General features: G+C 59.7%; 53 protein-coding genes and 1 pseudogene (1 of these 54 only partly in view). 26 read left to right on the forward strand and 28 right to left on the reverse strand.

Annotation, left to right across the window (positions count from 1 at the left end; translation table 11 throughout):
- Positions 1 to 170: 170 nt before the first annotated feature.
- A pseudogene (locus ACR0K9_RS05445) lies at positions 171 to 281 on the reverse strand (transposase); the annotation flags it as partial.
- A gap of 137 nt (positions 282 to 418) precedes the next feature.
- Between ACR0K9_RS05445 and ACR0K9_RS05450 the strand changes: the two are divergent.
- Together ACR0K9_RS05450 and ACR0K9_RS05455 are read left to right on the forward strand one after the other, a co-directional pair.
- Entirely contained in the window at positions 419 to 1,249 is an 831-nt protein-coding gene (locus ACR0K9_RS05450; protein ID WP_480821382.1) for a DUF2189 domain-containing protein, read from the forward strand.
- A gap of 150 nt (positions 1,250 to 1,399) precedes the next feature.
- A complete protein-coding gene (locus ACR0K9_RS05455) occupies positions 1,400 to 2,335 on the forward strand; it encodes a hypothetical protein (RefSeq protein ID WP_480821384.1) in 936 nt (311 codons plus the stop codon).
- Positions 2,336 to 2,654: 319 nt separating this feature from the next.
- On the opposite strand, the gene ACR0K9_RS05460 is transcribed toward ACR0K9_RS05455, so the two are convergent.
- Positions 2,655 to 3,722, reverse strand: a complete 1,068-nt coding sequence (locus tag ACR0K9_RS05460; RefSeq protein ID WP_480821386.1) for a zinc ABC transporter substrate-binding protein — start codon at positions 3,720 to 3,722, stop codon at positions 2,655 to 2,657.
- 56 nt (positions 3,723 to 3,778) lie between these two features.
- Here ACR0K9_RS05460 and ACR0K9_RS05465 point away from each other — a divergent pair, with 56 nt between their 5' ends.
- From ACR0K9_RS05465 to ACR0K9_RS05475, 3 genes are read left to right on the forward strand one after another with little or no spacing between them, the layout of a single operon-like run.
- Entirely contained in the window at positions 3,779 to 4,291 is a 513-nt protein-coding gene (locus tag ACR0K9_RS05465) for a Fur family transcriptional regulator (RefSeq protein WP_480821388.1), read from the forward strand.
- A 2-nt stretch (positions 4,292 to 4,293) separates the two neighbouring features.
- Complete coding sequence (locus ACR0K9_RS05470; protein WP_480821390.1) at positions 4,294 to 5,034, forward strand: metal ABC transporter ATP-binding protein; 741 nt, start codon at positions 4,294 to 4,296, stop codon at positions 5,032 to 5,034.
- The gene (locus tag ACR0K9_RS05475; RefSeq protein WP_480530565.1) at positions 5,034 to 5,831 is read left to right on the forward strand and encodes an iron chelate uptake ABC transporter family permease subunit; all 798 of its coding nucleotides are present in this window, start codon (positions 5,034 to 5,036) and stop codon (positions 5,829 to 5,831) included. The genes ACR0K9_RS05470 and ACR0K9_RS05475 overlap by 1 nt, the downstream gene beginning before the upstream one ends.
- Positions 5,832 to 5,845: 14 nt before the next feature.
- On the opposite strand, the gene ACR0K9_RS05480 is transcribed toward ACR0K9_RS05475, so the two are convergent.
- From ACR0K9_RS05480 to ACR0K9_RS05495, 4 genes are all read right to left on the reverse strand, one after another.
- The gene (locus ACR0K9_RS05480; protein WP_480821392.1) at positions 5,846 to 6,577 is read right to left on the reverse strand and encodes an amino acid ABC transporter ATP-binding protein; all 732 of its coding nucleotides are present in this window, start codon (positions 6,575 to 6,577) and stop codon (positions 5,846 to 5,848) included.
- Positions 6,577 to 7,410 (reverse strand): amino acid ABC transporter permease, encoded by an 834-nt coding sequence (locus ACR0K9_RS05485; protein ID WP_480821394.1) that lies wholly within the window; start codon positions 7,408 to 7,410, stop codon positions 6,577 to 6,579. Before ACR0K9_RS05485 ends, ACR0K9_RS05480 begins: the two co-directional genes overlap by 1 nt.
- Before the next feature lies 1 nt (position 7,411).
- The gene (locus ACR0K9_RS05490; RefSeq protein ID WP_480530559.1) at positions 7,412 to 8,227 is read right to left on the reverse strand and encodes an ABC transporter substrate-binding protein; all 816 of its coding nucleotides are present in this window, start codon (positions 8,225 to 8,227) and stop codon (positions 7,412 to 7,414) included.
- A 156-nt stretch (positions 8,228 to 8,383) separates the two neighbouring features.
- Positions 8,384 to 9,775 carry an aminotransferase family protein gene (locus tag ACR0K9_RS05495; RefSeq protein ID WP_480530557.1) on the reverse strand — a complete coding sequence of 464 codons (1,392 nt, stop codon included), beginning with the start codon at positions 9,773 to 9,775 and terminating at the stop codon, positions 8,384 to 8,386.
- A 219-nt stretch (positions 9,776 to 9,994) separates the two neighbouring features.
- On the opposite strand from ACR0K9_RS05495, the gene ACR0K9_RS05500 reads away from it, so the two are divergent.
- Complete coding sequence (locus tag ACR0K9_RS05500; protein WP_480821396.1) at positions 9,995 to 11,623, forward strand: acyl-CoA synthetase; 1,629 nt, start codon at positions 9,995 to 9,997, stop codon at positions 11,621 to 11,623.
- Here ACR0K9_RS05500 and ACR0K9_RS05505 read toward each other — a convergent pair.
- The 6 genes from ACR0K9_RS05505 to ACR0K9_RS05530 form a co-directional block, all read right to left on the reverse strand.
- Positions 11,620 to 11,952 (reverse strand): DOPA 4,5-dioxygenase family protein, encoded by a 333-nt coding sequence (locus tag ACR0K9_RS05505; protein ID WP_480821398.1) that lies wholly within the window; start codon positions 11,950 to 11,952, stop codon positions 11,620 to 11,622. The two genes, ACR0K9_RS05500 and ACR0K9_RS05505, sit on opposite strands and share 4 nt — an antisense overlap.
- 88 nt (positions 11,953 to 12,040) lie before the next feature.
- Complete coding sequence (gene maiA / locus ACR0K9_RS05510) at positions 12,041 to 12,679, reverse strand: maleylacetoacetate isomerase (protein ID WP_480821400.1); 639 nt, start codon at positions 12,677 to 12,679, stop codon at positions 12,041 to 12,043.
- Between the two features lie 7 nt (positions 12,680 to 12,686).
- Complete coding sequence (locus ACR0K9_RS05515; protein ID WP_480530549.1) at positions 12,687 to 13,229, reverse strand: VOC family protein; 543 nt, start codon at positions 13,227 to 13,229, stop codon at positions 12,687 to 12,689.
- On the reverse strand, positions 13,226 to 13,432 hold the full coding sequence (locus ACR0K9_RS05520; protein WP_480821402.1) for a DUF2783 domain-containing protein: 207 nt from the start codon (positions 13,430 to 13,432) through the stop codon (positions 13,226 to 13,228). Before ACR0K9_RS05520 ends, ACR0K9_RS05515 begins: the two co-directional genes overlap by 4 nt.
- Complete coding sequence (locus ACR0K9_RS05525; protein WP_480821404.1) at positions 13,429 to 15,048, reverse strand: FAD-dependent oxidoreductase; 1,620 nt, start codon at positions 15,046 to 15,048, stop codon at positions 13,429 to 13,431. Before ACR0K9_RS05525 ends, ACR0K9_RS05520 begins: the two co-directional genes overlap by 4 nt.
- A 133-nt stretch (positions 15,049 to 15,181) precedes the next feature.
- A complete protein-coding gene (locus ACR0K9_RS05530; RefSeq protein WP_039541551.1) occupies positions 15,182 to 16,132 on the reverse strand; it encodes an MBL fold metallo-hydrolase in 951 nt (316 codons plus the stop codon).
- Between the two features lie 52 nt (positions 16,133 to 16,184).
- Here ACR0K9_RS05530 and ACR0K9_RS05535 point away from each other — a divergent pair, with 52 nt between their 5' ends.
- Complete coding sequence (locus ACR0K9_RS05535) at positions 16,185 to 16,748, forward strand: DUF2585 domain-containing protein (protein WP_480821406.1); 564 nt, start codon at positions 16,185 to 16,187, stop codon at positions 16,746 to 16,748.
- Between the two features lie 20 nt (positions 16,749 to 16,768).
- Here ACR0K9_RS05535 and fahA read toward each other — a convergent pair whose 3' ends face one another.
- Together fahA and hmgA are read right to left on the reverse strand one after the other, a co-directional pair.
- Entirely contained in the window at positions 16,769 to 18,028 is a 1,260-nt protein-coding gene (gene fahA / locus ACR0K9_RS05540) for a fumarylacetoacetase (RefSeq protein WP_480821408.1), read from the reverse strand.
- A gap of 66 nt (positions 18,029 to 18,094) precedes the next feature.
- Positions 18,095 to 19,450, reverse strand: a complete 1,356-nt coding sequence (hmgA, locus tag ACR0K9_RS05545; protein ID WP_480821410.1) for a homogentisate 1,2-dioxygenase — start codon at positions 19,448 to 19,450, stop codon at positions 18,095 to 18,097.
- A gap of 58 nt (positions 19,451 to 19,508) precedes the next feature.
- Between hmgA and ACR0K9_RS05550 the strand changes: the two genes are divergently transcribed.
- The gene (locus ACR0K9_RS05550; protein WP_480530537.1) at positions 19,509 to 19,961 is read left to right on the forward strand and encodes a MarR family winged helix-turn-helix transcriptional regulator; all 453 of its coding nucleotides are present in this window, start codon (positions 19,509 to 19,511) and stop codon (positions 19,959 to 19,961) included.
- Positions 19,962 to 20,023: 62 nt separating this feature from the next.
- The gene (locus ACR0K9_RS05555; RefSeq protein WP_480821412.1) at positions 20,024 to 21,250 is read left to right on the forward strand and encodes an adenylate/guanylate cyclase domain-containing protein; all 1,227 of its coding nucleotides are present in this window, start codon (positions 20,024 to 20,026) and stop codon (positions 21,248 to 21,250) included.
- A 38-nt stretch (positions 21,251 to 21,288) separates the two neighbouring features.
- On the opposite strand, the gene ACR0K9_RS05560 is transcribed toward ACR0K9_RS05555, so the two are convergent.
- Positions 21,289 to 22,470, reverse strand: a complete 1,182-nt coding sequence (locus tag ACR0K9_RS05560; protein WP_480821414.1) for a phytanoyl-CoA dioxygenase family protein — start codon at positions 22,468 to 22,470, stop codon at positions 21,289 to 21,291.
- 131 nt (positions 22,471 to 22,601) lie between these two features.
- A complete protein-coding gene (locus ACR0K9_RS05565) occupies positions 22,602 to 23,411 on the reverse strand; it encodes a division plane positioning ATPase MipZ (RefSeq protein WP_480821416.1) in 810 nt (269 codons plus the stop codon).
- Positions 23,412 to 23,861: 450 nt separating this feature from the next.
- Between ACR0K9_RS05565 and ACR0K9_RS05570 the strand changes: the two genes are divergently transcribed.
- Positions 23,862 to 25,481 (forward strand): MFS transporter, encoded by a 1,620-nt coding sequence (locus ACR0K9_RS05570; RefSeq protein ID WP_480821418.1) that lies wholly within the window; start codon positions 23,862 to 23,864, stop codon positions 25,479 to 25,481.
- 64 nt (positions 25,482 to 25,545) lie between these two features.
- Here ACR0K9_RS05570 and ACR0K9_RS05575 read toward each other — a convergent pair whose 3' ends face one another.
- Positions 25,546 to 26,643 carry a Gfo/Idh/MocA family protein gene (locus ACR0K9_RS05575; protein ID WP_480530527.1) on the reverse strand — a complete coding sequence of 366 codons (1,098 nt, stop codon included), beginning with the start codon at positions 26,641 to 26,643 and terminating at the stop codon, positions 25,546 to 25,548.
- 12 nt (positions 26,644 to 26,655) lie between these two features.
- Positions 26,656 to 27,366 (reverse strand): GntR family transcriptional regulator, encoded by a 711-nt coding sequence (locus ACR0K9_RS05580; protein ID WP_480821420.1) that lies wholly within the window; start codon positions 27,364 to 27,366, stop codon positions 26,656 to 26,658.
- A 105-nt stretch (positions 27,367 to 27,471) separates the two neighbouring features.
- Here ACR0K9_RS05580 and ACR0K9_RS05585 point away from each other — a divergent pair, with 105 nt between their 5' ends.
- The 6 genes from ACR0K9_RS05585 to ACR0K9_RS05610 all read left to right on the forward strand — a co-directional run bounded on the left by ACR0K9_RS05585 (position 27,472) and on the right by ACR0K9_RS05610 (position 33,044).
- Positions 27,472 to 28,626, forward strand: a complete 1,155-nt coding sequence (locus ACR0K9_RS05585) for an LLM class flavin-dependent oxidoreductase (protein ID WP_480821422.1) — start codon at positions 27,472 to 27,474, stop codon at positions 28,624 to 28,626.
- Positions 28,626 to 29,516, forward strand: coding sequence for an aldo/keto reductase (locus ACR0K9_RS05590; protein WP_480821424.1), 891 nt, complete (start codon positions 28,626 to 28,628; stop codon positions 29,514 to 29,516). Before ACR0K9_RS05585 ends, ACR0K9_RS05590 begins: the two co-directional genes overlap by 1 nt.
- Complete coding sequence (locus tag ACR0K9_RS05595; protein ID WP_480530519.1) at positions 29,516 to 30,031, forward strand: flavin reductase family protein; 516 nt, start codon at positions 29,516 to 29,518, stop codon at positions 30,029 to 30,031. The genes ACR0K9_RS05590 and ACR0K9_RS05595 overlap by 1 nt, the downstream gene beginning before the upstream one ends.
- Positions 30,032 to 30,084: 53 nt before the next feature.
- Positions 30,085 to 30,672, forward strand: a complete 588-nt coding sequence (locus ACR0K9_RS05600; protein ID WP_480821426.1) for a TRAP transporter small permease — start codon at positions 30,085 to 30,087, stop codon at positions 30,670 to 30,672.
- Positions 30,673 to 31,962, forward strand: coding sequence for a TRAP transporter large permease (locus tag ACR0K9_RS05605; RefSeq protein WP_170378746.1), 1,290 nt, complete (start codon positions 30,673 to 30,675; stop codon positions 31,960 to 31,962).
- Between the two features lie 80 nt (positions 31,963 to 32,042).
- Positions 32,043 to 33,044 carry a TRAP transporter substrate-binding protein gene (locus ACR0K9_RS05610; RefSeq protein WP_480530602.1) on the forward strand — a complete coding sequence of 334 codons (1,002 nt, stop codon included), beginning with the start codon at positions 32,043 to 32,045 and terminating at the stop codon, positions 33,042 to 33,044.
- Between the two features lie 30 nt (positions 33,045 to 33,074).
- On the opposite strand, the gene ACR0K9_RS05615 is transcribed toward ACR0K9_RS05610, so the two are convergent.
- Entirely contained in the window at positions 33,075 to 33,545 is a 471-nt protein-coding gene (locus tag ACR0K9_RS05615; protein ID WP_480821428.1) for a tetratricopeptide repeat protein, read from the reverse strand.
- Positions 33,546 to 33,560: 15 nt separating this feature from the next.
- On the opposite strand from ACR0K9_RS05615, the gene ACR0K9_RS05620 reads away from it, so the two are divergent.
- From ACR0K9_RS05620 to ACR0K9_RS05630, 3 genes are all read left to right on the forward strand, one after another.
- The gene (locus ACR0K9_RS05620) at positions 33,561 to 34,829 is read left to right on the forward strand and encodes a cytochrome-c peroxidase (protein ID WP_480821430.1); all 1,269 of its coding nucleotides are present in this window, start codon (positions 33,561 to 33,563) and stop codon (positions 34,827 to 34,829) included.
- Positions 34,830 to 34,986: 157 nt separating this feature from the next.
- Positions 34,987 to 36,372: a bifunctional enoyl-CoA hydratase/phosphate acetyltransferase gene (locus ACR0K9_RS05625; protein WP_480821432.1), complete on the forward strand. Its 1,386-nt coding sequence runs from the start codon at positions 34,987 to 34,989 to the stop codon at positions 36,370 to 36,372.
- Complete coding sequence (locus ACR0K9_RS05630) at positions 36,372 to 37,547, forward strand: acetate/propionate family kinase (RefSeq protein WP_480821433.1); 1,176 nt, start codon at positions 36,372 to 36,374, stop codon at positions 37,545 to 37,547. Before ACR0K9_RS05625 ends, ACR0K9_RS05630 begins: the two co-directional genes overlap by 1 nt.
- 209 nt (positions 37,548 to 37,756) lie before the next feature.
- On the opposite strand, the gene gph is transcribed toward ACR0K9_RS05630, so the two are convergent.
- Entirely contained in the window at positions 37,757 to 38,431 is a 675-nt protein-coding gene (gph, locus tag ACR0K9_RS05635) for a phosphoglycolate phosphatase (protein ID WP_480821435.1), read from the reverse strand.
- A gap of 214 nt (positions 38,432 to 38,645) precedes the next feature.
- Between gph and hemP the strand changes: the two genes are divergently transcribed.
- A complete protein-coding gene (gene hemP, locus ACR0K9_RS05640; protein WP_480530502.1) occupies positions 38,646 to 38,813 on the forward strand; it encodes a hemin uptake protein HemP in 168 nt (55 codons plus the stop codon).
- Positions 38,810 to 39,286 (forward strand): hypothetical protein, encoded by a 477-nt coding sequence (locus ACR0K9_RS05645; protein WP_480530500.1) that lies wholly within the window; start codon positions 38,810 to 38,812, stop codon positions 39,284 to 39,286. Before hemP ends, ACR0K9_RS05645 begins: the two co-directional genes overlap by 4 nt.
- Before the next feature lie 46 nt (positions 39,287 to 39,332).
- Here the strand turns inward: ACR0K9_RS05645 and ACR0K9_RS05650 are convergent, their stop codons facing one another.
- From ACR0K9_RS05650 to ACR0K9_RS05670, 5 genes are all read right to left on the reverse strand, one after another.
- On the reverse strand, positions 39,333 to 42,398 hold the full coding sequence (locus ACR0K9_RS05650; protein WP_480821437.1) for an aminotransferase class III-fold pyridoxal phosphate-dependent enzyme: 3,066 nt from the start codon (positions 42,396 to 42,398) through the stop codon (positions 39,333 to 39,335).
- A gap of 110 nt (positions 42,399 to 42,508) precedes the next feature.
- Positions 42,509 to 43,387, reverse strand: coding sequence for an NAD(P)-dependent oxidoreductase (locus ACR0K9_RS05655; RefSeq protein ID WP_480822071.1), 879 nt, complete (start codon positions 43,385 to 43,387; stop codon positions 42,509 to 42,511).
- A gap of 84 nt (positions 43,388 to 43,471) precedes the next feature.
- On the reverse strand, positions 43,472 to 43,861 hold the full coding sequence (gene cueR, locus ACR0K9_RS05660; protein ID WP_480821438.1) for a Cu(I)-responsive transcriptional regulator: 390 nt from the start codon (positions 43,859 to 43,861) through the stop codon (positions 43,472 to 43,474).
- Entirely contained in the window at positions 43,858 to 46,332 is a 2,475-nt protein-coding gene (locus ACR0K9_RS05665; RefSeq protein ID WP_480821440.1) for a heavy metal translocating P-type ATPase, read from the reverse strand. Before ACR0K9_RS05665 ends, cueR begins: the two co-directional genes overlap by 4 nt.
- Before the next feature lie 108 nt (positions 46,333 to 46,440).
- A complete protein-coding gene (locus ACR0K9_RS05670; RefSeq protein ID WP_480821442.1) occupies positions 46,441 to 47,073 on the reverse strand; it encodes a pyridoxamine 5'-phosphate oxidase family protein in 633 nt (210 codons plus the stop codon).
- Positions 47,074 to 47,279: 206 nt separating this feature from the next.
- Between ACR0K9_RS05670 and ACR0K9_RS05675 the strand changes: the two genes are divergently transcribed.
- Both ACR0K9_RS05675 and ACR0K9_RS05680 read left to right on the forward strand, forming a co-directional pair.
- On the forward strand, positions 47,280 to 48,437 hold the full coding sequence (locus tag ACR0K9_RS05675; protein WP_480821444.1) for an acyl-CoA dehydrogenase family protein: 1,158 nt from the start codon (positions 47,280 to 47,282) through the stop codon (positions 48,435 to 48,437).
- A 215-nt stretch (positions 48,438 to 48,652) separates the two neighbouring features.
- On the forward strand, positions 48,653 to 49,405 hold the full coding sequence (locus tag ACR0K9_RS05680; protein ID WP_480821446.1) for a nuclear transport factor 2 family protein: 753 nt from the start codon (positions 48,653 to 48,655) through the stop codon (positions 49,403 to 49,405).
- A gap of 2 nt (positions 49,406 to 49,407) precedes the next feature.
- Here the strand turns inward: ACR0K9_RS05680 and ACR0K9_RS05685 are convergent, their stop codons facing one another.
- Positions 49,408 to 50,298, reverse strand: coding sequence for a LysR substrate-binding domain-containing protein (locus ACR0K9_RS05685; RefSeq protein WP_480821448.1), 891 nt, complete (start codon positions 50,296 to 50,298; stop codon positions 49,408 to 49,410).
- A 179-nt stretch (positions 50,299 to 50,477) separates the two neighbouring features.
- Between ACR0K9_RS05685 and ACR0K9_RS05690 the strand changes: the two genes are divergently transcribed.
- Genes ACR0K9_RS05690 through ACR0K9_RS05700 form a run of 3 tightly spaced genes read left to right on the forward strand, consistent with a single transcriptional unit; the run spans position 50,478 to position 55,015 of the window.
- Entirely contained in the window at positions 50,478 to 52,670 is a 2,193-nt protein-coding gene (locus tag ACR0K9_RS05690; protein ID WP_480821450.1) for a dehydrogenase E1 component subunit alpha/beta, read from the forward strand.
- Positions 52,667 to 53,701, forward strand: a complete 1,035-nt coding sequence (locus tag ACR0K9_RS05695; protein WP_480821452.1) for an ACP S-malonyltransferase — start codon at positions 52,667 to 52,669, stop codon at positions 53,699 to 53,701. The genes ACR0K9_RS05690 and ACR0K9_RS05695 overlap by 4 nt, the downstream gene beginning before the upstream one ends.
- 42 nt (positions 53,702 to 53,743) lie before the next feature.
- On the forward strand, positions 53,744 to 55,015 hold the full coding sequence (locus ACR0K9_RS05700) for an NAD(P)/FAD-dependent oxidoreductase (RefSeq protein WP_480821454.1): 1,272 nt from the start codon (positions 53,744 to 53,746) through the stop codon (positions 55,013 to 55,015).
- 48 nt (positions 55,016 to 55,063) lie between these two features.
- Here ACR0K9_RS05700 and ACR0K9_RS05705 read toward each other — a convergent pair whose 3' ends face one another.
- Positions 55,064 to 55,783 carry a histidine phosphatase family protein gene (locus tag ACR0K9_RS05705; protein ID WP_480821456.1) on the reverse strand — a complete coding sequence of 240 codons (720 nt, stop codon included), beginning with the start codon at positions 55,781 to 55,783 and terminating at the stop codon, positions 55,064 to 55,066.
- Positions 55,784 to 55,929: 146 nt separating this feature from the next.
- Positions 55,930 to 56,313, reverse strand: partial view of a LysR family transcriptional regulator gene (locus ACR0K9_RS05710; protein ID WP_480821458.1) — the end only. It continues 519 nt past the right edge of the window; only the last 384 of its 903 coding nucleotides appear in the window; the start codon falls outside the window, past its right edge — the gene reads right to left on this strand; the stop codon is at positions 55,930 to 55,932.

Consider the following 56,313-nt stretch of genomic DNA (forward strand, 5'->3'; position numbering starts at 1 on the left):
CGGATATCAAATACTTACCGCCCCAAGGGGCGCTTCTTGCGTTCTGAGCTTCCGCGCCCAGTGCTACACCAGCGCTACGCCAAAGAGCAAAGTTATTCTTTTGAAGGCATCATAAGCTTCTAGGTGCTAGTTGATCAGGGGCTATTTAGGGGGTCGGATGCAACGCTTACGAACGTCGCGTCGCTGATCCCGTATTTGTGGCACAGCTCCTGCGCCTTCACGCCTGCCTCGTATTCCTTGATCATTCCGATGATCTGTTCGTCCGAAAATCTGCGCTTCATGATCCATCCTTTTCTCGGACAGATTACTAACACCTCAATGGCCTGATTTCAGGGGGCAACGTCAGGCCTATCTGTGCGACCGTTGGAGCAGTTGGCAACCAGTGCAGTGTTGTGCCATGCTTGGGGAGGAGCGTGTTATGACATCCAAGATCGCAGGTCCCACACCGCCGGAAAAACTGTCACCGCAGCAGCGGGCCATGCCCGGTGTCAATAAATTGACCTTTGCTGACATCAGCGCGTCACTGAAGGCCGGGTTCTCCGATTTTCTCGCGCATCCGTTCATGAGCGGTTTTTTCGGTCTGTTCTATGCGCTGTTCGGAATCCTGTTTGTCTGGTGCTTGGTCTGGCTTGGAAAGATCTGGATGATCATACCCGCCGCAGTGGGCTTTCCGCTGGTCGCGCCTTTTGCCGCTGCCGGGCTTTATGAAATGTCTCGACGGATGCAAAAGGGAGAGGGTTTTAGCTGGCCTGACATTCTGTCCGTCATGGCCCATCAACGTAAGCGTGAAATGGGCTGGATGGCCTTTGTCACGCTGTTCATTTTCTGGGTCTGGACCTACCAGATCAGGCTTTGGCTGGCGATCATCCTGCAGAACGCGTCCTTCTCGAATTTTGACGGCTTTGTGAATGCCGTATTCTTTACGCCACAAGGTTGGGCTTTTCTGGCCGTCGGCACCTGCGTGGGCGCATTTCTGTCGGTGGTCTTGTTTTCGGTCACGGTTATAGCCATGCCCATGCTGCTTGATCGGGAAACCAATTTCGTTTCCGCCATGTTAACGTCCATTCGGGTCGTTACGGAAAACCCGCTGGTCATGCTTGCCTGGGCGGCGATTATTTCGATTACCATGCTATTGTCGCTGGTTCCGGCGTTTCTGGGTCTGATCTTTACTCTGCCGATCCTTGGGCACACTACATGGCATCTCTATCAACGAGCGGTGCCCCCGCAGGACGAGCCCTTGAAGGGCTAAATACCGTTCTTGATCCGCAGGCAGGTTCAGTGGGGCTGAAAATTCGTGTTTTTCGTGCCGTCCATGAGGTCAGTGCGAAAACTTACGTGACAGGGGTGGGATAGAGGCTTAGCAACGGTAAACCAGAGACCCAACAATCCGACGGCAAACATGGTTCAGGAAATCTGGCTGCACATCGGCACGGCCAAAAGCGGCACCACCGCGCTTCAACATTACTGCAATGAAAACACTGCCACGCTGGAAGACGCAGGGTTTTTGTATGTTACCGCCAAGGGGCATTCGTCGGTCAACAAACTCGCCATTGCGATCAACAAGAACCGCTCGGAACAGTTGCGGGAGATATCTGAGCATGTGACCAGCGCAATCAAGGCGAGCGACGCTGGTAAGGCTCTGATCTCATCCGAGATGCTGTTTGGCATGACCCCTTCAAGTATTTTGGATGCGCTTCCGGTGCTTGCGGATTATCCCTTGAATTTGCTGGTCTATTTTCGCCGGCAGGACCGTTACATCGAAAGCAAGTACCTGCAGAAAATGAAGAACGGCCGGTTCCGCGGCACGATCTGGGACTACATCGAAAAGTTTGATGGCTCTGGTTCGGATTACTATGCAGAACTGCAGCCGTGGTTCAATCTTGAGTGTGATATTCACCCCCGGATATGCGAGCGCGACAATCTGGTCGGGGGCTCGACCGTCACGGATGCCCTGTCCGTGATGGGATTTGACGATCTGACGCAGGTGGTGCCGGAAACCCGGGTCGAGAATACCTCGCCATCCCTTGGGCGCATTCAGTTGCTGCAGGCGCTGGCTGACGCCGGTCACCCCAAAATCCGCCAGATTCAAAGGGCTTTGCCGCCGGATCAGGCAGGAAAGGCGCGTGTGCTGACGCGGGCTGAGCGCTTGGATTACCTGAGCAAGTATCAGCAAAGCAACGAAGCCTTACGTCAGTCTTTCTTTCCGGCTTTGCCGCAATTGTTCACAACGGATGATCTGAAAGATGGCCCGGATCAGCTGTCCTCCGGCTATTCGCCGGAACAAATCGCCGAGATCAGGCAAATGTTTGAGCTGCTTGTGCGCGCGCGCAGTTAAGCGCGATAAAGTTCGGTCCGTCTGCCATCAGAATTGTTCAGAGAGCTTCTGGAAATGGCCACCGGTATCCTGGCTGTGGCCTATGGATCAATTCCACCCAATCGGGCACGTTGCCCGGATCGGCCGCACGCCCTCGGCGGCGGCCATTCCCATGGTTAGTTCACTAAACCTCATTCGGCTTGTCTAAGTGAGCAGGTTCCGAGCTTTCGGTTTCAACACGGTTTTGAATGCCTATTTATGTCTGGCCTTGTTTATTAAGGTGTTCAGGTTGTTTGGCCTTACAATTCGCCGGTCTAAACTGGATCGCCCACTTACAAGCTCACAGGCACTCGGCGAGTGTTTTGGCCATATTGCGGATGACTTGCGGGTAGAGCGTAGCGCCAGGCTCAAGGTCGGCTCCGAGCGGGTCGATCACTCCGGTCTTGGCGTCGGTTCCATCAAGCACGGTTTCTACGATGCCGGGGTTGAACTGCGGTTCGGTCAGGATGCAGTCGATGCCTTCTTCACGGATGCGGCCCTGTATCTCGGCGATGCGCGCCGGGCTCGGGTCGGAGGCGTCGCTGAGCGAAATCGCACCCGAGGCCGGGAAGTCAAACGCGTTTTCGAAATACCGGTAGGCATCATGGAAGACGACAAAGTTGCCACCGCGGACAGGTGCAAGCGTTTCGGCGACCTCAGCGGACAGCGCGGCCACTTCCCCCTTGGCGGTGGCGGCGTTTGCAAAGTAAGTACCTGCGTTGTCGGGGTCGGCGGAAGACAGCTGCGCCGCGATCAGGTCTAGCCAGATTTGGGCGTTTGCCGGAGATAACCAGGCGTGGGGGTCATTGTCTCCATGGTCATCATGGTCATCATGGTCGTCGTGCTTGGCGTGATCATGATCGTCGTCGTTATGCTCATCTGCATGATCGCGGCCATCGTCATGGTCGTGATCGTCATGCGCCCCATCTTCTGCGTTATCCTCATGGTCATCATGATCCTCGTGATCGTTATGCTCCTCATCCCCATGATCCTCGTGGTCATGCGCCTCGAACAGAGCATTTTCACGGAATTCGAGAAGATGCGTGTCATCCGCTTCAAGCAACGTTGTAACCGCTGCCCCATCAGCCAGCGTTTCGATGGCACCTTCCATCCAGGGGGTCAGGTCTTCTCCGATCCAGAAGACCAGATCAGCCTCTTGCAGGGCGGAGGCCTCCGATGGCCGCAGGTTGTATTCATGCGGTGAGGCGCCCGGCTGGACGATGAGGCTCGGGGTGCCGACGCCTTCCATGACACGGGATACAAGCGAATGAACCGGTGCGATGTCGGTTGCAACGTTTGGGACCTCTGCCATGGCCGTTCCACCCAATAGTGCAGCGGTGATCGATAGTGGAAGGAGCTTTCTGGACATCTGACTCTCTGTGTGATTGTATAACATTGCGAGTGGCATACATGATATGGAATAACATGACAAGTGAGGTGCGCCCCGTGCCGGCGGATGACATGGCCCCGGTTGGGTTTCAGAAACATAACCACGATAATTGTGTCGAAACCGCGCTGAGAACGGCCGAGGCGCAGTGTAAGGAAGAGGGGCTGCGTCTGACCCCGGTCCGGCGCAAGGTGCTTGAGATGTTGCTGCAGGAACATCGTGCACTTGGGGCCTACGCCATTCTTGATGGTCTGCGGGAAGAGGGTTTTGGCTCGCAACCGCCGGTCGCCTATCGTGCGCTGGATTTCCTTGTGCAAAACGGGTTTGTTCATAAAATCGAACGGCTGAATGCCTTTGTCGCCTGTTCTCATCCAGGGGCAGTGCATTCCCCGGCCTTCATGATTTGTAGAAAATGCGACGCTGTGGCCGAGGCGCAATCCGCTCCGGTGAAAGGTGTTTTGGGCGCTGCCGCGCGCGCGGCGGGTTTCGAGATTGAACGAACGGTAGTAGAAGCCGAGGGAATCTGCCCCGACTGCACCAAAAAGGCATAGGCATGAGCCTGATCTCGGTTGAAAATCTCAGCGTGCGCTATGGTGCCAACACCGTGTTGCGCCATGTGGATATCGTTATCGATCCCGGCGAGATCGTGACAATCGTCGGCCCCAACGGCTCAGGCAAGACCAGCCTGTTGCGGGCCATAATCGGTGCGACCAAACCCGCTGCTGGTCAGGTGTCTCTGAAGCCAGGTCTGAAGATCGGCTATGTTCCGCAGAAGCTGCACATCGATCCGACGTTGCCGATTTCTGTCGAACGGTTCATGCGGCTGACCCATCGCGTGTCGCGCAAGCAGTGTGCTGCGGTGCTTGAAACGGCGGGTGTGCCTGACCTTTTGAAACGCCAGATGTCGCAATTGTCCGGCGGTCAGTTCCAGCGGGTCTTGCTGGCACGGGCGTTGATCAACCGTCCTGATGTCCTGTTGCTGGACGAGGCGACCCAGGGGCTCGACCAGCCGGGCTCGGCGGCGTTTTACCGTCAGATCGAAGATGTGCGTCGCGAAACCGGCTGTGCCATACTGATGATCAGCCACGAGTTGCATGTGGTCATGAGCGCCTCGGACAGGGTGATCTGTCTGAACGGCCATGTCTGTTGCGAAGGCTCGCCCGCTGTTGTGGCCTCGGCCCCGGAATACCGCGCGCTGTTCGGAACGGGAACCGGAGGGGCGCTGGCGCTGTATCGCCACGATCATGACCATGATCACGACCACTGTGACCACACTCAGGAAGCTGCAGAATAATGCTTGATGATTTCATGACCCGTGCGACGCTTGCGGGCGTCGGTGTTGCTTTTGCAGCCGCACCTTTGGGGTGTTTCGTGGTGTGGCGCCGGATGGCCTATTTCGGTGACGCCACAGCGCATGCAGCGATCCTTGGTGTCGCACTGTCGCTGACGTTTCAGATGTCGGTTTTTACCGGCGCGTTGGCCGTTGCGCTGGTGATGGCTTTGACCGTGACTCTGTTGTCGGACCGAGGTTATGCCATGGATACGTTGCTGGGGGTTCTGGCGCATTCGGCGCTTGCCTTCGGACTGGTCGCGGTGTCGTTTCTGTCGGGTGTTCGCATTGACCTGATGGCCTATCTTTTTGGCGATATTCTTGCGGTTTCACGCACGGACTTGTTGGTGATCTGGGCAGGTGCGGCGCTTGTGGTTGCGCTGATCGCATGGCGATGGTCCCAGCTTTTGACCGCGACGCTGAACGAAGAACTGGCCTATGCCAGTGGGTTCGATCCCAAGCGCGAACAGTTGATTCTGACGCTCGCGCTGGCGGTGACTGTTGCGGTGGCGATCAAGGTTGTGGGCGTTCTGCTGATCGCGGCGATGCTGATCATCCCGGCAGCCGCCGCGCGCAGTCTGGCGCGGTCGCCGGAAACCATGGCCCTGATCGCGGCGGCTATCGGCGCGTTTTCTGCCGTGGCGGGGCTGCGCGCCGCCTATGTGTTTGACACCCCGGCAGGGCCTTCGATTGTCTGTGTGGCAGCTATTTCCTTTGCCTGCTTCAGCCTCCTCGGCTGGCAGAGCCGACGCGGCGCATAGCGCCTGGCGCCGTTCTATTTCAGCGCACGCGCAAGGAAAGCTTTGGTCGCATCTTGCGACGGGGTATCGAACAGCACCTCGGGCGGGCCTTCTTCGATGATGCGACCGCCATCCAGAAAACAGACCTTGTCTGCCGCTTCGCGGGCAAAGCCCATTTCGTGTGTCGCCATCACCATCGTCATACCTTGCCGTTTGAGCATCAGCAAAACGTCCAGCACTTCGCCCACAAGCTGTGGATCCAGCGCCGAGGTGATTTCGTCAAACAACATGACTTCGGGCTTCATGGCCAGCGCGCGGACGATTGCAACCCGCTGCTGTTGCCCGCCAGACAATTGGTCGGGGTAGTTCTGCATTCGGTCTGCCAGCCCAAACCGGGTGAACAGGGCCTCGATCTCGGGCTGCAGCTCGGCGCGGGTCAGGCCGCGCACCCGGCGGGGGGCGAGCAGGACGTTTTCCAGCGCAGTCATATGCGGAAAGAGGTTGAAGCTCTGAAAGACAATCCCGATGCGGGCGCGCACTGATTGCGGGTTCAGACCGGGGACCGAGATATCCTCGCCATCCAGAAAGATCGCACCGTCCTCTATGGGCTCCAGCAGATTGATGCAGCGCAGCAGGGTGGATTTGCCGGACCCGGACGCGCCGATCAGGCAAACCATCTGGCCCTCTTCAACGCTCAGGTCGATGCCGTCGCAAACAGTACGGTCGCCAAAGCGTTTGACCACGCCGCTCAGTTCCAGTTTCGGCATCAGCGTCTCTCTCGCATCTGGCGGGCCATCAGGTGATCGGCATAACGCGTGGCCGGGATTGTGACGATCAGAAAGATGATCGCTGCGCCCACATAGGGCGTGAAATTGGCAAGAAGGGATTTGAACACCCCGGCCTGACGGAAAATCTCGACCGGGCCGATGAAGCTGAGCAGCGACACGTCCTTTTGCAGCGCAATCAGCATGTTCATCTGCGAGGGCACCACGTTGCGGATCGCCTGCGGCAGAACCACATCCCGCATCACTTGCCGTTCCGACAGGCCCAGAGACAACGCAGCGGCGCGCTGGCTGTGGTGGACGCTGTCGATGCCAGAGCGGAAGATTTCAGCCACATAGGCCGAATAGGTCAGGATCAGCGCCAGCGAACCCCAGATATACGGCGAGTTCCACGGGCGCGGCAGGCCCAGACCGGGGATGCCGAAGCCAATCAGGTAAACAGTCAGGATGACCGGCACACCGCGGAAGATATCGGTGAAAGCCGCGCCAAAGATGCGCAGCGGGAACAGGGCGGGCGACTTGGCATCCCGCGCCAAGGCAATCAGCAGGCCGAGAATGGCGATGGCTGGCGCCGACCAGGCAAAGATCATCACGTTGATCCGAAACGCCTCAAGCAGTTTCGGGAAGGTTTTGACCAGCGTCTCGCCGTTGAAAAAGCTTTGCTGAACCTTGGACCAACCGGGGGCCAGCGGCACCAGAAAGTAGATCGCCGCCAGAACGGTAACCGTACTTACGGTCGCGATCACAAGGGAACGGCGACGCTGTTGCGCCTCATAGCGTTCGCGGCGGGTCATCCCGCCCGCCTTTTGATTGCTCATGTTATTTGATCAGGGGCACGCCGGTTGAATCCTGCAGCCATTTGGCCTCGATCTCGGCCAGTTTGCCGCTTTCGGCCATCGCTGCCAGCGCTTCGTCGATGCAGGTTTTCAGGGGGTTGCCTTCTTCCATCAGCATTCCGAACTGATCGGGATTGTCGCTCTCATCCGCCGGAAACTGCCCGATGACCTTCGAGCCCTCGATCATCACGGCGCTGAGGAACAGGGCTGTCGGCAGGTCGAACAAGGCTGCGTCGATCTGGTTCGCCGTCATCGCCGCATTCACATCCGCGTTGTCGCCGTAAAGCAAGGGATCGCTGTCCGGCTGGATGATGCTGGCCAGCTTGGGAACCGCTGTGGTCGAACCCACGGCACCCCATTGCAACCCTTTCAGCGCCTCAAGCGTCGGGGCGGTGTCGGTGGCGTTCGGGCTGACCAGAACCGCCATGGGCGCGGTGTAATAGGGGGCTGAGAAATCCACGACCTGATCGCGCTCGGGCGTGATTGAGTATTGCTGCATGTTGACGTCGAATTCTTTGGCGCCCGGCTGGATCGCCTCGTCAAACGAGGACCGGACCCACACGACATCTTCGGCAGCAAAACCCATTTCTTCGGCCAGGGCGTATGCCACGGCGGCCTCGAACCCTTCACCGGATTCGGGGGCGTCATCGATCACCCACGGGTAATAGGCCGGATTGCCCGTCGCGATGGTAAACTTGCCGTCCGTCAGGGTCTTGCCAGCGGCGCATTGTTCCTGCGCAAAGGCTGCTGTTGAAAGCAACAGAACCGAACTTGCCGCAATCGAGAGTGTCCTGGACATCTGATACAAACCTCCTGTTGGAATATGTTGCGGCTACGGTAGTTCTGCCCACTCTGACTGTCCAGCAGATGGTGACCGGCAGGATCTACGGCCAAAAAAGAAACCCGCCAGCATCTGACGGGTTTCCTTGGTTTCAGTAGTTGTCCAGAGGCCGGATCAGCCGAAGACGCGCCCCAGCGCGCCATCCACCGCATCGGTGATCTGGTCGATGTCATCCGCCGTTGCGATCAGCGCGGGCGAGAAGCACAGCGTGTTGTTGCGGCTGGGGATCGAGCGGTTGGTGACACCGATGATGACGCCCTGTGCCATGCAGTCTGCAACAACCGCCTGCGCCAGTTTCTCGTCCACCGGCTCTTTGGAGCCGCGATCCGCAACCAGTTCGGCGCCCAGGAACAGGCCCTTGCCGCGCACGTCGCCGATAACCTTGTGTTTTTCCATCAGCGCCTGCAGGTTGCCCATCATGCGGTCACCCATGTCTGCACAGTTCTGCAGCAGGTTTTCGTCCTGAATGATGCGCATGTTTTCGACAGCCGCCGCCGGACCGGCGGTGCAGCCGCCAAAGGTCGAGATATCGCGGAAATAGCTCATCGGGTCCGAAGCATCGTCCTTGAACATGTCAAAGACTTCTTCGGTGGTAACCATGCAGGCAATCGCCGCATAGCCCGAGGCAACGCCTTTGGCCATGGTCACGAAGTCGGGCTTGATGCCGTATTGCTGGTAACCGAACCATGTGCCGGTGCGGCCAACACCGCAGACCACTTCGTCGATATGCAGCAGCACGTCGTATTTCTTGCAGATCTCCTGCACGCGCGGCCAATAGCCTTCGGGCGCTTCGATAACGCCGCCACCTGCGGTCACAGGCTCAAGGCACAGGGCGCCCACAGTGTCGGGGCCTTCGCGCAGGATCACTTCTTCGATCTGGTTCGCAGCCCATTCGCCGAAGTTCTCTTCGGGGGCGCCGTCCAGTTCGTGCTTGCGGTATTCCATGCAATGCGGAACACGCACGAAGTCAGGCGCAAATGGGCCATACTGCGCAGTGCGCTCGTCCTGACCGCCTGCCGACATCGTTGCCAGGGTCGAGCCGTGATAGTCGCGGTCGCGATACAGGATCTTGGTCTTCTTGCCGCCGTATTTCTTGTGGGCGATCTGGCGGACCATCTTGAAGGCTTTCTCGTTCGCTTCGCTGCCGGAGTTGGTGTAATACACGCGGCTCATGCCGGGCATCTTGTCGATCAGCATTTCAGCAAAAATCGAACCGGGGATCGAGCCTGCAGTGTTGGCGAAGTAGCACAGCTTCATCAGCTGGTCATAGACGGCCTTGCAGATGGATTCGCGGCCATAGCCTACGTTCACCGTCCAGACCCCACCGGAGACGGCATCCAGATGCTCTTTGCCCTTCTGATCCCAAACGCGCATCCCTTTGCCTTCGACAATGATGCGGGGATCATTGGTTTCAAACGGCTTGTGCTGGATCAGGTGATGCCAGATGTGGGCGCGGTCGGCTTCGACCACACGGGAAAGATCGTTTTCGTTGAACGTGCCGTCCATGACATGTCCTTTCAAGGTAAGGCGCGCGGGAATCAGGATACCCCTGCGGGCGCAAAGTGACGTGATACTGCAGATCAACGCGAATGAGACGCGCGAAGTAGGGCCAGATTAGCCCATCGGATATCTCCAGTGTACCAGTTTCGCGTATTAATACGGGTTTGTATTGGCGTAAGTTCCGTGCTCAATACGCCAATCTGTCGAGTTTGGGAGGATCGCCGGATGACAGCCGAAACAATCTACCAACAGCATCTGGACAAAACCCCTGCGAATTTCACGCCCCTGTCCCCGCTCAGCTATCTTGAGCGGACGGCGAAGGTCTATGCGGATTATCCGTCCGTTGTGTATGGCGCGCGCCGGTTCGCCTGGGCCGAAACCTATGCACGGTGCCGCCGTCTGGCCAGCGCGCTGGCCGCGCGTGGGGTAGGGGCGGGTGATACGGTCTCGATCATTGCGGCCAACATCCCCGAACACTACGAGGCGCATTTCGGTGTGCCCATGGCAGGCGCGGTGCTGAACGCGATCAACACGCGGCTGGATGCGCCGATCATCGCCTTCATTCTGAACCATGCCGAAGCCAAGGTTCTGCTGGTTGATCCCGAATTCTCGGGCGTCGTGAAACAGGCGCTGGAGCAGGTGGATCACGACATTCTGGTGGTCGATATCGAAGATGCCAGTTTTGAGGGCGGCGAACGGTTGGGTGATCTGACCTACGAGGGTCTGCTGGCCGAGGGTGATCCGGACTCCGACTGGTCTCTGCCTGCCGATGAATGGGATGCGATCACGCTGAACTATACTTCGGGCACCACGGGCAACCCCAAAGGCGTGGTCTATCACCATCGCGGTGCGGCTCTGAACGCGACCTCGAACATTCTGACATGGGGTATGCCGCAGCATTCGGTCTATCTGTGGACCCTGCCGATGTTTCACTGCAATGGCTGGTGTTTCCCATGGACGATGGCAGCCAATGCGGGCACGTCGGTTTGTCTGCGCGCAGTCCGTGACGAGCCGATCTATCGCGCCTTCCGAGCAGAGGGCGTGACCCATTTCTGCGGCGCGCCCATCGTGTTGAACATGCTGGCCAACGCACCGGATCATCTCAAAGACTTCGACCAGCAGATCAAGGTAATGACCGCAGGTGCACCACCGCCTGCCAAAGTGATCGAAGCGATGGAGGGGATGGGCGTCGAGGTCACCCATGTCTACGGCCTGACCGAGACCTATGGCCCGTCTGTCGTCTGCGCATGGAAGGATGAATGGAACGACAAGGGGGCCGAAGACCGGGCCGCGCTGAAAGTGCGGCAAGGAGTGAAATACGTGGCTCTGTCCGGGTTGATGGTCGCCGATCCCGAGACGCTGGAGCCCGTGCCCTCGGATGGCGAAACCATGGGCGAGATCTTCATGCAGGGCAACATCGTCATGAAGGGCTATCTGAAGAACGCCGAGGCCACCGACAAAGCGTTCAAAGGCGGCTGGTTTGCCTCGGGCGATCTGGGGGTGATGCACCCGGACGGCTATATTGCACTGAAGGACCGGTCCAAGGACATCATCATTTCGGGGGGCGAGAATATCTCATCGGTCGAGGTCGAGGATGTCCTGTACAAACACCCGGCGGTGATGGAGGCCGCCGTGGTTGCGCGCCCGGATGACAAATGGGGCGAAACCCCTTGTGCCTTTGTCGAGCTGAAACCGCAGGCGCAGACAACCGAGGCCGAGGTGATTGCCTTTTGCCGCGATAACATGGCTCATTTCAAAGCGCCCAAGACGGTCGTCTTCGGAGCGCTTCCCAAAACCTCGACGGGGAAGATTCAGAAGTTCATCCTGCGCGATCGGGCGCGTGATCTGGGTTAATCGAATATCGACAGGTCAAGCTCCAGCATCTCACCCATCCAGACCGCGCGATCCCGGTGATCGGTCAGATGGTCTCCGGTTTCCGGGTGGGTGAAAATGGTCAGCCCTTGACGGTTCAGGATCAGCCAGGGAAAGACCTGATCGAAGGCTTCGGCGGGAAAGCCAAGCTGGCAACTCCAGCGCGGGTGGGGGCCGACATTGCGGGCGTGCATGCGGCCCATCTGCACGGCAGGAAACAGCCGCGCGGCCTCTTCGCAGACCTGTTGGGCGGTGTCTTGCGTGTCTGCGTCGAAATAGACATGGGCGTGATAGCCGGTGATCTCGGGCATGGGTGTCTCCGTATGTCGATACCTCGCAACCTAATCGCTGCCCGAGGGTTTTGGCACCCGCGCCGCCACACACACCCTGTGCGTCAGGTCAGATCGGTGCATGCCTGTCGGGATGGGCGGCGGCAAAGGCCGGATGCTCGGCGCAAACGGACTCGACCGCCAGCAGACGCGGCATGTCCGACAGATCGACCTCCCAGCGGCGGGCATTGTAAAGCTGCGGAATCAAACAGATATCGGCCAAACCGGGAGTGTCGCCGGTACAGAACGGGCTTTGTTCGAAACCGTCCAGCAACCTTTCAAACGCATGCAGCCCGGGTCGAATGAAATGGCGCATCCAATCGCCGGGCATGTCGCCCGCTCCCGCGCTAAGCTGTGTGGCTTGGCGCGCCACCGACAGATTGCAAACCGGGTGGATATCCACAGCGATGCTATGTGCCAGCGCCCGCGCCGCCGCCCGGCGGGCAGGATCAGCTGGCAGAAGACCCATCTGGCGTGTTTCGTCCAGATAATCGAGGATCGCCAGTGATTGCGTCAACCGCAGCCCGTCGATGTCGAGCACCGGCACCAGACCCTGCGGGTTGCGCGCCAGATGCTCTGGTGCACGATGCGCACCCCCAACCAGATCGATCACCACCGGGCGATAGGTGATCCCCGCCAGATTCAGCGCGATCCGCAGCCGATAGCTGGCTGACGAGCGCCAGTAGTCATACAGAACCACTTCGGACATGCAGGTATCAGCCTTTGCTCAATTCTTTCGCATGCAGCCAGTCGGCATGTTGGGGGGCTTTCTTGGTGCGCGACCATTCTTCCAGCATGTCCCATTTCACCGCATCCAGCCGGGACAGCATGGCCTCTTCTTCGGGGTCGGGGCAAGCCAGTTCGACACGGTGGCCATTGGGATCGAAAAAATAGATCGAGTGAAAGATCGAATGATCGGTCACGCCCAGAACCTCGACCCCGTTGGCCTCAAGATGGTCTTTGAAGGCGATCAACTCGTCCCGGTCCTTTACCTTGAAAGCGATATGCTGCACCCATTTGGGGGTGTTCGGATCGCGGCCCATTTCGGGCTTGGTTGGCAATTCGAAAAACGCCAGAACATTGCCGTTCCCGGCATCCAGAAACAGGTGCATGTAAGGATCAGGTTCATGGGTCGAGGGCACATGGTCTTCGGCAATCGCCAGAATGAAATCCATGTTCAGCATCTTGCCATACCATTCAACGGTCTCTTTCGCGTCCTTGCAGCGATAGGCGACGTGGTGAATCTGTTCGATTTTCATTGGGTCCACTCCTGTTTTAGCGCAGCAGCGTCCAGCGCCTGTTTCAGCACCGCGTTGTCACCAATATGGTTGGCCAGCACCAGTACCAGCCGTGCGTTCAGCGCGTCGCTGTCGGGTTTTTCCAACCCTTCATGTGCCGCCAGAAGGTCGGCATAGAAATCGTCGGCATGGGTCAGGTTGGGTGAGAGGATCAGATCGGTCATATCGCTTGCTCCTTGCCTGTGGCGCGGCGGACCGCGTGCCGGAAGGCGTTTTCTTCGTAGGTGTCACGCCGTGCGGCGACATGCTGATCGGGCCGGATCAGATAGACCGCGCCCGAAGCATCGCCCAGATAACGGCGTTTCAGCGTCAGAGTGGGGTCGTCCTTGACCGACAGGGCCAGACGCTTGACGGTGATGCCGTCGACCTCGATCTCATCGGGCGCATCGGCATCGATGGTCAGCAGCGTGAACTGACCGGCCAGCCGGGGCAGCAGGAACGCGTCGCCCAAAGGCGCATCCGGGCAGGGCGCGCCGGGTCGGCTCTGCGCCGGCCCGTTCAACGCATCGGCAGAGTTCAGGGGCGAGCCGTCGTAGACGCAAGGCACGCTCAGCCGCCCGGAATTCACCAGCGGACGGGCGAAATCGTAATGCTCACTGAGGTCCAGCACCGCGTCGCGGAAAACGCGCGACATGGCTGATTTTGGTGTGATGAAATCTGTCGACCGGGTCGAGTTCAAAATGTTCTCGTCCGCGCCGTGGATACGTTCGGAATTATAGCTGTCGAGCAGCGATTCAGGCGCTTTGCCGTCAATCACCAGTTTCAGCTTCCAGCACAGGTTGTCGGTGTCCTGCACGCCCGAATTCGCACCGCGCGCGCCGAACGGGCTGACCTGATGGGCGCTGTCACCGGCAAAGAGCACCCGGCCATGGCGGAACTGCTCCATCCGGCGGCATTGGAAGGTGTAGATGCTGACCCATTCCAGTTCGAACTGAACGTCTTCACCCAGCATCGCCGTAAGGCGCGGGATGACGTTTTCGGGACGTTTCTCGCGTTCCTTGTCGATGTCCCAACCCAGTTGCAGATCGATGCGCCACACCCCGTCGGGTTGCTTGTGCAACAGCGCCGATTGGCCCTTGTTGAACGGTGGGTCGAACCAGAACCAGCGCTCCGATGGGAAGTCGGCCTCCATCACCACATCGGCAATCAGGAAGTTGTCTTCGAATACGCGGCCCACGAAATCCTTGCCCAGCATCGCCCGCATGGGTGAGCCTGCACCGTCGCAGGCGATTACCCAATCGGCCTCGATCGTGTAGGATCCTTCGGGGGTTTCCACCTCAAGCTTGACGTGATCGGGGTGGGTACCGACGGCCTCGACCTTGTTGCGGCCGCGGATTTCGATGGGCGCGCCCTGTTCCTGCAACTCGCGCACGCGATCGACCAGAAACTGTTCGAAATAATATTGCTGCAGATTGATGAAGGCGGGGCGCTGATCGCCGCTGTCGGGTTGCAGGTTGAACTCGTAAACCTTGCGCTCGTCGAAGAACACCTTGCCCGTGTTCCAAAGGACACCCTTGTCCACCATTGCCTGTCCGCAGCCCAGCCGATCAAGGATTTCCAGCGGACGTTTGGCAAAACAGATGGCGCGGCTGCCGAAGCTGACCTTGTCATTGTCGTCCAGCACCAGCACCTCAGCCCCTTGCTGGGCCAGATCGATGGCGGCGGCCAGCCCCACGGGGCCGGCACCGACAACGATGACCTTATGGCGCACCGGCGCAGAGGCAGATTGGTCCGGGCTGGCCTCGTAGGCGTAAAGTGGAACTTCGAAAATCTTGTTCACGGTCTCTCTCCCAGTTCTGGCGCGGCGGGCGCACCTCATCCATTCTCCGGCGCGGCACGCCGGAGGAGCTGTCTTATGGTTTCACCGTCAAATCCGGGCCGCCACGATCTGGATCAAATCCGGCCCGGAATTCTCAGCCCTGCAGGGCCTCCCACATTTCCAGATCGCGCTGGGCGGTCCAGATACGGGGCGTGTCGATGCCGCGCGCCTCGTCATAGGCGCGGGCGACGTTGAACGGCAGGCAGTGTTCGTAGATCGCGTAGTCGGCGAATTTCGGATCACATTCGGCGCGCACGGCGTCCCATGCTTCTTTCAGGCTACCACCCCGAGCGGCCACTTTGGCCGCCGGGCGATAGGTGCTTTCGACGAAATCGCGGGTGTTTTCGATGGCCGCGTTGACCATGTCTTTGCCGACCAGAGCGTCCCCACGCCCCGGCGCGATGGCGTCGACGTCGAACCACTTGATTTCGTCCAGCGTGTCGCCCCAGTCGCTGAAATGCCCGTCGCCGCAATAGCAGGCCGAGTGGTATTCGACGATATCGCCGGTGAACATGACGTTCTGATCGGGTACATGGATGACAATATCGCCGGCCGTGTGCGCGCGGCCCAGATGCATCAGGTCGATCCGGCGGTTGCCCAGATAAACGGTCATCGTGTCGCTGAATGTGGTTGTGGGCCAGGTCAGGCCGGGGATGCTCTCATGCCCTTCGAACAGGCGCGGGAAGCGTTGGAATTCGCTGTCCCAGTCTTCCTGCCCCCGTTCAACCACCATGGCACGGGCCATGTCGGACATCAGGATCTGCTGCGCGCCAAAAGCGCTGGCGCCCAAAACGCGCACCGCGTGGTAATGGGTCAGCGCCACATGGGTAATCGGCTTGTCCGTTACCGAGCGCACGCATTCGATCACCTTGTTGGCCAGACGCGGGGTGGCCTGCGCCTCGACAATCATCACGCTGTCATCGCCGATGATCACGCCCGAGTTCGGGTCGCCCTCGGCGGTGAATGCGTAAAGCCCTTCGCCCACCTCAGTGAACGAGATTTTCTTTTCCGACATGTCCCCCTGGGACGCGAATGCCTTGGCCATTTCAGTTATTTCCCTTCTGGACAGAGACCCGCCTTGATGGTCTTGTCGCCTCATGTTTGAACGTCGATTTTTGCCTTACTGGGCAACCGCTTGTGTTGTCATTGCCTGTGCCATCATTCTGCTGTGGATGGGGCGCGAGCCGATTTGCAAATGCGGTTTCATCAAGCTGTGGCATGGTGAAACCTTCAGTTCCGAAAGCTCTCAGCATCTGACGGACTGGTACACCCCCAGCCATATCATTCATGGCTTCCTGTTTTACGGCCTTCTGTGGTTGGTGGCGCGACGCCTTGCTGTTGGCTGGCGGTTGTTCATCGCCACCCTGATCGAAGTCGCGTGGGAGATTTCCGAGAACACCGATGCCGTGATCGAGCATTATCGCGCGGTGACGATCTCGCTGGATTATTACGGCGACAGCGTGGTCAACTCGATGGCTGATATCGGGGCGATGATGCTTGGGTTCTGGCTTGCCCGCCGCCTGCCGATCTGGGCGACGGTTGCCATCGCGCTGGGGTTCGAGATCCTGACCACCACGCTGATCCGTGACGGGCTTACGCTGAACGTGCTGATGCTTCTCTACCCAATCGAAGCCGTAAAGGACTGGCAGAGCGCGCTCTGAGGATATGGGCTGTAGCTGCATCAGCCCCTCGCAAACGGGTCGTCGAGTGCCGGTAGAAGCGTACCTGTACAATCGCCGAACCCGATCTTGTAGCCGTCACCCTGGGCCGCGCCGGTCAGGGTCAGGGTGTCGCCATCCTCGATGAAGCTGCGCGTTTCGCCGGTGTCCAGCGTCATAGGTTCCTTCCCGCCCCAGCTCAGTTCCAGCAGCGAGCCGCGTTCGGGTTTGGTTGGCCCCGAGATGGTGCCGGATCCCAACAGATCGCCGGTATTCATTGGGCAGCCCGAAGTCGTGTGATGCGCCAGCTGCTGCGCCGCCGAATAATACATCTGGTTGTAGTTGGTCCGCGCGATGGTCGTGGCCGCCTTGCCTTCGGGAGCCATGGTGACGGACAGGTCAATGTCATAGAGCATCGGGCCGCAGTCTTTCAGGTGCTCCAGCAGTTCAAACTCGCGCGCTGGCGTGTCGCAGCGGAAGGGTTCCAGCGCGGCTTTGGTGACGATCCACGGGCTGACCGAAGTTGCGGTGGCTTTGGCCTGAAACGGGCCCAGCGGCTGGTATTCCCATGCCTGAATATCGCGTGCCGACCAGTCGTTCAGCAGGACATAGCCAAAGATGTTGTCATCCGCCTCTTGCACTGAAATCGGGCCGTCAGAGGGTGTGCCCACGATGGCACCCATCTCAAGCTCGATATCAAAGCGGCGGGAGGGCAGGAAAGCAGGCAGGTCCTGATCGGGGGATTTGAGCTGACCCCAGGGGCGACGAATGTCGGTGCCCGAGACGACCACAGAGGAGGCGCGACCATTATAGCCGATAGGAATATGCAGCCAGTTCGGCGGCAGCGCATTCTCAGACCCGCGGAACATGGTGCCGACATTGAAGGCATGGTTCCGGCCTGCGTAGAAATCGGTGTATTCGCTGACGGCAAAGGGCATGTGCATCTGCGCAGCGTTCTGAGGGATCAGCAGCGCCTCGATCTTGTGCTGCGCGTCCGAGCCTTCGGCCAGCAGCGCGGTCAGACGTTCGCGCAGGGCGGCCCAGACGGCGGGGCCTTCTTCCATCAGCGGGTTCCAGAAGGGCAGGTCAAAAAGCGGTTCGTCCGACAATACGATCAGCCCGTCGGCCTCGGCTGCAGTGATGTCGAATATCATGTCGCCGATGGCCACACCGCAGCGTGGTTCGGTGGTTTCGGTCGAGAACACGCCATAGGGCAGGTTGTTCAGCGGAAACGGGTGGTCGGCGGAATTGGCCGATGCGACCCAGGAATTCATCAAAGGCATTTTTTCTCCAGACCTTTGTCAGGGGCCAAGATTTCTCGTCGAAAAATCTATGACTTCAGGCGATTTTCATTTTTTGCCGGGGGTGCCGTCGAACTTCTTTTCGATATCGCTCCAGCAATCGATATAGTCATCCTGCAACGGCGCTTCGGTGGCTGCAAATGCCGTCAGGTGCTGCGGGAAACGGGTTTCGAACATGAAGGACATCGTGTTCTCCAGCTTGTCCGGCCCGAGGTTCGAATTTGACGCTTTCTCAAAGGCTTCCTTGTCCGGCCCGTGCGGGATCATCATGTTGTGCAGGCTCATGCCGCCGGGGACAAAGCCCTGCGGTTTGGCATCATACTGACCGTAGATGTTGCCCATCAGCTCGGACATGATGTTCTTGTGATACCAGGGCGGGCGGAACGTGTCCTCCATCACCATCCAGCGCTCGCGGAACAGAACAAAGTCGATATTCGCCGTACCCGGCTGGCCCGAAGGTGCGGTCAGCACGGTAAAGATCGACGGGTCGGGATGGTCGAACAGGATTGCGCCGACCGGGCAATAGGTACGCAGGTCGTATTTGTAAGGCGTGTAGTTGCCATGCCAGGCGACCACATCCAGCGGGCTGTGGTCAATCTTCGTCGTATGGAACTGGCCGCACCATTTTATCGTTACCGTCGAAGGCACCTCGCGGTCCTCAAAGGCTGCTACCGGGGCCTTGAAGTCACGCGGGTTGGCCATGCAGTTGGCCCCAATCGGCCCGCGCCCGGGCAGTTCGAATTTCTGCCCGTAGTTTTCGCAGACGAAACCACGTGCGGGGCCTTCCAATACCTCAACCCTATAAAGCAGCCCGCGCGGGATGATGGCGATTTCCTTGGGTTCCAGATCGATGATGCCCATTTCGGTGGCAAAGCGCAGGCGGCCTTCCTGCGGCACCACCAGCAGTTCGGAATCGGCTGAGAAGAAATAATCATCCACCATCGATTCAGTGACCAGATAGATGTGGCTGGCCATGCCGACCTGAGTGTTGACGTCTCCGGCCGTGGTCATGGTGCGCATTCCGGTCAGCCAGGTCAGGCCTTCATCCGAATGCGGCACCGGATCCCAACGGTACTGGCCCAGCGAAATCACGTCCGGATCGACACATGGGGCCGATTTCCAGTAGGGCAGGTCGATTTTCTCATAGCGATGTGAATGCTTCACCGAAGGCCGGATGCGATAGCACCATGTGCGTTCGGGCGGGTTGGCGGTGAAGGCGGTGCCGCTCAGCTGTTCGCCATAAAGGCCGTAGTTGCATTTTTGCGGGCTGTTCATCCCTTGCGGCAGTGCGCCAGGCAGGGCCTCGGTCTCAAAATCGTTTCCAAAGCCGGGCATATAGCCGGGATGGGTGCCAACAGGCGTGCTGGCCTGGGTCATTTCATGCGGGTCGGTGGGGCGATTCATCAGACGCTCCTTCAAGTTGCTGCTTGTCGGATAATAGTTGATTTTGTAACTAACAAGGATGACACAGCAGAATAATGCCGAAAAAGATGAGTTTGATTTGCGAAATTTCCTGCCGTTCCTGTTGAATCAGGCGGCCGAGGAAAGCTCGTTGGAGTTTCAGCGCGTCTACAAGAATCGCTATGGAATGTTGCGCACCGAATGGCGGGTGCTGTTTCACCTTGGCAATTATGGTGAAATGACCGCCAAAGAGATCGGGCTGCGCGCCAAAATCCATAAAACCAAGATCAGCCGGGCGGTGCGCAGGCTGGAACAGCGGCGTTATCTGCAACGCTTGCGGGATGAGACCGACCGCCGGTCCGAGCAGTTGTCGCTGACACATTCGGGTCAGGCGGTGTATCGTGAGCTGCGCGAGATTGCGCGCGACTATGACGCGAAACTGGCGGCGCGCTTTACGACGGGCGAGGCGGCGCTCTTGCGGATGATGCTGCGCCGTCTGGCCGGGATGGATTGACGCACTGGTAATTTGATGCAGCCGCGCCCAGATCAACAGCTGAACGGACACAGGAAGGTGAAATGACAGCCACGGACCCCAACGCGGCGAAATCCCATGCTCTGATCGACTGGCTTGTAACACGCGGCCTTGAAGGGGCGGACAAAGAAGAGTTGCTGGACGGCTATTGCAATCAACTGGTCGATCTTGGCGTACCGCTGATGCGCTTTCACGCGGCCCAACCGGCGCTGCATCCGGTCTATGGCGGCACCGGCTATAGCTGGTATCAGGGACGCGGCGGAGATTTCCAGACCTTCGAGTACACCGAAGAGCCCAGCGAGATCTGGAAGAACAGCCCGCTTTTTGTCATCCTGAACGACGATGTCGACTCCATCCGCGAGCGTTTGGTGGACCAGAATGAGCCCAGCCGCTTTCCTTTACTGAATGAGCTGCGCGAGCTTGGGGCCACGGATTACTACGCAAGTGGCGTCAGTTTTGATGTACCCTCCCATAGCAGCCCGCGGGATGCCAAAAAGGCCATCGACGGGGTGCTCATGTCCTGGGCCAGCAATGGCCCCGAGGGGTTCTGCGACGATGATCTGGACCTGATCAATACGGCACTGCCGCATCTGGGACTGGCGTTGAAATCAGCATCGAATGCGCGCGTGTCTCAGGACCTGATGCGCGTCTATCTGGGCCGGGATGCCGGGCAGCGCGTCTTGTCGGGCGAAATCCGCCGGGGGTCGCTGCAACAGATCGATGCGGTAATCTGGAATTTTGACCTCGAAGGCTTCACCAGTCTGTCCGAAGTGCTGCCGGGTACCGAAGTGATCGACATGCTGAATGACTACCTCGCCGTAGTGGTGGATGTGGTTCATCAATGCGATGGCAACATCCTGAAATTCATGGGCGACGGTATCATGGCGATGTTCGATGTGGGCGAGATTGACGCCGACGCCCGCGCCGCGCTGGGCGCCGTAACCCTGTTGCAGGATCGGATGGCCGCGTTGAACGAACAGCGCGAAGCCAGCGGTCAGCCAGTGTCGAACTACACACTGGCCCTGCATTCGGGCGAGATTCTCTATGGCAATATCGGCTCGGACGCCCGGTTGGATTTCACTGTCATCGGCCCCGCGGTAAACCAGACGGCACGGATAGCTGGAATGCACCGGTCGTTGGGTCAGCGCATTTTGATCTCGGACGACGTCGCGCGTGCTGCGCACCCTTGCGACGCTGATCTGATCTCGGTCGGACGTTACATGCTGCGGGGTGTGCCCGAGCCGAAAGAGTTGTTTACGGTGTACAACTAGATCAGCGCGGCAGATTTCGGTTTACGGAAGATGATCCCTCAAGCCGATTGCCGCGCCTTCATTTCATCAAGATGTGCCGAGACATCATTTGGGTTGAAACGCCCGGCCAGGGCGCGATGAAGAAATGCGGCCTGTGTTTCGGGCGCCAATCCGTCTTTGGGCGGGTCGTTGTCCAGATTGGTGGGAAACGAATACCCCTCGGCTGTGGCGGCGATGGCGGCCGAGAGTTCGGCGGGACCTAGTGTGTCATCGCTTTGTGCCTGCAACAGATGGGGGTATATCAGCTTGCACATGGCGTCCCGGTCGATGGTTTCCATCGCGCGCCCGAAGGCCGAAGACACCTGAAGCAAATTGGCCATGCGATGCACATCCGTCGTCGTATTGGCACCCGCCGCGTGAAAAAGTGCGGGATTGAAGAACACCGCATCGCCTTTCTCAAGAGCGATCTGAACGTGGTGCTGTTCGAAAATGGCGCGAAAGTCTTCGCGTCGCCAGGCCGCGTATCCCGGTTTATAGCATTGCGAAAACGGCAACAGTTTCGTTGGACCACTTTCAACCGGCATATCGCAATGGGCTATCGCACCTTGCAGGGTCAGGGCGGGGGACAATTCATGCACATGCGCGGGGTAACTGGCGCTGATTGCAGAGGTCTGAAAGCCCAGATGATAGTCACGATGTGCTTGCTGCGCGGCGCCGCCCGGGTGAACCAGATTGACCTGAGCGGTCATCTGATAATTTGGTCCAAGCCATGCCTCGCAAATCGCGGCGATCGAAGTGTTGGCAAAATACCGCAGGTAAATCCCCGGGGCGAATTCGCACAGCTTTTGAAGTGAGTTCCAGATCCGGTCATTCGCACCGGATGCCGCGAAATGATCCCCGCCGCCCATTGCGGCCACTTTCTCGGCCGCGATTATCTTTTCATAAACTTCAGTTGCCTGGTCGATCACGTCGACGTCCGCATAAGCCCGTTTGAACGCAACCACCCCCGCGCCGGTTCTGAACACTTGCGCCCACTCGCTCAGAAGGGCTTGCCGTTTCGCGGGATCATCCAGATAGGGGCGGATTTCGTCCATCTGGTAAACCGGCACATTTTTTTCGATGGCGGTGGTGTGGGGAACGGTTTCGGGCGCGACGCATCGGGTGACAAGCGTTGCAAATTCTGCAGGATCACAATCGTCTGGATCGTAATACCCAACTGGTGTTCGAGCCATATTTTCCATGATGATCCTCACGCTGATTCAATGCCCATTTTGTTGAATGTAGCAAGTCAGATCAATTGTGAGGAAAATCTGGTACCCGTATCAGAAGATTTGGCTGGCGCGCGAACGCACAACCTGCACATCCGGCGAAACTAGAAGTCGATTTCGACCCCCGGCAAGTTCAGCTCTTTCATCATGTCGCGCAATTCCTGCCGTGCGGCGATGTTCGAGATATTCAGCTGTTTGACCCCGATATCCTTGAGATCCAGCAGGGTCAGCCCGCGCGGGAACAGTTCACGAAAGATCACCCGTTCGGAAAAGCCCGAGGCGACGCGGAAGCCGATGCGCTGCGACAGCATCTCGATGGCGCGCTGCATCTTTTCCTTGTTGACCATGCGCTGGGTGCCGACCCGGTTGCGCACCACCACCCAATCGATCGGTTTCAGCCCCGCTTGTGCCCGCAACTGGCGCGCGTTCCAGACCATCTCGGAATAGACCGACGGTCCCAGAATTTTTTCGCCCTTGGAATCGATGCGTGCCAGCAGATCAAAATCGATGAAACTGTCGTTCAGTGGCGTAATCAGCGTGTCGGCCAGCGAATGCGCCACCTGGCTGAGCCGGGTATGCGAGCCGGGGCAGTCGATCAGGATAAAGTCGCTGTCGCTTTCCAACTCGGCCACCGCAGCCGACAGGCGGTGGTCATAGATGTTCTCGCCGGGTTTCAGCGTGCTGGCGTCGATCTCGGGCAGGTCGTGGTGGCGCGGGCTGGGCAAGGAATGCTCTGCGCCGTTCAGAAAGTTCAGGCGGTTTTCGAAATAGCGGCCAAGGCTGCGCTGACGCAGGTCCAGATCCAGAGTGCTGACCTTGTGTCCCAACCGCGCCAAAGCGGTCGCTACATGCATAGACACGGTCGATTTGCCTGCGCCGCCCTTTTCATTCCCGACTACGATGATATGTGCCATGCCTGTATTCCCAAGTCCCGCCGTGTTTGCCCACACGTTGTTGTCAGCCACTATATGTTGTGTGTGCGGCGAAGGGAAGGACCCCGGACCCCTGATAAACGCAATATCGGACTCAAAATTGGAAAACCCTGCAAGGGGTGGGGCTTAGCGCGACTGCTTGGCTATCCGACCCTGTTCATCTTGCATTTGTCGACCATTGAGCTTTGGTTCAGGGCATTTCTGGAAATGAGCTGGACGGCGACGCGGACGATTGTGCGGCTTGGGGATCCCGGGGGCGTGGCCTCAGGCTGTTGCGGTTACCGGTTCGGAAGCCATTGATGAACGGTTGTGTGACCAACATCGGCCTGCCGACCCTCCTGCTGGTGCTGTTCTGCCGGATTTGACGCCCTATGCCTGAAGGCAGAAAAATGCTTTAATGCCCAAGCATTAATCTGGTTGCGGACCTTTGCGGTGCGCGCCATTGTCCGGGAGGGCGAGGCCATACCGAACATTCAACCCGATGGCGGGTCTGACACGGGCGGCGCGCGCTTGGTGCTGCTGATGACAGCCATCTGCATGATGGTTGTCGGGTTCAACACCACCGCCGTTGCCACCATTCTTCCCAATCTCAAGGCCGAGTTCGATCTGACCCCGTCCGGCCTGCAATGGGTGATGGCAGCCTATACGGTGGCCAGTGCGACGCTTGTGACCATTGTTAGCAGGCTGGGCGATATCACCGGCAAGATGGGCGTTTTCTTCTTTGGGATGATCGTTTTCGCCGCCGGGTCGTCTCTGGCGCTGGTTTCGCAGGATGCGACGATGATCCTGATCGGACGCGGCGCACAGGGGGCAGGGGCCGCGGCGCTGTTCGGCACCTCACTGTCCATCCTGACCGCCGCCACACCCGAGGACCAACGCGCAAGCGTCACCGGTGCCTGGGGCGCAATTGTTGGCCTCGCTATTGGTGTCGGCCCCATCGTCGGCGGTGCTTTCGCACATTACATCAGCTGGAGGGCGGTATTCGCCACCGATCTGGTCTTGCTTTCCATCGCCTTTGTAATCGGTCTGCGGGTCAGCAAACACAAATATGTTCCGGACATGCGTCAGCCGGATGCAAGGTTCGATTATGCCGGCGCCATCGCCATGATCCTGCTTCTGGGTCCACTGTCCTTTGCGCTCAGCAATGGGGAAAGCCGGGGGTGGGGCACGGCCCTTACATTGGTTCCTCTGGCTGTTTCGGCCTGCGCGGTGGGGGCGCTTATCGTAACCTCCCGGCGCAGCAGGGATCCACTGGTCGAGCTGCGATACTTCCGCCACCCCCGCTATTTCATGGCAGCGGCGGGAATGTTCTTTACCGGTTTCACGCTTTTTGCCTTCTTTGTCTATTTCAATGTCTTCGTGCAATCGCCCGACGCCTTCGGATACTCTGCCATTGATGCAGGCAGCGCGATCCTGCCGCTGAGCGCCAGCATGTTCATCGTGTCCGTCACCGCGCCGCGTTTCCTTGCACCCTACAGCTTTCAGTGGCCGGTCGCGCTGGGCATGGGATTCATGGCCTGTGGTTTTCTGCTGCTGATGACGACAACAAACACCACCAGCTATTCCGGGATATGGTGGAAACTGGTCATTGTCGGAGTGGGGCTTGGCATCGGCTTTTCCCTGTTGCCCCGCCTCGGCCTGCGCCTGCTGCCCGAGGAACATGTGGGTCAGGGATCGGGCGTGATCAACGCGTTCCTGTATTTCGGCGCCACTCTGGGAGCGGTGGTCGGCGGGCTTGCCGAATCCATCACCACGCGGCGCGGGCTTTCAGAGGTCATCAATGCCCTGCCCGCAGGATCGACCCAGCGCACCGATCTTGCCCATGCACTGACACACGGCACACCCAGTCAGGTACAGGAACTGATTGCCGGTCTGGACCCTGATACCGGTGCGCAACTGGCCAAGGCGCTGCGCGACCTTCAGAACAATGCGTTTGACAGCGCAATGCTTGTGGCAGCCATTGCCGCGGCGGCCGCGATGGTGCTTGCGCTGATGCTGCTGAAAGGCCCGGTTCCACCCGTTCACAGCGCCGTGGAACTGACAAAGGACTGAGCCGGTGCCGGCTTGGCAAGAACTTAATCACCGTTGAGAAATCCCGCCCCGTGCTGAGTGACTGTTACCGCGAAAGCGTCACTGTCTCTCCATGTTCTGCCGATTGCTGCGCAGCAAGCCCAACGCGCACCGCCCAGAGCCCATCGCGCAGAGAAACATCCGGGGTCGCGCGCTCTGCGCGCACCAGCTCCAGAAAGCCCCGGTGCTGATAGTAGGTTGATCCGTTGTGATCCCCGGCAGCGAGCAGCTTGGGGTCCACCGGGATGTCGCGGGCAATCGGGCCTTTGGGATCGCGCGGGCTGACGATCAGTTGCGGTACCGGAGCCTCGCCCAGATGTTCGGGCCAGAAACGGCCGGGCCCGGGGATCAGGGCCTCGACCTTGGCGGCGGGGCCAATGGCACAAATCTCTTCCTGATAGCGCGATCCTTCTGCGAACATACACAGTTCCAGCATTGCCCGCGCGCCCGAGGCGAAGTCGACGATGACATAGCCATTGTCCAGAATATCCGGGGTTTCTCCCGCATAGGTCTCGTCCAAGTGGTTCACCGACTGGCCGCCACTTGCTGAAACGCGTACTGGATCAGATTGCAGGATCAGGCGCATGAGGTCGAAGAAATGGCAGCATTTCTCGACAAAGGTGCCACCGGTGTTGCGGTTGAAACGATTCCAGTCGCCGACTTTCTCAAGGAACGGAAACCGGTGTTCGCGGATCGATAGCATCTTGATACCACCTGTCACCTGCGCCTCGTCGATCAGGGCAGCGATCGGAGGCATATAGCGATATTCCATCGCCACCCAGATCGGGTGCGGGTAGTCGCGCTCCAACGCTTCAAGCCGATCAAGATCGGCAGGATCTGTAAACAGCGGCTTCTCGACCAACAAAGGCAGGGGGCGGGTCGTAGCAATTTCAAACAACTGGTCCACGTGCAGATGATTGGGGCTGGCAATGACCAGACAATCCAAATCAGCAACCGCCAGAAGCTCCTGCAGCGACGCGACCATCCGCGCATCCGGTGCGATGGTCTGCGCCTTTTGCGCCATCTCCGGATCAGGTTCGAAGATGGCGGCGACCTGCGTGCCCTCAAGCAGAGCGATATTGTGCAGATGTTCCTGCCCCATCATGCCACATCCGATCAGCCCGTAATGGATGGTCCGGGTCATGCGTGTTTCCTTTTACTTCAGGCGTTGGACATAGGTGGCCCGATCCGGATCGAACCACGTCTTTGAGAATTCGACCGGTTCGGGCTTTTCCGACCAGCTGAACCGCTCGATATATCCTGCGATCTGGCCTGCGGGTCTGGTAAAGCCGCGGGGCGTCCAATCGGGCAGGGCGCCGACCGAGACGCGATCCTCGGCCCGGGTGATCCAGAAGCCAAGTTGCTGCTGATAATAGCGATACAGCGAGTCTGAAAGCAGGTTCCGGTCGATCTGACCCGCTGATTCGTCCAGCCATATCTCCTCGACCGCGATGATTGTGTCATTCAGATAGCGCATCCGGCGCACCCGCGATCCAAATCTCGACTGGCCGAATTCCGGCAGATCAGCGGGCTTTTGCAGATGATCGACCGACAGGACATCAGCGCGGGGCAACCCGCCGCCTTCGGGCAGCTCCAGCCGGAACATCGCATACACGCTGTTCTGGGTTCCGGTCTCGCGAATGTAGTTGCCCGAGCCCTGAACACGCTCCAACATGCCTTTTTTCTCTAGCTCAGCGAGGGATTTTCGCAGCGTCCCGACAGACACCTGCAACCCGGCAGCCATCTCCCGTTCGGGCGGCAGGCGCTCGCCGTCGATCAGGCGGCCTGCCGCGATATCACGGATCAGCAGTTCCGAGATCTGGACATAGATCGGCAGGGCGTTGGGGTTTCGGCTGTTGGGGGGCATTTGAGGCGCTTCATTCGGTCGCAGGAAAAATTGATACACTATTGATCTACATCAATGTGGTTGCTACGCAAGAGAAAAGTAAAAGATGCACGGAGCGTGAATCAAATGACCATCGTCCCCATCACATCCCCCGATCTGGATGCGGCTGAGGTCTCGTGGTTTGCGGCGCTCTGCTCTGATGACTATCAGTTTCTGGGTGTGCCCGAAGGCGATCTGCGATCCAGTTGGGACCACTGTTCCGGCATAGTGAAAGAGGCCGAGGCGCAGGGGTTTCGTAACATCCTGTGCCCGTCCTCATATCAGGTCGGTCAGGACACGCTGAGCTTTGTGGCGGGCTGTGCGCCAATTACCGAAAAGATCAATCTGCTGGCCGCCGTGCGTTGCGGCGAGATGCAGCCGATCATGCTGGCCCGCACCATCGCGACGCTGGATCACATGCTGAAGGGGCGGCTGACGGTCAACATCATCTCGTCCGATTTCCCGGGCGAAAAAGCCGATAGCGCGTTCCGCTATCAACGCTCGCGCGAAGTGGTCGAGATTCTGAAACAGGCTTGGACACAGGATGAGATCACCCATGCCGGAGATGTCTACAACTTCGAGGGTCTGACCACCGATCCGGCGCGGCCTTATCAGACCGGCGGCCCGCTGCTCTATTTTGGCGGCTATTCTCCATCCGCCTTGGATCTGTGTGGCGAGCATTGCGACGTTTACCTGATGTGGCCGGAAACCAAGGATCAACTGGCCAATCGGATGAAGGCCGTCCACGCCGTGGCCGAAACCTACAACCGCACTCTGGATTATGGTCTGCGCGTCCACATGATCGTGCGGGACACCGAAGCCGAGGCGCAGGAATATGCGGATTACATCGTCTCGAAACTGGATGACGACTATGGCCGCGCCATTCGCGAACGGGCGCTGGATGCGACCTCGCTTGGTGTGGCGCATCAGACCAAGAACCGCGATCTGGCGGATGAGTACGGCTATGTCGAACCCGGCCTGTGGACCGGTGTTGGACGCGCCCGGTCGGGCTGCGGCGCGGCGCTGGTGGGGTCGACCGATCAGGTGATGACCAAGATCGAGGAATACCAGAAGATGGGCATCCGCGCCTTTATCTTCTCGGGTTACCCGCACATGGACGAGGCCCGGCATTTCGGTGCCCGCGTGCTGCCCCACCTGAAAACCTGTTCGCTGCCCGAAGCCTATGGGCGCGTGCCCGCAACAACCCCGGCGACCCCGCTGGGCAACGGAGTTCGCCGCTGATGCAACGTGTGAAACTGTCTGACACGCTGGAAATGAGCCGCCTTGTCTATGGCATGTGGCGTCTGGGCGATGACAGCGATACCTCGGCAAGCCATGTCGAGGCCAAGATACAGGCCTGTTTGGATCAGGGCATTACCACCTTCGATCAGGCCGATATCTATGGCGGATACGCGGCCGAGGCGGTTCTGGGCAACGCCCTGCGTGCCAACCCGGGCCTACGTCAGAAGATGGAGATTGTCACCAAATGTGACATCATCGCCCCGGTCGGGCGCTATGCGGATGCGAAGGTCAAATACTATGACACCTCGCGTGCGCATATCCTGAATTCGGTCGATACGTCTCTGACCGAAATGGCCATCGACCATATCGACCTGCTGCTGATTCACCGCCCCGACCCGTTGATGGATCACCATGAAACCGGGGCTGCTCTGGACGAGATTGTCGCCAGTGGCAAGGTCGGCGCAGTGGGTGTGTCAAACTTCCGTCCGTGGGATTGGACCTTACTGCAATCGGCGATGAAAACGCCGCTTGTGACCAACCAGATCGAGATTTCTCTGGGTGAGATCAGCCCGTTTACAAATGGCGATCTGGTCTTTCACCAGCAGCACGGGCATCCCGTAATGGCGTGGTCGCCGCTGGGGGGCGGGTTGCTGATGGCCGGGAACCCTCCGGTCGGGGTCGTTGCCGATGAAATCGCTGCAGAATTCGGCGTGGATCGTGCCGCCGTGGCCGTGGCCTTTCTGCTGGCGCATCCGGCGCATATCCTGCCGGTGCTGGGCACCAATAATCCGGACCGGATCAAACGCATCTCGGACGCATTGAAGGTCACTTTGGATCGTGAAAGCTGGTATCGCCTTTATGAGGCGGCACTGGGGCATGAGGTGCCGTGATGAATGCAATTTCGCGCGATATGGCCCATACCTTTGTGCCGGGCAAGGACGACACAAGAACTCTGCGCGACGCGTTTGGTCGGTTTGCCACCGGCGTGACTGTCGTGACCTGTGACAGCGATGATGGTCCGATCTGCATCACCGCCAACAGTTTCTCATCCCTGTCGCTGGATCCGGCCCTGATCATGTGGGCGGGGGATCGTAATTCGCGCCGGTTTCCCTATTTCCACAAGGCGCGGCATTTCACGGTTCACGTGTTATCGTCGGAACAGGCCGAGCTGTGCTTTGGCTGTTCCAAAGACGCCCACGCCTTGCGGGACATCCGGCACGAGCGCTGCGCAAACGGCACACCGCTGCTGCCCGATTGTCTGGCCCGGTTCGAGTGCGAACAACATGCCTATCACGACGCGGGCGATCATGTGATCGTCGTGGGCAAAGTCCTGAAGGCCAGCATGAGCGACGGAGACGCGCTGACCTTTTATGCCGGAAAACTCGGCCAATTCGCGAAGACATAAGCGCGTTCTGACGATCGCGGGACAAAACCGCGGCTGAACAAGGGAGGATCCGCATGGGCGGACTGGCATCGGTGCTTGCGCCGATTGCATTCGTGAACGAAACCGTGCTGCGTCTGGGCCGCGCGGTTGGCATTGTTGCGATTGCTCTTATGGTGATCGCAATCCTGAATCAGGTGTTCTTCCGATACGTTCTGGGCAACGCCCTGCCATGGCCGGACGAGGCCGCGCGGTTTTGCATGCTCTGGATGACGGGTCTGATGGCCCCGACCGCATTCCGACGCGGAGGGTTTGTCGCGATCGACATGCTGGAACGGTTTCTGCCGCGCCTCATCGGGCAAACGCTCAACCTGTTCCTGCTGCTGATCTCGCTGGCCGTGCTGCTGGTGGCGGTCAACATCGGCTGGTCCGAGGTCACCGGTTTTGGCGGCAAATTCGCCACTGCCGCGCTGTATCTGCCCACTTCTTTCGGGTTCGACGAATGGTTCCGCATACCGCGCAGCTGGATGATGGCCTCGTTGCTGGTGGGTATCGTCCTGCTGATCTCGGTCAATATCGAGCTGATCCTGCGATCCTTCATCACTCTGCTAGGCGGGGGTCATCTTTTGCCCGAAATTCCTGACGCTGCGGTGGGGGCCGAATAGATGCTGATCTGGTTCCTGCCCACCTTCCTGATTTTCCTGCTGATCGGCCTGCCGGTGTTTTTCGCGCTGTTGGCCGCGCCCGGTATCCTGCTGTGGCTGAACGGTCAGACTAACGACATCACGCTGCTGTATCGCAATGTCTATAACGGTATGGACAGCTTTCCGCTGATGGCGATCCCCTTCTTCATGCTGGCCGGAGAGCTGATGAACCGGGGCGGCATCACCATTCGCCTCGTCGAGTTTTCACAGGCTTTGATGGGCCACCTGCGCGGCGGGTTGGCGCATGTGAACGTGCTAAGCTCGATCCTGTTCGCAGGCCTGTCCGGCTCTGCCGTGGCCGACACCTCGGCGCTGGGTTCGATGCTGATCCCGGCGATGGAGAAGCAGGGCTATACCCGCAAATTCGCCGCCGCGATCACGGCGGCCAGCTCGGTGATCGGGCCAATCATCCCGCCCTCGGGCATCATGATCATCTATGCCTATGTGATGGGCGAAAGCGTCGCCGCGCTGTTCCTGGCGGGCATCGTTCCCGGTGTGATGGTCGGCGTTGGCCTGATGCTGATGATCAAACTGATGGCCGACCGGTATGACTTCCCCGTCGCCAGTCGCAAATACACCTGGCCCGAGCGTCGTCAGGCCAGTTTGAAGGCGTTCTTCCCGCTGATGACGCCGGTGATCATTCTGGGCGGCATTCTGGGTGGCATCTTCACCCCGACCGAGGCCGCCGCGGTTGCTGTAGGATATGCCTTTATTATCGGATTCTTCGTTCTGCGCACGCTGACTTGGAAAGAGGTGCCCGAGGTGCTCAGCAATGCAGGCATGACCTCGGCAGTTGTCCTTCTGCTGGTCGGAGCAGCGATGGCGTTCAAGACGGTTGTCAGCCTCAGCCACGCGCCGGAACAACTGGCCTCGTTGATCCTCAGCCTGTCGGAAAACCCGCTGATCCTGCTGTTCCTGATCAATCTGCTGCTGTTTATCGTCGGCATGTTTCTGGACGCGGGCCCGGCGATCATCATCCTTGGTCCGATCCTTGGCCCGATCTTTACCAGCCTTGGTGTCGACCCGATCCACTTCGCCATCATCATGAGTGTCAATCTGACCGTCGGGCTGGCCACCCCGCCAATGGGGTTGGTCCTGTTCGTGGCCGCCGCCGTGTCGCGGGAACGGGTCGAAACCATTGCCAAGGCGATCCTGCCGTTTCTGGCGGTCGAAATCATCGTGATCTTCCTGATCACCTACATCCCCGCATTATCCATGACGATCCCGAGGATAACGGGATTTGCCAACTGAGTATCACAGGGAGGAAACGCATGCTCAGAGACTTCATCAAATCCGCAGCGGTGGCGACATCGCTGGTGGCCGCATCCGCCATGGCTGCCACAGCCGCAGATTACACGCTGCGCGCCACCGCCAACTCGAACGAAAATGACGAGGATTATGACGGTCTGGTCGTCTTCAAGAACTATGTCGAGGCCGCATCGAACGGTGCCATCGAGGTTGAGCTGTTCATCGGCACCCAGCTGTGTTCGAACGGCGCGGAATGCCTGCAGGGCGTGGCCGACGGCACCATCGACATCTACATCTCAACCTCGGGCGGTGCGTCGGGCATCTTTCCTTACGTGCAGGTTTTGGATCTGCCCTATCTGATGGCCGACGACCGCATAGCCGAGCATGTGCTGTCGGGTGATTTCACCCGCACCATGCGCGATATGGCGCTTGAGGATTCGGGCGGGGCGATCCGTCTGATGACCATTGGCAACACCGGCGGCTGGCGCAACTTTGCCAATACGCAGCGCCGCATTGCCGAGCCTGCCGATATGGAAGGTCTGAAAATCCGCACCGTGGTCGCCGATCTGCCGCAGGAGCTGGTCAAGGCGCTGGGCGCATCGCCCACTCCGATCCCGTGGCCGGAACTGTTCACCAGCTTTCAGACCGGTGTGGTTGAAGGATCGAAGAACGGTATCACCGACATTATGGGCATGAAATTCCCCGACGCCGGTCTGCAATATGTCACGCTGGACGGCCACGCTTACATGGGGGCGCTGTGGTGGATGAATAACGCCAAGTTCCAGGAGATGCCCGAGGATATGCGCCGCGTCGTTGTCGACGGCTTCTATGCGCTGCAGCAGGCCACCTTTGCCTCGCCCAAGCGCAAGTCGATCCAGGCGTATGAGGATTTCGTCGCCGGTGGCGGTGACCTATATGTGCTGACACCCGATCAGAAGGCTGCGTTCAAAGAGGCCGCAACCCCGGTTTATGACTGGTTCCAGTCCAACGTGGCCCGCGGGGATGAGATATTTGGGGCGCTGACCGACGCTGTTGCCGCGGCCGAGGCGGATGTGAACGCATCCCGCGATGCGGACCTGAACTAAGCTGTTGGGTCGGGCTGAATGGCCCGGCCCTCACCGAAACGGGTACATCCACCCTTTGTAGTCGTTGACCAGAACATGCGCCTTTTCGATCTGCTCCGGCGACATCTTCTTGACCACCTCCTCAAGGCTGATCGCCGCATCGGGGTCGCCGCCAATCGCGCTGAGCGTGTACCACATGTAAGCCCGCACCAGATCGGGCGCGGGCATGCCCAGACCCAGCTCATAGTACCAGCCGACGCCAGACTGCGCCCCCGGATGACCCTTCATCGAGGCGCGCAAATACCATTCGAACGCGCGTTCATAGTCCTGCTCAACCCCAAGGCCCAGCCCATACATCACGCCGATCAGTTCCTCGGCTTCGGCATTGCCGGACCGCGCTGCTGGCAGCAGTTCCTCGCGCGCGGCCTTGAACTCCCCGGCCTCCATCAGATCGCGCGCCTGTTCCAATTCAGCCAGCGCCGGGGATGCAAACAGGCAAAGGGCAAATACAAACTGGCGCATGGCGTTGCTTTCCTGTTGGCCGAGACCGCAGGCGCACAGAGTTTGCCGCGCCCGCTGACCGATGAAGATTTTATCTCCTTTGATATGGAACAGGCCGCCATCGGTCATCAACTGTTTTACGATCCGATCCTGTCGGGCAACCGGAACATTTCTTGCGCCCATTGCCACCACCCGGATTTCGGCACCTCGGACGGGCTGTCGCTGGGCATTGGCGAGGGCGGGCAGGGGCTGGGACCAGACCGCACGCCGGGCACCGGTGCGGACAGGATTCGCAAACGCATCCCGCGCAATTCTCCGGGGCTTTGGAACCTCGGGGCCAGGGACATCCATACGGTCTTTCACGATGGTCGTCTGAGCATTTCTGACGTCTATGGCAACGGCTTCAATTCACCTGCGCAGGAATGGTTGCCGGACGGGTTGAACTCATTACTCGCCGCACAGGCGCTGTTTCCGCTGACTTCACAATTTGAGATGGCCGGGAACGTGGCTGAAAATCAGGTCACCGGCGCGGTGCATGACCGCATCGACAAAGGCTGGCCGATCCTTGCCAAACGCGTGCGCACCGATCCGCGCTATGGTCCTGCCATGGTCGAGGCGTTTGACGAAGTCGATACGACCGAAGATATCTCGATCACCCAGATCGCCAATGCGCTGGCTGCTTTCATGGCGCTGGAATGGCGCAGCACCGACAGTCCGTTCGACCAGTATCTGGCCGGGGATCACACGGCCCTGACGCCGCAGCAGAAGGATGGCATGACGCTGTTCTTTGGCACGGCGGGATGCTCGGGCTGTCATTCAGGCCCATTGCTGTCCGATCAGAAATTCCACGCGCTTGGCCTACCGCCCTTCGGCCCCGGCAAGACCCGCCAGTGGGACCCCTATGCCCGCGACGTGGGCCGCATGGGCGAAAGCAACCGGCTTGAAGACGCCTATCGCTTTCGCACCCCGATGCTGCGCAACGTGACGGAAACGGCACCCTTTGGGCACAACGGCGCCTTTGCAGATCTGGAAGGGATCATTCGGCACCATTTGAACCCATCACAAAGCCTTGCATCCTGGACCCCCGCTATGGCGGCACTTCCGAAAGTGGCGTGGCTGGAGCAGGTGGATTTCATCGTCTGGCAGGACCGGTTCGAGATGGCGCGCCAGCGTCGGAAGATCGATATCGAGCCAGTGGAACTGACCGATACACAGATCGCAGACCTCGTAGCGTTTCTGGCGGCGTTGAAAGGGACAACGCTCGATACGCCGCTCTTTGGTGTGCCAGCGGATTTCGCGCCCTAGCCGGACACTTCCCACATTGTCCAATTGAATAGGGCCAGTTCTGCTTCGACACTGGAAATCCTTGGGAAATTTCTTAATGCTCGGTGGCAGCCCGATATGCCGGGGCTTGACCCGTCCCTGGTGTCACGCCCAAATCACAACCTTGCCGAGTTTGGACATGCAATACCACAACAAGACCTTTGATCAGCTGAACGTAGGCGACACTGCCGAACTGACGCGGACCTGCAATGCGGACGATTTCTATGTGTTCGCTTTGAATTCGGGGAACCACAACCCCCTGCATCTGTCCAAGGAAGACGGCGACGGAGATCTTCTGAACGAAGCCATAGCACCGGATATGTTCATCGGTACGCTGATCTCGGCAGTGCTGTGCAATACGCTGCCGGGGCCGGGGGCATTGTGCAAGTCACAGACGCTCGAATTTTCGACGCATGCCTTTGCGGGGGACGAGCTGTTGGTCCGCGTTACGGTCATCGAAAAGCGCGAGAACCGCGAAGTTGTTCTGGACACGAAGGTAACCCGGCCACTGGACGGTGCCACCGTCGTCTCCGGTACGGCTGTGGTTGTCGCGCCCGAGCGGCAGCTTTCATTTGGCAAGATTGATATCCCCGACGTTGTCGTTCATCGGCACCGGCACTTCGATGCGCTTGTGGAACAGTCCCGGCCTCTGGCGGCGATGCCGACGGCTGTGGTTGCACCGGAAGATCCCAATTCGCTGGGCGGTGCCCTGCTGGCTGCGCGTGAATCGATTATCGAGCCGTTTCTGGTTGGTGACCCCGACAAGATTACCGCCGCCGCCCGTGAACTCGACGTGCAACTGGGCGATTTTCAGATCGTTCCTGCCCAAAGCCATGTCGAAGCCGCCAACAAGGCCGTCGATCTTGTGGCCGACGGGCAGGCCAAAGCGCTGATGAAAGGGCATCTGCATACGGACGACTTGCTGCGTGCCGCCATGCGACGTGAACGTGGCCTGCGGGCGGGGCGCCGATTCACGCATGTCTTTGTCATGGATGTCCCGGGTCAGCCTAAACCCTTGTTGATCACCGACGGGGCCATCAACATCGAGCCAGATCTTGAAACCAAGATCGACATTACCAAGAACGCGATCGATCTGGCGAAATCAATCGGGTTCGAAACGCCGCGTGCCGCTATCCTGTCCGCTGTAGAAACCGTCAACCCGGCGATCCGGTCCTCGATGGATGCTGCGCTGATTGCGAAGATGGCGGAACGGGGACAGATCAAGGGCGGGCTGGTCGATGGCCCTCTGGCTATGGACAATGCCGTCAGCCTTGCTGCTGCGCGTACCAAGGGTATCGTTTCGGAGGTCGCGGGGCAGGCGGAAATTCTGGTCGCGCCCAATATTGACGCGGGCAACATGCTGTTCAAGCAGCTCAGCTTTGTTGCCGGTGCCAAGGCGGCAGGCGTGGTGCTTGGTGCGAAGGCGCCGATCATCCTGACCAGCCGTTCGGACGATGACAAATCGCGCTTGGCTTCGTGCGCTGTGGCGGCCCTGCATGCGGCGCGGATGTCGGCACGGGCCTGATGGTTCAGATCGTCACGCTGAATGCGGGTTCGTCCTCGCTCAAGTTCGGGCTGTTCGCCAGAGGTGAGCCTGATCCCGTTCTGATCTGCTCGGGCGAGGTCGAGTGTATCGGCGGCCCTACGGCGCGTATCAGCGCGCATATGTCTGATGACAGCGTGGTCGCCGATCAGGATCTGGAAAATGTCCATGATCACGCAGGAGCGCTGGACTTTGTACTGGACCTGATCCAGCGCCGGTTCCCCTCTGCCGAGGTTGCCGCGGTCGGGCACCGGATCGTTCATGGCGGGCCGGACAATGACAGGCCGATCCTGCTGACGCCGGACAATATGAACCTGCTGGCACAGTACGAGCCCTTCGCACCGCTGCACCAGCCGTTCAACTTGAATGGCGTACGCGCCGCGACCGACAGGTTCCCGAACGCCAAACAGATTGCCTGTTTCGATACGGCGTTCCATCGCAATCACCCGTGGGTCAACGACACGTTTGCACTGCCGACCGAGTATTATGACATGGGCGTCCGGCGTTATGGGTTCCACGGCCTGAGTTATGACTACATCTCGGACCACCTCAGGAAAACGGCGCCGCTTATCCACAGTGGGCGGGTCATTGTTGCCCATCTCGGCAACGGTGCGTCCATGTGCGCGATGATGGGCGGTCGCTCGGTCGGGTCAAGCATGGGATTTTCCGCCATCGACGGACTGCCGATGGGGACACGCTGCGGTCAGCTCGATCCGGGTGTTGTCGTGTATCTGATGGATCAGAAAGGCATGAGCGCTGCGGAAATCACTGAATTGTTGTATCGCAAGTCAGGATTGCTGGGGCTTTCGGGACTGACATCGGATATGCGGACATTGGAAGCCTCGGACATGCCGGGCGCGCGCAATGCGATCAACTATTTCACCTTTCGGGCGCGTCGGGAACTGGGCGCACTGGCCGCGGTTTTGGGCGGGCTCGATGCCATCGTGTTCGCTGGCGGGATCGGCGAAAACTCGGCCTTTATCCGCGACCGGATCTGTTCGGACATGGGCTGGCTTGGGATTGAGCTGGATCACGATGCCAATGATGACAACAAGAGAATCATCTCAACCGATATGTCCCGCGTAAAGCTGATGGTCATCCCCACCAACGAAGAATTGGTGATCGCGCGCGCCGCCGCCGATCTGTCGGCCGGGTAGGTCGCAAAACGCACCTGAATGGACGTTATTTTGCTGGGGTTTTCGCAAATAAATGCCGATCTACGGGAAACCCCCAATGTCGTCTCTGAAGTGGATGCGTTAATTCTTTGTTAACCACCGGGCGAGCACGCCCATACCACTCTCACAGATTTCCCCCGAAGAGGGGCTGGCTTCTAACCCCCTTGGCCGGCCCCTCGTCTTTTTTGGGGTTATACCAGGTGGTCTGTTTCCGTCAGAATCTGCTGCACGAGATCCGGCAGGGCTGCGCTGTCGCTGTAGCTCAGCGTATGGTGCATCTCGGCCACCGGCGATTTGCGATAACCCTCGGTGTACAACAGAAACGGTACCCCGGCCCGTTGTGCGGTTTCCGCATCCACCTCGCTGTCGCCCACGAATATCCGTGGCCCGATGTGGGGAAGGGCTTCGAAGCTGGCATGCAAGTGGGCGGGATCGGGTTTGCGGGTGTTCAGGCTGTCTCCGCCAAAGACGGTATCGAAGTGGTGTGACAGGTTCAGGGCGTCCAGAACATGGCGCGCGGGTTCTTCGGGTTTGTTGGTGCAGACGCCCAACACACACCCCATCTCGCGCAGCTGGTCCAGCGCCTGGTGAACGCCGGGGTAAGGGGTCGTCAGGTCGCAGGCAGCGGCGTTGTAGTGGTGCAGCGTAAGCTGGGTCAGTTCTGAATGGCGATCCCGGTCCAGCCCGCAATGGTCGATCACCCGCGCGACCAGCTTGGGCAGGCCGTTGCCAACGAAACGCAGGATTGTTTCCTCGGGCAGGGGGGCAATCCCCTGATCGGCCAGCATCCGGTTTGCCGAGTTTGCGATATCGGCGATGCTGTCCACCAGAGTGCCGTCCAAATCAAATACAACTGCCGCTACCATGTTCCAAACCGTCTTTGTTCAATACTGACCCAGACCTATGGCGCAGCGATGACCTGTGCAACAGGTAGGGGTTGAAAATGGGGGATTGACATACCTTACTATTTTTATCAGATTAAGACTCAAGAACAGAAAGCCAGCCCAGTTCCGGGTCAGCCAGATTAAGCGAACCACGAATCGACAAGGCAATGTGCCATCAACGCTCTGGAGATGCCCGATGAATATGCAAACCCCCAACCCGACCCAAAGCTATGCCGTTTCAATGCTGCCCGCTCACAAGGCCGAGGATCTGACCAATGGCGGCAACCTCGCCCATATCGAGCTGGGTGATCAGCTTTACACTCTGCGCATCACCCGCGCCGGCAAATTGATCCTGACGAAATGAGCGCACACGCATCGCGCGGCGGTGCCGCCGTGGGTCGGATGTCTGATCTGACCCCGATCGAGGCGGGCGCGGTGATGTATCTGCGCCTGTGGGGGGACGGTGAAAGCGGGCGTGTCAATGCGGCCAGCGATTTTGACATCGCATTGGGCGCGGATCACGGTCGGGCCGCTATGCTGACGCTGGATCGTCTTTGCTCGCTTTGTGCCCATCACGGTCGGCGACCTCTGGTCCGGCATGGGCTGGGTTGCGCCTGTCTTGGGGCGGATGAGAATTGCTTTGCCCAGATGATCGCCGCTGCATCTGAAGGCGCACGCGAGGATGCGATGATGATGGCGTCATTGATCGTAAGGCCCGATTTCGCCCCCGCATTGGCGTCTTTGTCAGAGGAACTGGGCCTGGCCCTGCGCCGTATGACCGCAACAATCCCCCTGCCGACGACCGGGCATCACCCCCCTAGTTCGGTGCTCCATTGATCGGCATATTCAGAACCCCGGCAATTTCGCCGGGGTTTTGTTTCTATTAGCAGCAGCCGCAGCCTGAGTGATGATGATCGTGACCGCAGGAGGGCTCTGGCGCATAATCGCCAACTTCAGACAACACATCGCGCAAGGCCCAGAGGATCATGTCCACATCTTCGGCCTCGATCGTCAGCGGCGGGCGGATTTTCAGGATATTGTCCTTCGGCCCCTCGCTGCCGATCAGAATACGATGATCGCGCATACGGTTTTTGACATAGCTGCAGATTTCGCTGCCTTCCGAGCCATCGGGATTGATCAGCTCAACCCCCAGAAACAGCCCCATGCCGCGCACATCGCCGACCTGAGGGAAATCTGACTCGATCTGCCGCAGCCCTTCCATCAGGCGGTCCCCCATGGCGCGGGCATTGTCCTGCAGCCCTTCGTCATCGACGATGTCCAGCACCTCTTTGCCGATGCGGCAGGACAGAGTTGATCCGCCGAAGGTCGAGAAAAATTCGATCCCGTTGTCAAAACTCTGCGCGATCTCTTTGGTGGTGACCAACACACCCAGAGGGTGCCCGTTGCCGATGGGTTTGCCCATCACCACGATATCCGGCAGCGCGCCCTGATGTTCGAAGCCGAAATAGTAATCGCCCAGCCGCCCCAGGCCGGTCTGCACTTCATCGGCTATGCAGACACCGCCTGCCGCCCGGATCTTCTCATACACCGCAGGCAGATAGCCTTTGGGGGGAATGATCTGCCCCCCGACCGAGGGGAAGGTTTCAGCAATGAATCCGGCGATACCGTGGCCGCGCTCCTGCAAAGCGGCAATCGCGGGGTCGACAAGCTCTGCGAATTTTTTGGCACGGTCGGGATCGTCGCGCCTGAACGCGCCGCGATAATCATCCGCGACTTCAACCAGTTCCACCCAATCCGCTTTGCCGACGCCACCGGGTTTGTTGAACTTGTAAGCCGAGATCGCCACTGCCGCGTTGGTATTGCCGTGATAGCCGTGATCCGGCGTCACGATCCCCTTCGCCCCTGTACGCGCCCGCGCCAGACGCAGCGCCAACTCATTGGCCTCGGTCCCGGAATTGACGAAGAAGCAGACTTCGAACCGGTCGGGTAGTTTCGACAATATCTTGTCGGCAAACGCGGTTTGCGCCGGATGCAGATAACGGGTGTTCGAGTTCATCCGCTTCAACTGATCCGCCGCGACCGCCTGAATGCGCGGATGCGCGTGCCCCACATGCGGCACGTTGTTATAAGCGTCCAGATAGGGTCGGCCCCATTCGTCGAACAGGTGATGCTTCCAGCCACGCACCAGCATGACCGGGTCATCATATGTCAGGCTGAGATTGCCTCCGAAGTGATCGCGCCGCCCTTGCAGGATCGCGTTTTTGTCCGTTGGCTTATACGCGACCTTGTCATCCGGCAGGTTCAACAGGGCGGCCGGGTTAGGACAGACCGCATTCCACAGCTCCAACTCGTCCGGGTCGGCCACGCCGGGCCAGTCGGCCTGCATACCTTCGGTGGTCAGCGCCAGTTGGAAATGCACATGCGGTGCCCAGCCACCATTCTGCGTGGCATCCCCCAACCGGGCAAAAGCCGCCCCCTGCGCGACCGGATCGCCGGGTTTCAATCGGTCACAGACCTCGGGGTCCAGATGACCGTAGAGCGTATAGAATGCATCACCCTCAGGCGTTTCGTGGTGCAGGATTACCACGCCACCATAATCCAGATGCGCATCACGGTTCTCGACCGCCTCGACCCGCCCGCTGAGCGGTGCGTGCAAAACCGTCCCGGCTGCGGTAAACACATCCACCGCCAGATGCACCGTCCGCCGGTCCGAGGCTTTCCACGGCCCTTTGCGAAAACCCGGTTCCGCGTAGATCAGCCGGGGTTCGTTGTAATATCCCAGCCACGGGCCCTCGCCGAATTCCTCACCCACCCGCGCGGCCTCATCAAGCGGCATGTGGAACGGGTTCTGCGGCCAGGTCGCGTTTTCTACCGAGAGCGAGCCCATAGGGGTCGCGCCCAAATCCTGCCCGAACATTTGCGCAAATTGTCCGCGATGGCCTGTTAAATAGGCATGGATGCGCTCAGCACCATCCACCACCGGCAAGCCGCAGGCCGCACGCAGCCGCGCCGCCATCAACCCGCCATTGACCGAAGGATTCTCAAGAAACCGCCATGCGGGGGCCTGGCTGATTGTCACATAAGGATCGTCCGGATTATCGACCGCCATCAGAGTCGAGTTCACCACGGACACTGCCAGCCGCATGCGCAGCAAGGGCCAGATCAAGTCGACCTCATCCGCACGCAACCGGTTGGCGGCATGATAGCCACGCACCAGCGCAGCCAGCGCGCGTTCAGGTTTGGGATGATCCAGCACCACATATGCCCCGGCAATCGCCAGATCGCAAATCCGCGGCGCGGAGCACATGTCGCCAAGGTCAATCAGGCCCGAGACACTGCGGCGTTCGCTCAGTTCGCCCTCGACCAGAATATTGTAATCATTTGCGTCATTGTGGATCGCCTGCCCGGGCAGATCATCAAGGCGGCTTTGGATGGCCTCAAATTCCGCCACCACGTCCTGCAGCACGGCCCGCCGCGCCGGGTCACCAACCACAGTCAACTGATCGGCAATCCAACCCGCCTGCATCAGGTCCCATTTGAACCCTTCGCGATGCAGACCGTCATGGTCGAACCCTTCCAGCGCCCGATCCGTCGCGCCCAACACGCGACCCAGCTTCAGGATCAAATCGTCTGTCTTGGGCGCGCTGCGCGCATAACACTCGCCCGGCAGCCGTTCCAGCAACCAGACCAGCCGCTCGGCGCCGCTCTCGTCAGCAATGACGGGCAGCATCGCACCCGAGATATCCGCGAAGACCTTTGGAAAGGGCAAGCCGGGCGCGGCAGAGGCGATATGTTCCAGTGCCTTGATCTGCAAATCGACAAGCCCGGGCTCGCACCCCGCCCGCATCACCTTCAGCACATAATCCTGACCGTTGGTCGCCCGCACCAGAAAGTTGAGGTCATATTCCCCATCCAACCGGGTCAACCGCGCATCCAGCCCCCAGTGCTGACGCAGCTTGCCGGCCCAACATGCGTTCAAATCGCTCATGCGATACCCCATAACTTTCCCCAAAAGGGGATCTTCTTCATCTGGTCAAAAATATCCTCGGGGGGAAGCGCGCCCATAGGCGCGATGGGGGGCAGACAGCCCCCCTGTCATCACCCCAAAGTGCGCAACCGCTTGAACAGGGATGACGTATCCCAACGTCCGCCGCCAAGCTTCTGCACATCCTTATAGAACTGATCCACCAAAGCCGTTACAGGCAAGGATGCCCCGGTTTCATCCGCGGTCTCCAGACAAATCCCCAGATCCTTGCGCATCCAGTCTACTGCGAAGCCATGCTCAAAATGATCGTCCAGCATGGTCTCATACCGGTTCGCCATCTGCCAGCTGCCCGCGGCACCCTGGCTGATCACTTCGACCACGGCGCGGCCATCAAGCCCGGCATTCTCGGCAAAATGCAGCGCCTCGCTGAGACCCTGAACCAGCCCGGCGATGGCAATCTGGTTGCACATCTTGGTCATCTGACCTGCGCCGCTGTCGCCTATGCGGCGGCAGATTTTCGAATAGACCTGCATCACAGGCTCGGCCCTTTCGTAAGCCGCCTGATCCCCGCCGCACATGATCGACAGCACACCGTTCTCGGCACCCGCCTGACCGCCTGAAATCGGAGCATCAACAAAGGCGATGCCCTTTGCCTGACCGGCCTCGCAGAGTTCACGCGTCACCTTCGCCGAGACGGTGGTGTGGTCCACAAAGATCGCGCCGTCGGACATGCCGTGAAAGGCACCATCTTCCCCTGTGCAAACCATGCGCAGGTCGTCGTCATTGCCGACACAAGCCATCACGAAATCCGCACCCTCCGCCGCAGCGCGTGGCGTTGTCGCCATTGCGCCGCCATGCTGCGCAACCCAGGCTTCAGCCTTGCTGGCGGTGCGATTGTAAACCGTGACCTCATGCCCTGCAGCCTGCAGGTGCCCGGCCATCGGATAGCCCATGACGCCCAGGCCAAGAAATGCGACTTTTGCCATTTTCAGATCCCTTTCGCTGACCGGTGCGCAGATCGCGCCGGACTGTTCAGCGAAGACAAAGCAAAGCTGGGCCCAAAGGGCAACCCCGCGTCACGCTTTGCTGCCGAGGTCTTTCAGAATCGGGCAATCCGGACGGTCGTCCCCGGCGCAGGCGTCAACAAGATGGCTGAGCGTATCGCGCATTCCCTTTAGGTCGGCGATCTTGGCATCGATCTGGGTCAGATGATCCCGTGCCACGCGTTTCACATCAGCGCTGGCGCGGGTTTCATCTTCATAAAGCGCCAGAAGGGTGCGGCAATCCTCGATCGTGAACCCCAAGGCACGGGCGCGGCCCAGAAAATTCAGCTTGTGAATGTCCTGATCCCGAAAGCGCCGATACCCGTTGTCGTCACGCAGCGGTTTGATCAGGTTGATATCCTCGTAATACCGGATGGTCTTGGCAGGCAATCCGGTGCGGGCTGCGACATCGCCGATATTCATGCCGGTGCCTCCCTTCGGGTTGTGTTCGCCTGGACTTCCGGCAGGCTGGCGCGTATGCGGCGCAGGCGCAGCGCGTTTGAGACGACAAAGACGCTGGACAGCGCCATCGCGCCGGCGGCCAGAGCAGGCGACAGCAGGTGCCCGCCAAACGGATACAGCACCCCGGCGGCAACCGGGATCAGAAGCGTGTTGTAGCCAAAAGCCCAGCCGAGGTTCTGCCGGATATTGCGCATGGTCCGGCGGCTGATCCCAACCGCGTTGGCCACGCCACGCAGATCGCCTGACATCAGTACGATGTCTGCAGTTTCAATCGCCACATCGGTACCGGTGCCAATCGCAACGCCGATATCTGCCGTGGCAAGCGCCGGGGCATCGTTGATCCCGTCGCCGACGAACGCGAGCGTGCCGAACTGCTGCCGCAGGGCCGAGATCGCGGCGACCTTGCCATCGGGCAAAACTTCGGCAGTGACATGGTCGATGCCCAGACGGTCGGCCAAAGCCTGTGCGGTCTGCGCATTGTCGCCGGTGACCATCGCCAGCGTCACACCCATCTCATGCAGGCGGGCCAGTGCCTCGGTCGTGCCCGGTTTGATCGGATCCGATACGGCCAAAGCCGCCGCGGCCTGTCCGTCGATGGCGACGTAGATCGGCGTTGCTCCTTCGGCCGCGCGTTTCTGCGCCTCGGGGTGCAAATCCCCCAGATCAATGCCGTGCTGTGCCATCAGCCGATCCGCGCCGACCAATACGTCGCGCCCTTCGATTCGTGCGCGAAGGCCGAGGCCCGTCAGCGACTCGAATGCTTCGACCTCGGGCAAAATCTCAGGCCCTGCGCGGGTGATCGCCGTGGCGATGGGATGCTCGGACCGGGCCTCGGCAGCGGCGGCGAGGCGCAGAACCTCGGCGCGGTCAAAGCCGCTGGCGGCGATGACCTCTTCCAACTCCGGTCGGCCCAATGTCAGCGTCCCGGTCTTGTCCAGCGCGATAACCTTGGCCTGCTGCAAGTGTTGCAGCGCATCGCCCTTGCGGAACAGCACGCCCAGTTCTGCCGCGCGGCCCGTGCCCACCATGATCGAGGTCGGCGTGGCTAGCCCCATGGCGCAGGGGCAGGCAATGATCAGCACCGAGACGCCCGCGACCAAGGCCAATGGCAAAGCCGGGGCAGGGCCGAAGATCAACCACACGGCAACCGTCAGCACAGCAACCGCCATGACGGCTGGCACGAAGTAATAGGTGATCCGGTCGACAAGCCCCTGAATGGGCAGCTTCGCCCCTTGGGCCTGTTCAACCATCCCGATGACCTGCGCCAGCACCGTATCCGCGCCCACATGCGTTGCCTGGATGCGCAGAGACCCGGTGCCGTTCACCGTACCGCCAACCACCGGATCGCCCATGGCTTTGCCGACGGGTACGGGCTCACCCGTGATCATGCTTTCATCGACATAAGAGCTGCCGTCCAGCACATCGCCATCCACGGGCACACGCTCTCCGGGTCGGATTTGTACGATGTCGCTGACCATGATCTCAGCAATGGGGCGGTCGATCAGCTGACCATCTTTCTCGACGCGTGCAGTTTTGCGCTGCAGCCCGACCAGCTTGCGTATTGCTGCCCCGGTTCGCCCTTTGGCACGGGCCTCCAGCAGACGGCCCAGCAGGATCAGGACGACAATGACAGCGGCAGCCTCGAAATACACATTGGCGGTGCCTTGCGGCAGCATCTGAGGGGCAAATGTTGCGATGACCGAATACAGAAACGCGGCTCCGGTCCCCAATGCGACAAGCGCATTCATGTCCGGCGCACCTCGCAGAAGCGAGGGGATACCCTTGGCATAAAAGACGCGCCCCGGCCCGATCAGCAGTATCGAAGTCAGCACAAACTGCACCAGATGGCTGGTCTGCGCACCGATCGTGGCCATCACCCAGTGGTGAAAAGCCGGAATCATATGCCCCCCCATCTCAAGCACGAATACCGGCAGAGCCAGAGCCGCTGCGATCAGCGTTGCGTGGCGCAAATGGGCAAGCTCTTCGACTTGCTGATCCTGACCCTCCGAGCCTGTGTCAGCGGGATGGGCGGGATATCCGGCCTCGGACACGCGTTTCGCCAGTGATGCGGGATCAGTTACGCCATCGGCATAGTCGATTGTAGCACTTGCGTTGGCAAGATTGACCGACGCCTTTGTCACACCGGGGATGGCGCGCAGCGTACGCTCGATCCGCGAAACGCAGGATGCGCAGCTCATCCCCTCGAACTGCAACCGCGCCTGACGGGTCGCCGCCGGGTAGCCCGCCACGTCGAGTGCAGCCAGAATATCCGCAAGTTCGGCGTCATGGGTCACATCCGCCGTTCCGGACGCGAAATTGACCGCAGCCTCGCGGACGCCGGGCAGCGCGCGCAGCGCGGCCTCGACCCGGCCAACGCAGGATGCGCAGTTCATGCCCGCGATTTTGATCCGATTATGCTGTGATGCCGACATCCGAGTCGTCCTGACTATGACTTTCGACCTCTGACATAAGGCTTCCAGTCACGGGAAGGTCAAGGGGGCAGCCCCTGGCTTCTGCAAGGCGCGTCGGTTTGGCGCGGGCTAAGGGGTGCCGGATTTCAATGCGGCCAGTTCCTGACGCAGCCTTTGATTTTCAGCCTGCAGCTCAGCCATTTGCCGGCCCAGCGTGTTCATGTGGGGCCGCAACTGAGCCTCGGTAAAGCGCGGCGTGATGTGGCGCGGGCAGTTCCAGTCCAGCGCCTCGACGTGCAGGATCGCCGCGCGCTCCGCCTTGGCCTCGGCGCCCTGCGGAAAGAGGTGGGCCGCAGCATTCGCGCCTTCGGTGAACGCCATTCGCCCCAGTATCTTCAGGCGGCGGCTGTTCGCATAATCCATCAGGATCAGCGCGACCCGGTCGTTGCCGTCCAGATTGCCGCGCGAGATATACTGTTGATTGCCCGAGAAATCCGCATAGCCGATGGTTTGTTCATCCAGAACCTTGAGAAACCCGATCGGCCCCCCGCGATACTGCACATAAGGCCAGCCGATTTCGGAGACGGTGGCCTGATAAAACCCGTCCTGCGCCTCAATGAACGCTTTCTCAGCCGGCCCAATCCGGTGACCTTGCTGCGGCCCGCCCGTGATGAATTTCGCATACGCATCCGCCGAACCCATTCGTTCTTGGTGGGCGCGGACTGCAGGAGTGAAGGTCAATTCGGAAAAGGCGCGGGGCATGGGGTTTCCCTTCTCAATGCGGCTGGTAGCGATAAAAGCCGGTGCGGGCGCGCTTGTCACCTAGGGGGAACTCAGATGTGATTTCGGGAAAGACGGCGCGCGAAAGGACGTTGCGTAGCGACGCGCGCCGACGTCACGTCACATGGATTGGAAGGAATCGCGCGCGCGGATAGCTTTGGGCAAACACTTGATCTGGAGAGCTTTTGATGTCGCTTTTTACCAGCACGGCCGCCTGGGTTACTGACGAACACCGGATGTTTGCCGATATGGCGGGCCGGTTCATGGATGACTCGCTGGTGCCCAATGCCGAAACCTGGATCGAAAACGGTGTTGTGGATCGTGAGTTCTGGCTGCAGGCCGGGCAGGCAGGCCTGATGGCGGGCTCGATTGCCGAAGAATATGGCGGCGTGGGCGGCGGCATGGGGTTCGATTCCGTGACACTCTATGAACAGACCGCGCGGGGGGATGCCGGTTGGGGTTATGGCATCCAGTCCATCGTGACTCATTACATCACCGCCTATGGCAGCGAGGATCAGAAGCAGCGCTGGCTGCCGAAGCTTGCGTCGGGTGAGATGATCGGCGCGTTGGCAATGACCGAACCAGGCACCGGATCAGATGTGCAGGCGGTGAAGACGAGTGCCGAGAAGGATGGAAATTCCTATCGGCTGAACGGGTCCAAGATTTTCATCACCAACGGTCAGTCTGCAGATCTGGTGATCGTCGCGGCCAAAACCGACAAATCGCTGGGCGCCAAGGGGGTGTCGCTGATCGCGGTCGAAACGGACGGCGCCGAAGGATTTCGGCGCGGGCGCAACCTGAAGAAGCTGGGGATGAAGGGCAACGATACGGCTGAGCTGTTCTTTGAAGACGTCAAGGTGCCCATGACCAACCTGTTGGGCCCGGAAGAGGGGCAGGGCTTTTATCAGTTGATGAAGCAACTGCCGTGGGAGCGGCTGACCATTGGCATCATGGCGCTGGGCGCGATTGATTTTGCCATCGCTGAGACGGTGAAATACGTGCAGGAGCGGAAGGCCTTTGGCCAGCGTGTGATGGACTTTCAGAACACGCGTTTCAAGCTGGCCGAGTGCAAGACCAAGGCCGAGGTGCTGCGCAGTTTCGTCAACGATTGCATCGGCAAGCTCGAAGCAGGTGAATTGGATGCCGCCACCGCCTCGATGGTCAAATACTGGAGTTCCGAGGTGCAGAACGAGATCATGCACGAGTGCCTGCAACTGTTCGGCGGCTACGGGTTCATGATGGAATACCCGATTGCACGGCTTTATGCAGATGCGCGGGTACAGATGATTTACGGTGGCACCAATGAGGTGATGAAAGAACTCATCGCCCGCTCGCTGGACGTCTGAGCCAGGGCGCTCCCGCCCGTCGTCGACATTCCTGACGGAACGTCTCCTCCCGTTGGGCCGGGCAGGCGCGTGTGCAGCCCGCGCCTGCCCGGCCCCCTGCCGTCCGCAGGACGCAAGGCCGAAGACCGCGCAGCCCTTGGTGCATACGAACATTGCCGACCCCCAATCCGCCTGCCATGATCAGTGCAAGTTGGTTCAGCAGAAAGGGCCCGCTCATGTCCGCGTCAATTAAATCCCGTATCTGCGCCCTGCTCAAAAGCATCGAGACAGGCGATCCGGGGCCGATCTCGGTGGTGAACGAAGCGCGCTATATCCAGCACAACCCGCAGACCCATGAAGGCAGCGAGGGGCTGACGGCGCTGTTCAAGCGCCTGTCCGAAACCTCTCCGCGTGTGAACATTGTCCGGGCGTTCGAGGATGGGGCGTTTGTCTTTGCCCATACCGAGTACGATTTCGCGCGCCGAAACATCGGGTTCGAGGTTTTTCGCTTTGAAGACGGGCAGGCGGTGGAGCATTGGGACAACATTCAGGCGCGCCAAGGCCCCAATGCGTCGGGTCACAGCATGGTTGATGGGCCGACAGAAGTTGGAGATGCCGCGTTGACCGAACAGAATCGGGCTTTCGTGCGGTCCTTTGTGGAAACGGCTCTGATTGGAGGTGATCTGGAGCAGCTCACCTCCTGTATCGATGTGGCGATTTACACCGAACACAACCCGCGTCTGTCCGACAATATCGCTGCGTTGCGGGCCGAATTGTCAGACCCAGGCAAAGTAAGATATCAGCGCTTGCATCGGGTTTTGGCCGAGGGAGATTTTGTTTTGTCTGTTTGCGAGGGTGAAGCTCAAGGTGTGCACAGCGCATTTTATGATCTGTTCCGCATCGCGGATGGCAAAATCGTCGAACACTGGGATACTGTCGAAGCAATCGCGCCGCGTGATCAATGGAAGAACGACAACGGAAAGTTCTGAGCTTATTCCGCGGCCAATTGGTCCTTTAGCCAATCCTGAAAAGACTTCAACGGCTCGGATGCAGCGCGATCATTGGGCCAGACGAGATAATAGTCGCCCAGACTGACAGGCGGTCCGTCCCAGGCGGGGATCAGACGCCCGGCTTCCAGATCATCGCGCACCAGATACGCAGGCAAGAGGCCAACACCCATACCATGGATTGTGGCCTGTATCATGGTGGCAAACTGATCGAACAGCATCCCCCGCAGCCCGGCGACGGCATGGCCCTGCATTTCGAACCATCTCTCCCAAGCGTCGGGGCGTGATTCCAGATGCAGCAATGGGGCGGTGCGAAGGGCCTCCAACGTGTCCGCGGTGGTTCCTATCAACCCCGGTGCGCAAACCGGCAGCACCTCTTCGCGCATGATCGGCAGGTAATGGACTCCGGCCCAATCCTTCTGGCCGAAATGAATGGCCGCATCGAAGGGTTCTAAGGCGAAGTCGAACGGCTTCAGCCGGGTTCCCAGGTTGACCGTGACCTCAGGGTGACGGCGGGCAAAGCCTTGCAGTCGCGGGGCCAGCCAGTGCATGCCAAAGGCGGGCAGGATCGACAGGTCCAGTGAGCCACCCGCCGGGTTTGCCTTTAGCTTTAGCGCCGCCTGTGCCAGTTCCTGCAGCGCGGATCTTGCGGTTTGCACATAGCCTTTGGCCGCCGGTGTCAGATGCAGACGCATCTGGCTACGCTCGATCAGTGGCACGCCCAACTGATCTTCCATCGTCTTCAGCTGCCGACTGATCGCGCTTTGTGTCAAAGACAATTCTTCGGCTGCGGCTGATGCGCTGCCCAGCCTGTCGACGGCCTCCAATGCCAGCAGAGACGAAATGGAGGGAAGAAACCGGCGCGGCGCAATCATATGATGAAACCTCATACCTTTTGGATGCAATAACACTGGTTTTTTGCCACCGCCAGAGCCATGAGTTCAAAATAGTCCTTATGCCCGCCAGATCCGCGATCTTGAAATCCACGGCTGGGCGCGGGACAAATCCGCCAGTGGCCGAGCGCCAATAACAAAGACCAGACAAGGCGAAACCCATGGACCGCGCCCAGATCGTACATGAGAACTTCCTGACCCGTGTCGCACAGCGTGACCTACCCGAAGGTGAACCTCCGCGTCCGGGGTTGAGCGATACGGACGCGGTGTCGCTGTTTCGGTCTCAGGTGCTCAGCCGTGCATTGGATCGCACCAGCCGGGCGATGCAGAAGGCAGGGCAGGGCTTTTATACGATCGGGTCATCCGGGCATGAAGGGATGGCTGCTGTCGCCCATGCATTGCGTCCGACGGATATCGCTTTTCTGCATTATCGCGATGCGGCGTTCCAGATCGCCCGTGCCGAACAGGTGCCGGGCCAGCAGATCGCCTGGGACATGCTGCTGAGTTTTGCCTGTTCCAAAGAAGACCCCACCTCGGGCGGGCGGCACAAAGTTCTGGGCTCCAAGGCTTTGACCATCCCGCCGCAGACCTCGACCATAGCCAGCCATCTGCCCAAAGCGGTGGGTGCGGCCTATAGTCTGGGTGCGGCGCGGCGGCATGATCCGGAACATCGCAACCTGCCCGAAGACGGCATTGCGATGTGTTCCTTCGGCGATGCCTCGGCCAACCATTCGACAGCGCAGGGAGCGATCAACACGGCGGGCTGGACCAGCGTGCAATCGACCCCGCTGCCGTTGCTGTTTGTCTGCGAAGACAACGGGATCGGAATATCGGTCAAGACGCCCAAGGGCTGGATTCAGGCCTCGATGGAGCATCGGCCCGGGATCAGGTACTTTCAGGCCAATGGTCTGGATATCTACGAGACTTTCGCCGTGGCGCAGGAGGCTGCAGATTATGTCCGAACCCGGCGCAAACCTGCATTCCTGCACCTGAAAACCGTGCGCCTTTATGGTCATGCCGGCGCAGATGTGCCCACGACCTATCTGCCTAAAGCCGAGGTCGAAGCGGATGAGGCGAATGACCCGTTGCTGCATTCCGTGCGCCTGCTGGATCAGGCCGGAGCGCTGTCACCGCATCAGGCGCTGAAAATCTATGAAGAGACTTGCGCGCGGACCGATCGCGTCGCCGCCGAGGCTGCCGGTCGCCCGCATCTGGCCGATGCCTCCGAGGTCATGGCCAGCCTGATCCCGCCCAAGCGCGCGTGCCGCCCGACCAACGGCCCCAGCGCCGAGGCGCGGGCGAAGGCCTTTGGTGGCGATATGCGCGCGATGGAAGACCCTCAGCCCATGAGCCGACTGATCAACTGGGCGCTGACCGATCTGATGCTGGAGCATACCGAGATCGTCTGCATGGGAGAAGATGTGGGCCGCAAGGGCGGCGTTTATGGCGTGACGCAGAAGCTGCAGCAGCGCTTTGGCCCGGATCGGGTGATCGACACATTGCTGGACGAACAATCCATTCTGGGGCTTGCCATCGGCATGGGTCATAACGGTTTTGTCCCGATCCCGGAAATCCAGTTTCTGGCTTACCTGCACAATGCCGAGGACCAGATCAGGGGCGAAGCCGCGACCTTGCCGTTTTTCTCAAACGGGCAATTCACCAACCCGATGGTGTTGCGGATTGCAGGACTTGGCTATCAGAAAGGCTTTGGCGGCCATTTCCACAATGACAACTCACTGGCCGTTCTGCGCGACATTCCGGGCGTGATCATCGCCTGCCCCTCGACCGGAGTGGATGCGGCGCAGATGCTGCGCGAATGCGTGCGACTGGCACGCGAGGAACAGCGGGTGGTGGTGTTTCTGGAACCGATTGCGCTCTATCCCATGCGTGACCTGCTCACAGCGCAGGATGCGGGGTGGACGACGACCTACCCCTCGCCGGATCAGCGCATCGCACTGGGCGAGGTTGGGGTGCATGGAGACGGCACCGACCTTGCCATCGTGACCTATGGCAACGGGCATTACCTGTCGAAACAGGCTCTGCCCGAACTTGAGGCGGCGGGGCTGAAGACGCGGATCATCGACTATCGCTGGCTGGCTCCCTTACCGGTCGAGGCGCTGCGCGAAGTTACCAAAGGGTGCAAACATGTGCTGATCGTCGACGAATGTCGCCGTACCGGCAGTCAGTCCGAGGCACTGATGACGCTCTTCGCCGAAGAACACCCTTCCACCCCAACCGCCCGCGTTGTGGCCGAAGATTGCTTTATTGCAACCGGCCCCGCCTATGCAGCACCTCTGCCTTCGAAGGAGGGTATCGTTGCGGCGGCGTTGAACCTGACCGGAGCTGCGTCATGACCCGTACCGCCGTTGTGATCTGCCCCGGCCGGGGCACCTATAACAAGCCTGAACTGGGCTATCTGCGCAGGCATCACGCCGACCGGATGCCGATGTTCCGCGATTTTGATGCCATCCGCACCGAGGCCGGGCAGGAGGCTTTGACCGCGTTGGATGGTGCAGGCCGCTATACCGTCAGCAAGTATTCGCGCGGGGACGTGGCCTCTCCGCTGATCTATGCCGCTTCGCTGGCCGATGCGCAGGTGCTGGCAGAGGATATCGAGGTGGTCGCCGTTACAGGCAACTCGATGGGATGGTATATCGCATTGGCCGCCGGAGGAGCCCTTTCACCCGAAAATGGCTTTCGGGTGGTGAATACCATGGGAACGCTGATGCAGGACCACCTGATCGGCGGGCAACTCGTGTATCCCTTCACAGACGATAGTTGGGCCAATGACCCCACCCGCAAGGCTGAACTATTGGCGGAAGTGGCGCGTATTAACCAGATCGAAGGCCGTGCGTTGGCTTTGTCGATTGATCTCGGCGGTATGCTGGTTCTTGCGGGCAATGAGGACGGCCTGAAAGCGTTCGAGGCTTCTCAGCCAACGGTTCAGGAGCGCTTCCCCATGCGATTGGTCAACCACGCCGCGTTCCACACGGCGTTGCAGGCACCGGTCGCGGCGGAAGGACGGTCGCGGCTGGGCGTGGATCTGTTCGGCCAGCCGGATCGCCCGTTGATCGACGGGCGCGGCAAGATCTGGTGGCCGGGGGCGACGGACACGCAGGCCCTTTGGGATTACACGCTGGGCCATCAGGTGACGGAACCCTATGATTTCACCCGCGCGATCCAGACAGCGGCCCGTGAGTTCGCACCCGATCTGTTCATCGTCACCGGACCCGGGGCGACTTTGGGAGGCGCGGTGGCACAGTCGCTGGTTCTGTCGGATTGGCGTGGCATGGGCGACAAACCCGCGTTTCGGGCGCAACAAGAGGCGCAGCCGTTCCTGATCGCCATGGGCCGTGACGATCAAAGGGCGCTTGCAACCGGCTGATCCTGCGCTCTATTTGATCCGCGACACTGCAAGGAGCGTAAAGTGAGCGATCATGATCAATCCCTTTGGCTGGAAACCTGCCGCGAGCACGCGGACAGCCCGCGCCTGACCGGCGACATCACGGTCGATCTTGCGGTCATCGGAGGTGGATATACCGGCTGCTCTGCGGCTCTGACGGCAGCGCAAGCAGGCGCTTCGGTCTGTCTGCTTGAGGCGCAGGAGATCGGGCATGGAGGGTCAGGCCGTAACGTGGGACTGGCCAATGCGGGGCTTTGGCTGCCACCTGCAGATATACGCAAGTATTTGGGGCACGAGGCCGGAAACCGGCTGATTGATCTTCTGGCGGCGGCCCCGGCCGAAGTGTTTGACCTGATTGAAGCCCATGGGATCGATTGCCATCCCGTCCGCAACGGAACCCTGCATTGTTCCCATTCCGCAGCCGGTTTGCGCGATCTGCAAACGCGCCACGCGCAGCAGGTCGCCGTTGGTGCTCCGGTCGAGTTGTTATCCTCGGATCAGGCCGCCGCACGCACCGGCAGCAGCGCTTTCCACGGTGCTCTGTTTGACCCGCGCGCGGGCACGGTCCAGCCATTGAGCTATGTGCGCGGTCTGGCGCGGGCGGCCCACGAGGTCGGCGCGCAGATCTTCGCGCAAAGCCCGGTTCAGGCGATGCGGCATGACGGCGATGTTTGGGTTTTGACGATGCCACAAGGCTCTGTACGGGCCAAAGCGGTGATCCAGGCAACCAATGCATATCATCAAGACCTGGCCGAGACCTCTCCGGCCTATGTGCCGGTCTATTACTTCCAATACGCCACTGCGCCGCTGTCCGATAATCTGCGGGCCAGTATTCTGCCGGGCGGAGAGGGGGCTTGGGATACCGGCCTGATCATGACCTCGTTCCGGATGGATCAGGACGGGCGCTTCATCCTTGGCGCGATGGGTGATCTCGGCCATGCCGGCAGCGCGACGCATACCGCGTGGGCCAGACGCAAGCTGGCCGAGCTGTATCCGCAGCTGGCTGACCAGCCGTTGGAGCAGGGCTGGCATGGACGTATTGCCATGACTTCAGACCATATCCCGAAGATCACCCGGATCGGACCGAACGCACTGTCAATCTACGGATATTCGGGGCGCGGGATCGGGCCGGGCACGGTGTTTGGCCGCCTGACAGCGCAGAGCCTGCTGCGGGACGACCCCGCAATGTTGCCGGTGCCCGCCGTGGACGATTACAGCGAGCGCTGGACCGGCCTGCGCCGCGCCTATTTCGAAACCGGCGCAGCACTGACGCATTTCATCAAGGCGCGCTTCTGAGGTCGGATGAAGTAAATGACAGCGCCATTTATGCGAGGGTATGCATCATTACATAACGACTGTCGGTTGCCTGAAATGTTTCCCTTTGAGATTTATCCGTCCAGTCCTCAGCACACAGATGTCCCGACTCACTCGATGCGCCACATTGCATCGATTGTTGTTTTGATGCTGGTTACCCGATGAACGAGGCGGTGCGCTTGTGCAGTTTGAAAAACCGTCTTGAGGTTCATTCAGGTTGAAAATCTGCCTCTGAGAAAGGTTCGAATAGATACCTCGGAAGACCCGGGAGGTCAGGCCATGACAAACAATCAGGTTTATTTCGGCAAATGATGTTTCCGAGTACCACTCAGACACTCTTGCATGTACATCTGCATACGATTCACCGGAAGGTGCCGGTACGTTCCACTTGTCGCACAAACGCGCTTTCCATTCTTCCGGATAGCGAGCTTTTATCTCGGTCGTGGTCAACCCCTCCCAATTGCCAAAGCTGCATTCTGTCAATCGAGGTTCGAATTCGATGACGGTATCGGAAATGCCAAGCTCGTGGGTCATTATCAAAGCTGTGTGCCGTGCGCGCCCAAGTGGGCTGACGAAAACCGCAATTTTGCCGTCGAGAGAATGCGCTTGCTTCAATCTCCTAGCATTTTCCTGGGCCTGACGGCGGCCTCGCAGAGTCAACGGAGAGTCGAGATGCCCTTGGCGTCGGCTTTGTGTATTCCACTCCGTTTCACCATGACGAAATAGGTAGATGGTCGTGTTCGCATTCATCTCTATCAATAACGGCCAACGTTCGACCCAATCGGTTTCATCAGACTAAGGAATAATTGTATTTCTTCGCAGGTTCGTTGCAAAGCGGGCGTTGGCGCGCCTGCATCGATGGTTTTCATCATCCTGCAGTTGATTTGACCTTTGTTTCAAGCCTGAAGCCTGACAGCAATGGCCCCGATCCGATCCCGCAACCAGCGATGCGCCGGGTCGTTGGTCGAGCGCTGGTGCCAGACCATATAGATCGACACGGGCGCGCAGTCGAATGGCAGCGGCGCGCAGTCCAGCGCCGCCAACGGCCCCTGCTTCATCAATGCCGTGTCGGTCGAGATCAGGTCGCTGCCCTTCACAAAGGACGGGATCGCGTTGAAATGCGGCAGGGTAAGGACGGGCGGCCTGATCTGGCTTTGATCCACGCCGCGCATCACGGCACGGGCGTTGCGCCCGTCGGCAAAGCGCACGTCGACATGATCGCTGCTGCAATAGTCCTGCCAGTCCTCGGGCGGATCGCGGCGGGCGGCGTCGTAGAACAC

Source organism: Ruegeria sp. L12, from assembly GCF_056531745.1.

Coding starts and splice junctions, on each gene's coding strand:
- ACR0K9_RS05450 (WP_480821382.1), top strand. CDS start 419: ATGACATCCAAGATCGCAGGTCCCACACCGCCGGAAAAACTGTCACCG.
- ACR0K9_RS05455 (WP_480821384.1), top strand. CDS start 1,400: ATGGTTCAGGAAATCTGGCTGCACATCGGCACGGCCAAAAGCGGCACC.
- ACR0K9_RS05460 (WP_480821386.1), bottom strand. CDS start 3,722: ATGTCCAGAAAGCTCCTTCCACTATCGATCACCGCTGCACTATTGGGT.
- ACR0K9_RS05465 (WP_480821388.1), top strand. CDS start 3,779: ATGACAAGTGAGGTGCGCCCCGTGCCGGCGGATGACATGGCCCCGGTT.
- ACR0K9_RS05470 (WP_480821390.1), top strand. CDS start 4,294: ATGAGCCTGATCTCGGTTGAAAATCTCAGCGTGCGCTATGGTGCCAAC.
- ACR0K9_RS05475 (WP_480530565.1), top strand. CDS start 5,034: ATGCTTGATGATTTCATGACCCGTGCGACGCTTGCGGGCGTCGGTGTT.
- ACR0K9_RS05480 (WP_480821392.1), bottom strand. CDS start 6,577: ATGCCGAAACTGGAACTGAGCGGCGTGGTCAAACGCTTTGGCGACCGT.
- ACR0K9_RS05485 (WP_480821394.1), bottom strand. CDS start 7,410: ATGAGCAATCAAAAGGCGGGCGGGATGACCCGCCGCGAACGCTATGAG.
- ACR0K9_RS05490 (WP_480530559.1), bottom strand. CDS start 8,227: ATGTCCAGGACACTCTCGATTGCGGCAAGTTCGGTTCTGTTGCTTTCA.
- ACR0K9_RS05495 (WP_480530557.1), bottom strand. CDS start 9,775: ATGGACGGCACGTTCAACGAAAACGATCTTTCCCGTGTGGTCGAAGCC.
- ACR0K9_RS05500 (WP_480821396.1), top strand. CDS start 9,995: ATGACAGCCGAAACAATCTACCAACAGCATCTGGACAAAACCCCTGCG.
- ACR0K9_RS05505 (WP_480821398.1), bottom strand. CDS start 11,952: ATGCCCGAGATCACCGGCTATCACGCCCATGTCTATTTCGACGCAGAC.
- maiA (WP_480821400.1), bottom strand. CDS start 12,679: ATGTCCGAAGTGGTTCTGTATGACTACTGGCGCTCGTCAGCCAGCTAT.
- ACR0K9_RS05515 (WP_480530549.1), bottom strand. CDS start 13,229: ATGAAAATCGAACAGATTCACCACGTCGCCTATCGCTGCAAGGACGCG.
- ACR0K9_RS05520 (WP_480821402.1), bottom strand. CDS start 13,432: ATGACCGATCTGATCCTCTCACCCAACCTGACCCATGCCGACGATTTC.
- ACR0K9_RS05530 (WP_039541551.1), bottom strand. CDS start 16,132: ATGGCCAAGGCATTCGCGTCCCAGGGGGACATGTCGGAAAAGAAAATC.
- ACR0K9_RS05535 (WP_480821406.1), top strand. CDS start 16,185: ATGTTTGAACGTCGATTTTTGCCTTACTGGGCAACCGCTTGTGTTGTC.
- fahA (WP_480821408.1), bottom strand. CDS start 18,028: ATGCCTTTGATGAATTCCTGGGTCGCATCGGCCAATTCCGCCGACCAC.
- hmgA (WP_480821410.1), bottom strand. CDS start 19,450: ATGAATCGCCCCACCGACCCGCATGAAATGACCCAGGCCAGCACGCCT.
- ACR0K9_RS05550 (WP_480530537.1), top strand. CDS start 19,509: ATGACACAGCAGAATAATGCCGAAAAAGATGAGTTTGATTTGCGAAAT.
- ACR0K9_RS05555 (WP_480821412.1), top strand. CDS start 20,024: ATGACAGCCACGGACCCCAACGCGGCGAAATCCCATGCTCTGATCGAC.
- ACR0K9_RS05560 (WP_480821414.1), bottom strand. CDS start 22,470: ATGGAAAATATGGCTCGAACACCAGTTGGGTATTACGATCCAGACGAT.
- ACR0K9_RS05565 (WP_480821416.1), bottom strand. CDS start 23,411: ATGGCACATATCATCGTAGTCGGGAATGAAAAGGGCGGCGCAGGCAAA.
- ACR0K9_RS05575 (WP_480530527.1), bottom strand. CDS start 26,643: ATGACCCGGACCATCCATTACGGGCTGATCGGATGTGGCATGATGGGG.
- ACR0K9_RS05580 (WP_480821420.1), bottom strand. CDS start 27,366: ATGCCCCCCAACAGCCGAAACCCCAACGCCCTGCCGATCTATGTCCAG.
- ACR0K9_RS05585 (WP_480821422.1), top strand. CDS start 27,472: ATGACCATCGTCCCCATCACATCCCCCGATCTGGATGCGGCTGAGGTC.
- ACR0K9_RS05590 (WP_480821424.1), top strand. CDS start 28,626: ATGCAACGTGTGAAACTGTCTGACACGCTGGAAATGAGCCGCCTTGTC.
- ACR0K9_RS05595 (WP_480530519.1), top strand. CDS start 29,516: ATGAATGCAATTTCGCGCGATATGGCCCATACCTTTGTGCCGGGCAAG.
- ACR0K9_RS05600 (WP_480821426.1), top strand. CDS start 30,085: ATGGGCGGACTGGCATCGGTGCTTGCGCCGATTGCATTCGTGAACGAA.
- ACR0K9_RS05605 (WP_170378746.1), top strand. CDS start 30,673: ATGCTGATCTGGTTCCTGCCCACCTTCCTGATTTTCCTGCTGATCGGC.
- ACR0K9_RS05610 (WP_480530602.1), top strand. CDS start 32,043: ATGGCTGCCACAGCCGCAGATTACACGCTGCGCGCCACCGCCAACTCG.
- ACR0K9_RS05615 (WP_480821428.1), bottom strand. CDS start 33,545: ATGCGCCAGTTTGTATTTGCCCTTTGCCTGTTTGCATCCCCGGCGCTG.
- ACR0K9_RS05625 (WP_480821432.1), top strand. CDS start 34,987: ATGCAATACCACAACAAGACCTTTGATCAGCTGAACGTAGGCGACACT.
- ACR0K9_RS05630 (WP_480821433.1), top strand. CDS start 36,372: ATGGTTCAGATCGTCACGCTGAATGCGGGTTCGTCCTCGCTCAAGTTC.
- gph (WP_480821435.1), bottom strand. CDS start 38,431: ATGGTAGCGGCAGTTGTATTTGATTTGGACGGCACTCTGGTGGACAGC.
- hemP (WP_480530502.1), top strand. CDS start 38,646: ATGAATATGCAAACCCCCAACCCGACCCAAAGCTATGCCGTTTCAATG.
- ACR0K9_RS05645 (WP_480530500.1), top strand. CDS start 38,810: ATGAGCGCACACGCATCGCGCGGCGGTGCCGCCGTGGGTCGGATGTCT.
- ACR0K9_RS05650 (WP_480821437.1), bottom strand. CDS start 42,398: ATGAGCGATTTGAACGCATGTTGGGCCGGCAAGCTGCGTCAGCACTGG.
- cueR (WP_480821438.1), bottom strand. CDS start 43,861: ATGAATATCGGCGATGTCGCAGCCCGCACCGGATTGCCTGCCAAGACC.
- ACR0K9_RS05665 (WP_480821440.1), bottom strand. CDS start 46,332: ATGTCGGCATCACAGCATAATCGGATCAAAATCGCGGGCATGAACTGC.
- ACR0K9_RS05670 (WP_480821442.1), bottom strand. CDS start 47,073: ATGCCCCGCGCCTTTTCCGAATTGACCTTCACTCCTGCAGTCCGCGCC.
- ACR0K9_RS05675 (WP_480821444.1), top strand. CDS start 47,280: ATGTCGCTTTTTACCAGCACGGCCGCCTGGGTTACTGACGAACACCGG.
- ACR0K9_RS05680 (WP_480821446.1), top strand. CDS start 48,653: ATGTCCGCGTCAATTAAATCCCGTATCTGCGCCCTGCTCAAAAGCATC.
- ACR0K9_RS05685 (WP_480821448.1), bottom strand. CDS start 50,298: ATGATTGCGCCGCGCCGGTTTCTTCCCTCCATTTCGTCTCTGCTGGCA.
- ACR0K9_RS05690 (WP_480821450.1), top strand. CDS start 50,478: ATGGACCGCGCCCAGATCGTACATGAGAACTTCCTGACCCGTGTCGCA.
- ACR0K9_RS05695 (WP_480821452.1), top strand. CDS start 52,667: ATGACCCGTACCGCCGTTGTGATCTGCCCCGGCCGGGGCACCTATAAC.
- ACR0K9_RS05705 (WP_480821456.1), bottom strand. CDS start 55,783: ATGAATGCGAACACGACCATCTACCTATTTCGTCATGGTGAAACGGAG.